This is a genomic window from Amycolatopsis sp. NPDC114504, assembly GCF_055633595.1.
Map to the genome: position 1 here is coordinate 1,412,073 of NZ_JBVKDU010000003.1, position 55,287 is coordinate 1,467,359.

Annotated in this window: 57 protein-coding genes; 27 read left to right on the forward strand and 30 right to left on the reverse strand. The window is 71.3% G+C overall.

The features are described 5' to 3' along the window. Positions 1-169 precede the first annotated feature (169 nt). The 4 genes from ACZ7PG_RS28160 to ACZ7PG_RS28175 are packed head-to-tail and all read left to right on the forward strand — an operon-like array spanning position 170 to position 3,079. A complete protein-coding gene (locus ACZ7PG_RS28160; RefSeq protein ID WP_284742952.1) occupies positions 170-439 on the forward strand; it encodes a helix-turn-helix transcriptional regulator in 270 nt (89 codons plus the stop codon). Further along, positions 436-981: a hypothetical protein gene (locus ACZ7PG_RS28165; RefSeq protein ID WP_470242052.1), complete on the forward strand. Its 546-nt coding sequence runs from the start codon at positions 436-438 to the stop codon at positions 979-981. Before ACZ7PG_RS28160 ends, ACZ7PG_RS28165 begins: the two co-directional genes overlap by 4 nt. Then, positions 978-1,892, forward strand: coding sequence for an ABC transporter ATP-binding protein (locus tag ACZ7PG_RS28170; protein WP_470242053.1), 915 nt, complete (start codon positions 978-980; stop codon positions 1,890-1,892). Before ACZ7PG_RS28165 ends, ACZ7PG_RS28170 begins: the two co-directional genes overlap by 4 nt. Further along, positions 1,889-3,079, forward strand: a complete 1,191-nt coding sequence (locus tag ACZ7PG_RS28175) for an ABC transporter permease (RefSeq protein WP_470242054.1) — start codon at positions 1,889-1,891, stop codon at positions 3,077-3,079. The genes ACZ7PG_RS28170 and ACZ7PG_RS28175 overlap by 4 nt, the downstream gene beginning before the upstream one ends. A 766-nt stretch (positions 3,080-3,845) precedes the next feature. On the opposite strand, the gene ACZ7PG_RS28180 is transcribed toward ACZ7PG_RS28175, so the two are convergent. The 4 genes from ACZ7PG_RS28180 to ACZ7PG_RS28195 all read right to left on the reverse strand — a co-directional run bounded on the left by ACZ7PG_RS28180 (position 3,846) and on the right by ACZ7PG_RS28195 (position 8,336). Next, positions 3,846-5,192, reverse strand: a complete 1,347-nt coding sequence (locus tag ACZ7PG_RS28180) for a cryptochrome/photolyase family protein (protein ID WP_470242055.1) — start codon at positions 5,190-5,192, stop codon at positions 3,846-3,848. A 64-nt stretch (positions 5,193-5,256) separates the two neighbouring features. Beyond that, positions 5,257-6,573, reverse strand: a complete 1,317-nt coding sequence (locus ACZ7PG_RS28185) for a citrate synthase (protein WP_470242056.1) — start codon at positions 6,571-6,573, stop codon at positions 5,257-5,259. A gap of 198 nt (positions 6,574-6,771) precedes the next feature. Then, positions 6,772-7,713: a carbohydrate kinase family protein gene (locus ACZ7PG_RS28190; protein ID WP_470242057.1), complete on the reverse strand. Its 942-nt coding sequence runs from the start codon at positions 7,711-7,713 to the stop codon at positions 6,772-6,774. Positions 7,714-7,754: 41 nt separating this feature from the next. Continuing rightward, on the reverse strand, positions 7,755-8,336 hold the full coding sequence (locus ACZ7PG_RS28195) for a TetR/AcrR family transcriptional regulator (protein ID WP_470242058.1): 582 nt from the start codon (positions 8,334-8,336) through the stop codon (positions 7,755-7,757). Positions 8,337-8,437: 101 nt separating this feature from the next. Here ACZ7PG_RS28195 and ACZ7PG_RS28200 point away from each other — a divergent pair, with 101 nt between their 5' ends. Both ACZ7PG_RS28200 and ACZ7PG_RS28205 read left to right on the forward strand, forming a co-directional pair. Continuing rightward, positions 8,438-9,574 carry an acyl-CoA dehydrogenase family protein gene (locus ACZ7PG_RS28200; RefSeq protein WP_470242059.1) on the forward strand — a complete coding sequence of 379 codons (1,137 nt, stop codon included), beginning with the start codon at positions 8,438-8,440 and terminating at the stop codon, positions 9,572-9,574. Positions 9,575-9,624: 50 nt separating this feature from the next. Then, positions 9,625-10,164 carry a Uma2 family endonuclease gene (locus ACZ7PG_RS28205; RefSeq protein ID WP_470242060.1) on the forward strand — a complete coding sequence of 180 codons (540 nt, stop codon included), beginning with the start codon at positions 9,625-9,627 and terminating at the stop codon, positions 10,162-10,164. 48 nt (positions 10,165-10,212) lie between these two features. Here ACZ7PG_RS28205 and ACZ7PG_RS28210 read toward each other — a convergent pair whose 3' ends face one another. Genes ACZ7PG_RS28210 through ACZ7PG_RS28220 form a run of 3 tightly spaced genes read right to left on the reverse strand, consistent with a single transcriptional unit; the run spans position 10,213 to position 12,814 of the window. Then, on the reverse strand, positions 10,213-11,430 hold the full coding sequence (locus ACZ7PG_RS28210; RefSeq protein WP_470242061.1) for an amidohydrolase: 1,218 nt from the start codon (positions 11,428-11,430) through the stop codon (positions 10,213-10,215). A gap of 11 nt (positions 11,431-11,441) precedes the next feature. Continuing rightward, positions 11,442-11,942, reverse strand: a complete 501-nt coding sequence (locus ACZ7PG_RS28215) for a GNAT family N-acetyltransferase (protein ID WP_470242062.1) — start codon at positions 11,940-11,942, stop codon at positions 11,442-11,444. After that, the gene (locus ACZ7PG_RS28220) at positions 11,909-12,814 is read right to left on the reverse strand and encodes an aldose 1-epimerase family protein (RefSeq protein ID WP_470242063.1); all 906 of its coding nucleotides are present in this window, start codon (positions 12,812-12,814) and stop codon (positions 11,909-11,911) included. Before ACZ7PG_RS28220 ends, ACZ7PG_RS28215 begins: the two co-directional genes overlap by 34 nt. Positions 12,815-12,880: 66 nt before the next feature. On the opposite strand from ACZ7PG_RS28220, the gene ACZ7PG_RS28225 reads away from it, so the two are divergent. The 4 genes from ACZ7PG_RS28225 to ACZ7PG_RS28240 are packed head-to-tail and all read left to right on the forward strand — an operon-like array spanning position 12,881 to position 16,180. Then, positions 12,881-13,459, forward strand: coding sequence for a TetR/AcrR family transcriptional regulator (locus ACZ7PG_RS28225; RefSeq protein ID WP_470242064.1), 579 nt, complete (start codon positions 12,881-12,883; stop codon positions 13,457-13,459). Continuing rightward, a complete protein-coding gene (locus tag ACZ7PG_RS28230) occupies positions 13,459-14,292 on the forward strand; it encodes an MBL fold metallo-hydrolase (protein WP_470242065.1) in 834 nt (277 codons plus the stop codon). The genes ACZ7PG_RS28225 and ACZ7PG_RS28230 overlap by 1 nt, the downstream gene beginning before the upstream one ends. Beyond that, positions 14,289-15,113: an MBL fold metallo-hydrolase gene (locus ACZ7PG_RS28235; RefSeq protein ID WP_470242066.1), complete on the forward strand. Its 825-nt coding sequence runs from the start codon at positions 14,289-14,291 to the stop codon at positions 15,111-15,113. The genes ACZ7PG_RS28230 and ACZ7PG_RS28235 overlap by 4 nt, the downstream gene beginning before the upstream one ends. A gap of 53 nt (positions 15,114-15,166) precedes the next feature. After that, positions 15,167-16,180 carry a hypothetical protein gene (locus ACZ7PG_RS28240; RefSeq protein ID WP_470242067.1) on the forward strand — a complete coding sequence of 338 codons (1,014 nt, stop codon included), beginning with the start codon at positions 15,167-15,169 and terminating at the stop codon, positions 16,178-16,180. Here ACZ7PG_RS28240 and ACZ7PG_RS28245 read toward each other — a convergent pair whose 3' ends face one another. From ACZ7PG_RS28245 to pdxH, 3 genes are all read right to left on the reverse strand, one after another. After that, positions 16,181-16,741 (reverse strand): DUF3558 family protein, encoded by a 561-nt coding sequence (locus ACZ7PG_RS28245; RefSeq protein WP_470242068.1) that lies wholly within the window; start codon positions 16,739-16,741, stop codon positions 16,181-16,183. Between the two features lie 24 nt (positions 16,742-16,765). Beyond that, entirely contained in the window at positions 16,766-18,034 is a 1,269-nt protein-coding gene (locus ACZ7PG_RS28250; protein ID WP_470242435.1) for an MFS transporter, read from the reverse strand. A 122-nt stretch (positions 18,035-18,156) separates the two neighbouring features. Continuing rightward, entirely contained in the window at positions 18,157-18,834 is a 678-nt protein-coding gene (pdxH, locus tag ACZ7PG_RS28255; RefSeq protein WP_470242069.1) for a pyridoxamine 5'-phosphate oxidase, read from the reverse strand. Between the two features lie 218 nt (positions 18,835-19,052). On the opposite strand from pdxH, the gene ACZ7PG_RS28260 reads away from it, so the two are divergent. Beyond that, complete coding sequence (locus ACZ7PG_RS28260; protein WP_470242070.1) at positions 19,053-20,726, forward strand: purine-cytosine permease family protein; 1,674 nt, start codon at positions 19,053-19,055, stop codon at positions 20,724-20,726. A gap of 46 nt (positions 20,727-20,772) precedes the next feature. Here ACZ7PG_RS28260 and ACZ7PG_RS28265 read toward each other — a convergent pair whose 3' ends face one another. The 7 genes from ACZ7PG_RS28265 to ACZ7PG_RS28295 all read right to left on the reverse strand — a co-directional run bounded on the left by ACZ7PG_RS28265 (position 20,773) and on the right by ACZ7PG_RS28295 (position 26,007). Further along, a complete protein-coding gene (locus tag ACZ7PG_RS28265) occupies positions 20,773-21,483 on the reverse strand; it encodes a TetR/AcrR family transcriptional regulator (protein ID WP_470242071.1) in 711 nt (236 codons plus the stop codon). Between the two features lie 137 nt (positions 21,484-21,620). After that, complete coding sequence (locus ACZ7PG_RS28270) at positions 21,621-22,325, reverse strand: urease accessory protein UreD (protein WP_470242072.1); 705 nt, start codon at positions 22,323-22,325, stop codon at positions 21,621-21,623. After that, positions 22,322-23,011, reverse strand: a complete 690-nt coding sequence (ureG, locus tag ACZ7PG_RS28275; RefSeq protein WP_470242073.1) for an urease accessory protein UreG — start codon at positions 23,009-23,011, stop codon at positions 22,322-22,324. Before ureG ends, ACZ7PG_RS28270 begins: the two co-directional genes overlap by 4 nt. Next, entirely contained in the window at positions 23,001-23,672 is a 672-nt protein-coding gene (locus ACZ7PG_RS28280; RefSeq protein ID WP_470242074.1) for an urease accessory protein UreF, read from the reverse strand. Before ACZ7PG_RS28280 ends, ureG begins: the two co-directional genes overlap by 11 nt. Continuing rightward, a complete protein-coding gene (locus ACZ7PG_RS28285) occupies positions 23,672-25,387 on the reverse strand; it encodes an urease subunit alpha (protein ID WP_470242075.1) in 1,716 nt (571 codons plus the stop codon). Before ACZ7PG_RS28285 ends, ACZ7PG_RS28280 begins: the two co-directional genes overlap by 1 nt. Position 25,388: 1 nt before the next feature. Then, positions 25,389-25,694, reverse strand: a complete 306-nt coding sequence (locus ACZ7PG_RS28290; protein ID WP_470242076.1) for an urease subunit beta — start codon at positions 25,692-25,694, stop codon at positions 25,389-25,391. Positions 25,695-25,704: 10 nt separating this feature from the next. Further along, positions 25,705-26,007, reverse strand: coding sequence for an urease subunit gamma (locus ACZ7PG_RS28295; protein WP_086680249.1), 303 nt, complete (start codon positions 26,005-26,007; stop codon positions 25,705-25,707). 287 nt (positions 26,008-26,294) lie between these two features. Here ACZ7PG_RS28295 and ACZ7PG_RS28300 point away from each other — a divergent pair, with 287 nt between their 5' ends. Continuing rightward, positions 26,295-27,443, forward strand: a complete 1,149-nt coding sequence (locus tag ACZ7PG_RS28300; protein WP_470242077.1) for a citrate synthase 2 — start codon at positions 26,295-26,297, stop codon at positions 27,441-27,443. Between the two features lie 5 nt (positions 27,444-27,448). Here ACZ7PG_RS28300 and ACZ7PG_RS28305 read toward each other — a convergent pair whose 3' ends face one another. Further along, entirely contained in the window at positions 27,449-28,051 is a 603-nt protein-coding gene (locus ACZ7PG_RS28305; RefSeq protein ID WP_470242436.1) for a TetR/AcrR family transcriptional regulator, read from the reverse strand. Between the two features lie 14 nt (positions 28,052-28,065). After that, positions 28,066-29,760 (reverse strand): SDR family oxidoreductase, encoded by a 1,695-nt coding sequence (locus ACZ7PG_RS28310; protein WP_470242437.1) that lies wholly within the window; start codon positions 29,758-29,760, stop codon positions 28,066-28,068. 239 nt (positions 29,761-29,999) lie between these two features. On the opposite strand from ACZ7PG_RS28310, the gene ACZ7PG_RS28315 reads away from it, so the two are divergent. The 5 genes from ACZ7PG_RS28315 to ACZ7PG_RS28335 all read left to right on the forward strand — a co-directional run bounded on the left by ACZ7PG_RS28315 (position 30,000) and on the right by ACZ7PG_RS28335 (position 34,991). After that, positions 30,000-30,839, forward strand: a complete 840-nt coding sequence (locus ACZ7PG_RS28315) for an ABC transporter ATP-binding protein (protein WP_470242078.1) — start codon at positions 30,000-30,002, stop codon at positions 30,837-30,839. Beyond that, complete coding sequence (locus ACZ7PG_RS28320; RefSeq protein WP_470242079.1) at positions 30,836-31,645, forward strand: ABC transporter permease; 810 nt, start codon at positions 30,836-30,838, stop codon at positions 31,643-31,645. Before ACZ7PG_RS28315 ends, ACZ7PG_RS28320 begins: the two co-directional genes overlap by 4 nt. Continuing rightward, positions 31,642-32,799: a sensor histidine kinase gene (locus ACZ7PG_RS28325; RefSeq protein ID WP_470242438.1), complete on the forward strand. Its 1,158-nt coding sequence runs from the start codon at positions 31,642-31,644 to the stop codon at positions 32,797-32,799. Before ACZ7PG_RS28320 ends, ACZ7PG_RS28325 begins: the two co-directional genes overlap by 4 nt. Further along, the gene (locus ACZ7PG_RS28330) at positions 32,796-33,416 is read left to right on the forward strand and encodes a response regulator transcription factor (protein ID WP_155540710.1); all 621 of its coding nucleotides are present in this window, start codon (positions 32,796-32,798) and stop codon (positions 33,414-33,416) included. The genes ACZ7PG_RS28325 and ACZ7PG_RS28330 overlap by 4 nt, the downstream gene beginning before the upstream one ends. Positions 33,417-33,650: 234 nt before the next feature. Further along, complete coding sequence (locus ACZ7PG_RS28335) at positions 33,651-34,991, forward strand: serine hydrolase domain-containing protein (RefSeq protein WP_470242080.1); 1,341 nt, start codon at positions 33,651-33,653, stop codon at positions 34,989-34,991. Between the two features lie 46 nt (positions 34,992-35,037). Here ACZ7PG_RS28335 and ACZ7PG_RS28340 read toward each other — a convergent pair whose 3' ends face one another. Together ACZ7PG_RS28340 and ACZ7PG_RS28345 are read right to left on the reverse strand one after the other, a co-directional pair. Continuing rightward, positions 35,038-35,355: a hypothetical protein gene (locus ACZ7PG_RS28340; RefSeq protein ID WP_470242081.1), complete on the reverse strand. Its 318-nt coding sequence runs from the start codon at positions 35,353-35,355 to the stop codon at positions 35,038-35,040. After that, positions 35,352-36,242: a hypothetical protein gene (locus ACZ7PG_RS28345; protein ID WP_470242082.1), complete on the reverse strand. Its 891-nt coding sequence runs from the start codon at positions 36,240-36,242 to the stop codon at positions 35,352-35,354. The genes ACZ7PG_RS28340 and ACZ7PG_RS28345 overlap by 4 nt, the downstream gene beginning before the upstream one ends. 194 nt (positions 36,243-36,436) lie before the next feature. Here ACZ7PG_RS28345 and serC point away from each other — a divergent pair, with 194 nt between their 5' ends. Further along, a complete protein-coding gene (serC, locus tag ACZ7PG_RS28350) occupies positions 36,437-37,561 on the forward strand; it encodes a phosphoserine transaminase (protein ID WP_470242083.1) in 1,125 nt (374 codons plus the stop codon). Here serC and ACZ7PG_RS28355 read toward each other — a convergent pair. The 6 genes from ACZ7PG_RS28355 to ACZ7PG_RS28380 all read right to left on the reverse strand — a co-directional run bounded on the left by ACZ7PG_RS28355 (position 37,554) and on the right by ACZ7PG_RS28380 (position 44,007). Continuing rightward, a complete protein-coding gene (locus ACZ7PG_RS28355) occupies positions 37,554-38,771 on the reverse strand; it encodes a glycosyltransferase 87 family protein (protein ID WP_470242084.1) in 1,218 nt (405 codons plus the stop codon). The genes serC and ACZ7PG_RS28355 overlap by 8 nt on opposite strands. Before the next feature lie 48 nt (positions 38,772-38,819). After that, positions 38,820-40,337, reverse strand: coding sequence for an amidohydrolase family protein (locus ACZ7PG_RS28360; protein WP_470242085.1), 1,518 nt, complete (start codon positions 40,335-40,337; stop codon positions 38,820-38,822). A 148-nt stretch (positions 40,338-40,485) separates the two neighbouring features. Then, entirely contained in the window at positions 40,486-41,691 is a 1,206-nt protein-coding gene (locus ACZ7PG_RS28365) for an ABC transporter permease (RefSeq protein WP_470242086.1), read from the reverse strand. Continuing rightward, on the reverse strand, positions 41,688-42,374 hold the full coding sequence (locus ACZ7PG_RS28370) for an ABC transporter ATP-binding protein (protein ID WP_470242087.1): 687 nt from the start codon (positions 42,372-42,374) through the stop codon (positions 41,688-41,690). The genes ACZ7PG_RS28365 and ACZ7PG_RS28370 overlap by 4 nt, the downstream gene beginning before the upstream one ends. Continuing rightward, positions 42,371-43,465 (reverse strand): peptidoglycan-binding protein, encoded by a 1,095-nt coding sequence (locus ACZ7PG_RS28375; protein ID WP_470242088.1) that lies wholly within the window; start codon positions 43,463-43,465, stop codon positions 42,371-42,373. Before ACZ7PG_RS28375 ends, ACZ7PG_RS28370 begins: the two co-directional genes overlap by 4 nt. Next, complete coding sequence (locus tag ACZ7PG_RS28380; RefSeq protein ID WP_470242089.1) at positions 43,462-44,007, reverse strand: hypothetical protein; 546 nt, start codon at positions 44,005-44,007, stop codon at positions 43,462-43,464. The genes ACZ7PG_RS28375 and ACZ7PG_RS28380 overlap by 4 nt, the downstream gene beginning before the upstream one ends. A 113-nt stretch (positions 44,008-44,120) precedes the next feature. On the opposite strand from ACZ7PG_RS28380, the gene ACZ7PG_RS28385 reads away from it, so the two are divergent. The 3 genes from ACZ7PG_RS28385 (at position 44,121) to sepH (ending at position 46,963) form a co-directional block, all read left to right on the forward strand. Continuing rightward, a complete protein-coding gene (locus tag ACZ7PG_RS28385; protein WP_400895625.1) occupies positions 44,121-44,783 on the forward strand; it encodes a response regulator transcription factor in 663 nt (220 codons plus the stop codon). Then, complete coding sequence (locus ACZ7PG_RS28390; RefSeq protein WP_470242090.1) at positions 44,780-45,925, forward strand: sensor histidine kinase; 1,146 nt, start codon at positions 44,780-44,782, stop codon at positions 45,923-45,925. The genes ACZ7PG_RS28385 and ACZ7PG_RS28390 overlap by 4 nt, the downstream gene beginning before the upstream one ends. A 189-nt stretch (positions 45,926-46,114) precedes the next feature. Next, positions 46,115-46,963 carry a septation protein SepH gene (sepH, locus tag ACZ7PG_RS28395; RefSeq protein ID WP_470242091.1) on the forward strand — a complete coding sequence of 283 codons (849 nt, stop codon included), beginning with the start codon at positions 46,115-46,117 and terminating at the stop codon, positions 46,961-46,963. Here sepH and ACZ7PG_RS28400 read toward each other — a convergent pair. Then, a complete protein-coding gene (locus ACZ7PG_RS28400) occupies positions 46,960-47,319 on the reverse strand; it encodes an MmcQ/YjbR family DNA-binding protein (RefSeq protein WP_470242092.1) in 360 nt (119 codons plus the stop codon). The two genes, sepH and ACZ7PG_RS28400, sit on opposite strands and share 4 nt — an antisense overlap. A 57-nt stretch (positions 47,320-47,376) precedes the next feature. Here ACZ7PG_RS28400 and ACZ7PG_RS28405 point away from each other — a divergent pair, with 57 nt between their 5' ends. Beyond that, a complete protein-coding gene (locus ACZ7PG_RS28405; protein ID WP_470242093.1) occupies positions 47,377-48,834 on the forward strand; it encodes a hypothetical protein in 1,458 nt (485 codons plus the stop codon). On the opposite strand, the gene ACZ7PG_RS28410 is transcribed toward ACZ7PG_RS28405, so the two are convergent. Both ACZ7PG_RS28410 and ACZ7PG_RS28415 read right to left on the reverse strand, forming a co-directional pair. Then, entirely contained in the window at positions 48,831-49,442 is a 612-nt protein-coding gene (locus ACZ7PG_RS28410) for a DUF2537 domain-containing protein (RefSeq protein WP_470242094.1), read from the reverse strand. The two genes, ACZ7PG_RS28405 and ACZ7PG_RS28410, sit on opposite strands and share 4 nt — an antisense overlap. Positions 49,443-49,480: 38 nt before the next feature. Further along, positions 49,481-50,287: a TrmH family RNA methyltransferase gene (locus ACZ7PG_RS28415; protein ID WP_470242095.1), complete on the reverse strand. Its 807-nt coding sequence runs from the start codon at positions 50,285-50,287 to the stop codon at positions 49,481-49,483. A 211-nt stretch (positions 50,288-50,498) separates the two neighbouring features. Here ACZ7PG_RS28415 and ACZ7PG_RS28420 point away from each other — a divergent pair, with 211 nt between their 5' ends. The 5 genes from ACZ7PG_RS28420 to ACZ7PG_RS28440 all read left to right on the forward strand — a co-directional run bounded on the left by ACZ7PG_RS28420 (position 50,499) and on the right by ACZ7PG_RS28440 (position 55,072). Further along, positions 50,499-51,998 (forward strand): glutamate-cysteine ligase family protein, encoded by a 1,500-nt coding sequence (locus tag ACZ7PG_RS28420; protein ID WP_470242096.1) that lies wholly within the window; start codon positions 50,499-50,501, stop codon positions 51,996-51,998. A 16-nt stretch (positions 51,999-52,014) separates the two neighbouring features. Beyond that, complete coding sequence (locus ACZ7PG_RS28425; RefSeq protein ID WP_470242097.1) at positions 52,015-52,611, forward strand: TetR/AcrR family transcriptional regulator; 597 nt, start codon at positions 52,015-52,017, stop codon at positions 52,609-52,611. Between the two features lie 73 nt (positions 52,612-52,684). Beyond that, on the forward strand, positions 52,685-53,344 hold the full coding sequence (locus ACZ7PG_RS28430; RefSeq protein ID WP_470242098.1) for a biliverdin-producing heme oxygenase: 660 nt from the start codon (positions 52,685-52,687) through the stop codon (positions 53,342-53,344). Positions 53,345-53,542: 198 nt separating this feature from the next. After that, complete coding sequence (locus ACZ7PG_RS28435) at positions 53,543-54,166, forward strand: superoxide dismutase (RefSeq protein WP_247017949.1); 624 nt, start codon at positions 53,543-53,545, stop codon at positions 54,164-54,166. A 102-nt stretch (positions 54,167-54,268) separates the two neighbouring features. Next, a complete protein-coding gene (locus tag ACZ7PG_RS28440; protein WP_470242099.1) occupies positions 54,269-55,072 on the forward strand; it encodes an arylamine N-acetyltransferase family protein in 804 nt (267 codons plus the stop codon). The last annotated feature ends 215 nt before the right edge of the window (positions 55,073-55,287 follow it).

The window sequence follows — 55,287 nt, forward strand, 5'->3', positions numbered from 1 at the left end:
ACCCTTCCCTGGGGGGCGTGCCCACGTCCAGTCTACCGCCACCCACCGACAGCAAGATCCTCTTCCGCGCCGCGACCCCAATCTGTCCACATCACGCCGACCCTGTGCACAACCGGACTTGATGTGCACTTAACTTGACGACCCGTTGGGTTTTTGCAACAGTACGTTCATGAGTCCGGTCAGACGCGGCAAAGAGCTGCCGATCTACAACCGGCTTCCCGTGCTCCGAGCCGAGCGCGGGTTGAGCAGGGCCGCGCTCGCGAATGCCGTCGAGGTCAATCCTCAAACCATCGGTGCTCTCGAGCGGGGCGATCACTATCCGAGCCTGGACCTGGCCTTCCGGATCTGCGCGGTCTTCGACCTGCCGGTCGAAGCGGTGTTCAGCCGCGCGCCGTTCACGCCACTGTCCACTCAGGTCTACCGCGAGGGGGGAGCATGACCGAGCAACCGGGCCGGCTCGCGGCCTACTGGGAACGTCAGCTGGACAAGATGGACGAGCGCGAACTGCGGCACTCCCGGCGGCTGCCGGGCTGGCGCACCCGGCGGCGCCGCCGGACCCTCACCGCCGTGCTGGCGCTCGGCGATCTCGGGCTGGTCGCCGGCGCCTCGATCTTCACCACCGGCAGCGACTGGCTCTTCGGTGCGCTCTGGCTGTCCAGCGCCCTGGTCGGCGGCACCGCGTTCCTGCTGCTGCGGATCCTCACCGGCCGGATGAGCGGCGGCTTCTCGCGGCTGCTGGACGAACGCGAGCGCGAGTGGCGCCACCGCGTCACCTACATCGGCTTCCAGGTCCTCAGCTACCTGATGATCGCCGCGATGGTCTACACGCTCGTCGTCGCCCGCACCGAAGACGGGGCCTTCCGCGGCGTCATGATGATCTCCGCGCTGCTGGTCACCGGGACGACCGTCCCGGCGCTGCTGCTCGGCTGGTCGCTGCCGGACGACGACCCCGAGGATTTCGAAGAAGGGATGGGGGCATGACCGAGGGGACGCTGGAGATCGACGGGATCTCCAAGCGCTACGGCACGAAGGTCGCGCTCGACGGCGTCACCTTCGACGTCCGCGGCGGCGAGCTCTTCGGGTTCGTCGGCAGCAACGGCGCCGGCAAGACCACGACCATGCGGATCGTGCTCGGGGTGCTGGCCGCCGACAGCGGTGAAGTGCGCTTCAAGAACGAAAAGATCACGCACGAAGCGCGCACCCACATCGGCTACATGCCCGAGGAACGCGGGCTCTACCCGAAGATGAAGGTCCTCGAGCAGCTGATCTACCTCGCCGAGCTGCACGGCCTCAGCGCGAACGAGGCCCACCGCAACGCGGAGAACTGGATCGGCAGGCTCGGCCTGACCGAGCGCCGCAAGGACGAGGTGCAGAAGCTGAGCCTCGGCAACCAGCAGCGCGTCCAGCTGGCCGCCGCGCTGGTGCACGACCCGGCCGTGCTGGTGCTCGACGAGCCGTTCTCCGGCCTCGACCCGCTGGCCGTCGACGTCATGAGCGGCGTGCTGCGCGAGAAGGCCGCGGCCGGCGTGCCGGTCGTGTTCTCCAGCCACCAGCTCGACCTCGTCGAGCGGCTGTGCGACCGCGTCGGGATCATCCGCGGCGGCCGGATGGTCGCCGTCGGCACCGTCGGCGAGCTGACCGCCGGCGCGAGCAGCAAGCTCGTCGTCACCGCCCCGGGCGCGCCCGGCGGCTGGGCCGCGGGCCTGCCCGGCGTGCGCGTACTGGAAAATCACGGCGCAACCACCGTGCTCGACCTCGAACCGAGCGCGGACGACCAGGCCGTGCTCGCCGCGGCGAGGGCCACCGGGCCGGTCACGGAGTTCAGCCGCCGTCGCCGGTCGCTGACCGACCTGTTCCGCGACGCCGTCTCGGACAAGGGGGAACCGCGATGAAGACGCTGAGCGGCCGGCGCGCCGTCTGGCTCGTCATGAAGCGCGAGCTGAACACGCGGCTGCGCACACGTTCGTTCGTCATCGGCACCGTCGTGATGCTGGTGCTGCTGCTGGGTTACGTCGGCTTCCAGACGTCGCTGGCGGGGTCGGCGGACAAGAGCACCGTCGGGCTCACCGGCCAGGCGACCGGGATCGCGCGGCAGCTGCAGGTCGAAGCCGCGCAGTCCGGCCGGCAGATCTCGACCGTCACCATCACCGACCCGGCCGACGGCCGCGAGAAGGTCGAAGACGGCGACCTCGACGCGCTCGTCTCGGGCAGCGCGGCGAAGCTGACCGCCACCTACAAGTCCTCTTTGGACGATCAGCTGCGGAAGGTGCTCGACCAGGTCGCGCAGCAGCAGGTCCTCGACGGCGTGCTGTCGTCCGCGCAGCTCGAGCCGGCCGACGTGATGGCCCAGGTCGACGGCACCCACGTGCAGGACGACCCGATCTCGCCGGAGCCCGCGGACCAGACGCAACGGCTCGTCGTCGGGCTGATCGTCGCGTTCCTGCTCTACATCAGCATCATCACCTACGGGATGATGGTCGCCCAGGGCGTCGTCGAGGAGAAGTCGAGCCGGGTCGTGGAGATCCTGCTCGCCAGCGTGCGGCCGTGGCAGCTGTTGCTGGGCAAGGTGATCGGGCTCGGCCTGGTCGGGTTGACGCAGCTGGTGATCCTGGCCGCGGCCGGGCTGGTCGCGGCGTCGGTGACCGGGGTGTTCACGCTGTCCGGCTTCGCCACTGGCGCGATGCTGTGGGGCCTGCTCTGGTACCTGCTCGGATTCCTGTTGTACGCCACGATCTACGGCGCGCTGGGCTCGCTGGTGTCGCGGCAGGAGGACACGCAGTCGGTGGTCGGGCCGCTCAACATCGTGCTGATCGTCGGGTTCGTCACCGGGTTCAACCTGCTGCTGCAGGACCCCGACGGCACGGGGACGAAGGTCATCTCGCTGATCCCGTTGTTCTCGCCGATCCTGATGCCGGCCCGGATCGCGACCGGCGCGGCGATGGGCTGGGAGATCGCGCTGTCGCTCGGGCTGACGGCCGCGCTCGTCGCACTGCTCACCTGGCTGGGCGGCAAGATCTACGGCAACAGCGTGCTGCGCATCGGCAGCCGCATCAAGCTGTCGGAAGCCCTCCGGGGCTGAACTGGGGAGCCGGCCGAGTGCGTGTCCTGTTGTCCGGGTACGACTCGCGTGGGAGCGTCGAGGTACGGGTGTGCGCGCCGCCCGACGAGGAGTTCGCGCGGCGGCTGGCGGGCGCCGGGGTGGAGATGGTGCCGGTCGGCCAGGCCGTGCGGCCGTTGGTGACCGCGGCGAAGCCGCCCACCGCGAAGGGCATTCCCGAGCGCGCGGCCGAGCTGATCGCCGGGGGTGCCGACGGGGTGCGACGCGGTGGTGGCGACCGGCCTGGTGCCCGCCGTGGCCGGCGCGCGGTCGGTGGCCGAGCTGCGGGGCTGTACGCGACGTTCCAGCAGCTCACCCTGCCGACGCCGCACCACCCGCCGCGGCTGACGCACGCGGGCATGTCGCTCCCGCCGGAGACCGGCAACCGGGCGTTGTGGGACCTGGAAGCGCGGAACATCGACGGCCTGTTCAAGTCCGCGCTCGACACCCAGCGGGCGGCGCACGGCCTGCCGCCGGTGGGCCGCGTCCTCGACTTCGTACTCGGCGACCGCCCGCTGCCCGCCGAGCTGGAAGCGTTCCTGAACGCGGGCGAACCACCCGTGTACGCGGGTTTCGGCAGCACGACGCCGAGTGGTGCGCAGGTCGCCGTCGAAGCGATCCGGGCACTGGGCCACCCCGACCGTCGAATCCCTGTCGGCCGCGCTCGAGACGGCGCTGGAAGCCACCGCGCGAGCGAAAGCCGTCGCCGCCTCGATCCGCACCGACGGCGCGAAGCTGATCCTAGACGCTACGAAGTGATCTTTCCGTACCGCTCCAAGGACACCTGGCGTTCGTGGGCGTGGTCGACCATGGGCTCCGGGTACTCCTTCGGACGCTCCTTCAGCTTGTGCACGGCCTTGCCCCCGACCGGCCGCAGCTCCGGTACGTACTTGCGGACGTAGTCGCCGTTCGGGTCGAACTTCTCGCCCTGCGTCGTCGGGTTGAAGATCCGGAAGTACGGCGCCGCGTCCGTGCCGGAGCCGGCGACCCACTGCCAGTTCAGCTGGTTCGAGGCGAGGTCGCCGTCCACGAGGTGCTTCATGAAGTGCCGCGCGCCGACCCACCACGGCAGGTGCAGGTCCTTCACCAGGAAGCTCGCGACGACCATCCGCACGCGGTTGTGGATCCAGCCCTCGGCCAGCAGCTGCCGCATCCCGGCGTCGACGATCGGGTAGCCGGTCTTGCCGGCGCACCACCGCTCGAAGGCCTCGCGGTCGTCGTCGTGCTTCATCCCGTCGAACCGCTTGTCGTAGTTCTTGCGCGCGGTTTCCGGGCGGTGCCACAGGACGTCGGCGTGGAACTCGCGCCAGCAGAACTCGCTCCGCAGCGACTTCGCGCCTACGCGGTCGTCACCCGCCAGGTCGGCCAGCAGCGTCCGCGGGTGGACGCAGCCCCAGCGCAGGTACGGCGAAAGCCGCGTGGTGCCTTCGCGGTCCGGGCGGTCACGATCGGAGTCGTAGGTCTCGATGCCGTCGTCGAGGAACGCGTGCCAGGCGTCCAGCGCGGCCTGCTCACCCGGCTCGGGCAGCGTCGCGGAAACCTTGGGCGGCTTGGGGATCTTCAGCGAGCGCGGCGGTTCGACCCAGTCCACAAGGGACGGTCCGGTGTCGGCGGGAGAGTGCCAGCCGTGTGCGGTCCAGGCGCGGAAGAACGGCGTGAAGACGCGGTACGGGTCGCCGTCCGGCTTGGTGACGCGGCCGGGTGTCACGGCGTACGACGAGCCCGTCTCGACCCAGTCGATGTTGTTGTCCGCCAACGCCTTCGCGACTTCGGCGTCCCGGCGCCGGCCGTAGGGCCCGGTGTCCGTGCTGACGTGCACCGCCGCGGCGCCGATCTTCTTCGCGGCCTTCACGACCTCGGCCGCCGGTTCGCCGCGCACCAGCATCAGCCGGCCGCCGAGCTGCTCGTCCAGCTTCTCCAGGCACCCGTAGAGGAACGCCTCCCGCGGCGCCCCGCCCGGCTTCAGCAGCGCCTCGTCGAGGACGTACAGCGCGAGGACGTGCTTGCTGTGCTTCGAGGCTTCCAGCAGGGCGGCGTGGTCGCCCAGCCGCAGGTCGCGGCGGAACCACAGGACGACGGGTGCTTCTTTGGTCACGACGGGCAACGATAAACGCCCCGTCGTGCGGGTGCACAACGGGGCGTTTACCAGGGTGAGCGGATCAGCGCTCCGACATCGGGGTGTAGTCCCGCGACGCGTGGCCGGTGTAGATCTGCCGCGGGCGGCCGATCTTGGTGGCCGGGTCGTTGATCATCTCGCGCCAGTGCGCGATCCAGCCCGGCAGGCGGCCGAGCGCGAACAGCACCGTGAAGAACTTCGTCGGGAAGCCCAGCGCCCGGTAGATCAGGCCGGTGTAGAAGTCCACGTTCGGGTACAGCTTGCGCGAAACGAAGTAGTCGTCCGAAAGCGCGGTCTCTTCGAGCTTCTTGGCGATGTCGAGCAGCTGGTCGCCGCCCTTCAGCTTGCCGAGGATCTCGTCCGCGGTGTTCTTGATGATCTTCGCGCGCGGGTCGTAGTTCTTGTACACCCGGTGCCCGAAGCCCATCAGCTTCACGCCCTTTTCCTTGTTCTTCACCCGCTCGACGAACTTGGCGACGTCGCCGCCGTCGTTCTTGATGCCCTCGAGCATGTCGAGCACCGCGGCGTTCGCACCGCCGTGCAGCGGGCCGAACAGCGCGTTGATGCCGGCCGAGATCGACGCGAACAGGTTCGCCTCGGACGAGCCGACCAGGCGCACGGTCGAGGTTGAGCAGTTCTGCTCGTGGTCGGCGTGCAGGATGAACAGCAGGTCGAGCGCCTTCGCGACGTCCGGGTCCACCTCGTACGGCTCGGCCGGGAAGCCGAACGTCATCCGCAGGAAGTTCTCGACCAGGCCGAGCGAGTTGTCCGGGTACAGCAGCGGCTGGCCGACGGACTTCTTGTACGCGTAGGCCGCCAGGGTCGGGACCTTGGCGAGCAGGCGGATGGTCGACAGCTCGACGTTCGGCTCGTCGAACGGGTCGAGCGAGTCCTGGTAGAAGGTCGACAGCGCCGACACCGCGCTGGACAGGACCGGCATCGGGTGCGCGTCCCGCGGGAAGCCGCTGAAGAACGCCTTCAGGTCTTCGTGCAGCAGCGTGTGCCGCTGGATCTTCTCGGTGAAGTCGGCCAGCTGGGCCTGGGTCGGCAGCTCGCCGTAGATCAGCAGGTAGGAGACCTCGACGAAGGTCGACTTCTCGGCCAGCTGCTCGATCGGGTAACCGCGGTAACGGAGGATCCCGGCGTCACCGTCGATGTAGGCGATGGCGGACGACGCGGCACCGGTGTTGACGAAACCCGGGTCGTAGGTGATGTACCCCGTCTGCGCCAGCAGCTTCCCCAGCTCGATCCCGGGCGCGCCCTCGACCGGGTGGACGATCTTGAACTCGTGCTCGCCACTCGGCAGGGTCAGCTTCGCGGTTTCGCCGCCGGACTGCCCCGCAGTCGTCGCGTCGGACATGCAAGTCCCTCTCACGTTTCGGCACGGGCCGGCGGCGCCTGCGGGTTCCACAGGTAGCCAAGTGTTCACGCGAGGAAACACTGGCGCCTCGCTGCACACCGCCCCGCTGGGGTATGAAGAATGCCCCTCTACGCTAGTCGAGAAACGTGTGTTCGCGCAGCGGTGGCGTTGCTCATGGGGCCCCCTTTGGGACCAGGTTCACACGCTGGACGCCATATCGGCGGATGTCGGCGGCTCCGCCCCGCTCCGCGAAACCGTGATGGAAGCCGCCTTCGCCGCGAATTCGAGCGCCTCGCGCCACGCCTCCGCGTCGAGAGAGGCCAGGTCGGTGACCTCGCGGGTCTGCAGCCAGGCCAGCAGCGCACCCTGGACGGTGTCGCCGGCGCCGATGGTGTCGACCACGGTGACCTTCCGCGACGGCACGTGGGCCAGCTCACCTGCGGCGGTGATCACCGCGACGCCGTCGGCGCCCCGGGTGAGCACCACGGCGTCCACACCGGACTCGATCCACGTCTTCGCGGCGGCGACCGGGTCGGCGCCTTCGGTGAGCCACGCGGCGTCGTCGTCGGAGATCTTGAGCAGCCGGACGTCCGGCAGCCAGGACCGGAACCGGGCGCGGTAGGCGGCCGGGTCGGTGATGAGCGCTTCGCGGATGTTGGGGTCGAGGACGGTCAGGACGCCGCGGGCGGCCTCGCGCCGCAGCATCGCCTCGTACGCCGACGCGCCGGGCTCGAGGACCATCCCGAGGGTGCCGAGGGAGAGCGCGGTCACGGCGTCCGGCAGCGGTCCCGGGTCGGCGACGAGCCGGTCGGCCGTGCCCTCGACGTAGAACGTGTAGTGCGCGGCGCCCTTCGCGTCGAGCGCGACGACGGCGAGCGTCGTCGGCTCCTCGCCGCGCTGCAGCAGCGACGTGTCGACGTCCGAAGCGTGCAGGCGCTCGACCATCGCGGCACCGAAGCGGTCCGTGGACACGCGCGAGAGGAAGGCCGTCGGCACGCCGAGGCGGCCGGCCGCCAGCGCGACGTTGTACGGCCCGCCGCCGAGCCGCGGCAGCAGCGCGCGCAGCCCACCGTCCACAGTGGAATCCAAGGGGTCGCCGGGAACCAGGTCGACCAGAGCTTCTCCGCCTACGACGATCACGCCGGGAGTTTAGTGGAGTTCAGGCTGACAATTCCTGTCCGCTATTTGTTCAGCCCACCGAGGAGCAGTTCACCCAGGGCGGTGAACGCTTCGGCGTCCGAGACGTCGATCCGCTGACCGAGCACGCCGGTCTGGATGCCCTCGATGATCAGCCCGGTCATCTCGGCCACGAGCCGGGCGTGGACGTCGCGGAAGACGCCGTCGGCGACGCCCCGGTCGATGAACTGCCGCAGCCGCTGGGCGGCGAACCGGCTGTTGACCTGGTAGGCCTCGCGGGCCGGGGCGAACTCGGCGAGGTCGCGCATGAACGACGGCGACGCCCGGTTCAGGTGCTCGGCGACGCCGGCCAGGTACTCCCCGATGAGCTTGCGGGCGTCGTCGATCCCGCCGATCCGCTCCTCGATCCGCTCGCCGGCACCCCGGAAGAAGTGCGTGACGACCTTGACGGCGAGCTGCTCCTTGCTCGGCGCGAGCGCGTAGAGCGTCGACTTCGAACAGCGCAGACGGCCGGCGAGGTCGTCGAGGGTGAAGTCGGCGAACCCCTCCGCGAGGAAGAGCGCCTCGAGGTCACCGAGCAGGGCGCGCTGCCGCGCGGTCGGCCTGCGGCGGGGTTCGGGGGGCATCGGCTCACTATCTCCTACGTCTTCCGGCCACCCCAGGCCCGTCGTACTGTACTCTAAGCGGGCCCACAGTACTGTTTTCAGTACCGCTTTGGAGGACACCGATGCCCGCCGAACGCCTGCTGCCGGATTCGGACGCCGAGGACCTGGTCGCGCTGGCCAGGGAGATCGCCCGTGACGAGCTGGCGCCCCGCGCGGCGGCGGCCGAGGAGGCCGAGCAGTTCCCGCGCGAGCAGTTCCGCCTGCTCGGCAAATCGGGCCTGCTGGGCCTGCCGTACGCCGAGCGCTGGGGCGGCGGCGAGGTGTCGTACGAGGTCTACCTGCAGGTCCTGGAGGAGATCGCGACGGCGTGGATGACCGTCGGCGTCGGGCTGTCGGTGCACACGATGTCCTGCTACGCGCTGTCGGAGTACGGCACGGACGAGCAGCGCGGCGAGTGGCTGCCGGAGATGCTCGAAGGCTCGCTCTTGGGCGCGTACGCACTGTCGGAGACCCAGGCGGGCTCGGACGCGGCCGCTTTGTCGACACGCGCGCGTCTCGACGGCACGGACTACGTCGTCAACGGCACCAAGGCGTGGATCACGCACGCGGGGGTGGCGGACTTCTACACGACGATGGTCCGGACGGGCCCGGACGAGATCTCCTGCCTGCTGGTTCCTTCCGCGACCGACGGCCTGTCGGCGGCCCCGCGCGAACGCAAGATGGGCCTGACGGGCTCCCCCACGGCCCAGCTGATCTTCGACGGCGCCCGGGTGCCCGCGTCCCGGCTGCTGGGCACGCCCGGTGACGGACTGCGGATCGCGCTGTCGTCGCTGAGCTCGGGCCGGCTCGGCATCGCGGCGTGCGCGGTGGGCCTGGCGCAGGCGGCGCTGGACGAGGCGGTGGCGTACGCGAAGGGCCGGTCGCAGTTCGGCCGCTCGATCATCGACTTCCAGGGGGTCGAGTTCCTCCTGGCCGACATGGCGGCGACCGTGGAGTCTTCGCGGGCGACCTACCTGGAGGCGGCCCGGCGGCGTGACCGCGGACTGCCGTTCCAGCGGCAGGCGTCGATCGCGAAGCTGGTGGCGACGGACGGCGCGATGAAGGTGACGACCGACGCGGTGCAGGTCCTCGGCGGGGCCGGGTACACGCGGGACTTCCCGGTGGAGCGGTACATGCGGGAGGCGAAGGTGCCGCAGATCTTCGAGGGCACGAACCAGATCCAGCGGGTGGTCATCGCCCGGGAGCTGAAGAAGGCTTAGCCCCGATCGAGCGGGGACTGTCCCCCGCTCGCGACGGATACGGTGGGGCGATGCCCGGCCATCTGCTGACCATCGAGGAGTACGCGGCACTCGGGGAAACCGGCTCCGGCTTCACCGAGCTGACCGAGGGCCGCGTCGTGACCTGCCCCGGTTCCGGCCGGGCGCACGACATGGCGGTGTGCCTGCTGGCCGGGCAGGTCGAACGGCAGCTGCCGCGCGGGCTCGCGTTCGCCGTGGCCACCGACCTCGACCTGTGCCTGGTCCCCACGGGCGAACCCGGGTTCTCCCGACGGCCGGATCTGCTGGTCTTCGGCCGGGCGGCGCTCGCCAGGACCGGCGGCCTGCTGCGCGCCGACGAAGTGCTCGTCGTGGCCGAGATCGTGGCGCCGGGCTCGAAGCGCACCGACTACCGGGTCAAGCGCGACGAGTACGCCGACGCCGGCATTCCGCACTACTGGATCGTCGACATCACCGAGCCGGTCTCGCTGACCGCGTACGCCGGCCACCAGGGCACCGCCGCCGTCACCGGGACCTTCATCGCCGACGTCCCGTTCCCGGTCGAGATCGACCTGGACGCGCTGCTCGGCTGATCGGACAGCACGCCGGAACCGCCCGGTTACCGGCGTGCCGTCCGAAACTCAGCGGGACTCGCGGTAGCGGCGGTCCTTCGACACGCCCTCGCCGAGAGTCTCGTCGAAGTGGAACACCTCGTCGCCCCGGACGAACACGCGCAGAGCACGGTTCATCACATCGAGCGGATCACCGCTCCACAGCACGACGTCCGCGTCCAGGCCGGGCTTCAGCGAGCCGATCTGACCGTCGAGCCCCAGCATCGACGCCGGGTTGATCGTGAGCGAGCGCAGCGCCGTCACCGGGTCGAGGCCGTCCTTGACCGACAGGGCCGCCTGGTAGACCAGGAAGTTGATCGGGATCACCGGGTGGTCCGTCGTGATCGCGATCTTCACCCCCGCCCGCGTCAGGATGCCGGCCGAACGCAGGGTCCGGTTGCGCACCTCCACCTTGGACTTCGTGGTGAACAGCGGCCCCAGGATGACCGGGATGTCGCGCTCGGCCAGCAGGTCCGCGATCAGGTGGCCCTCGGTGCCGTGGTTGACCACCAGCTTGTAGCCGAACTCGTCGGCCAGCCGGATCGCTGTCACGATGTCGTCCGCGCGGTGGACGTGCTGGTCCCAGTACAGCTCGCCGTCGAGGACCTTCGACAGCGTCTCCATCGTCAGGTCGACCTCGTGCGGCTTGCCCTCGGACTCCGCGTGCGCGCGCTTCGCCTGGTAGTTGCGGGTGTTCGTGAACGCCTCGCGCAGGATCGCGGCGACGCCCAGCCGGGTCGACGGCGTCTGCTTCTTCTCGCCGTACACGCGCTTCGGGTTCTCGCCGAGCGCGCTCTTCACGCTCACGTGCTCCGCGAAGACCATGTCGAGGATGCTGCGGCCCCAGGTCTTGACGCCGATCGTCTGGCCGCCGATGGGGTTGCCCGACCCCGGCTTGATGACGACGCTCGTGACGCCGCCGGACAGGGCGTCGTCAAAGCCGGAGTCGTACGGGTCGATGCCGTCGATGGCGCGGAAGCGGGCGCCGTTCGGGTCGGTCATCTCGTTGGTGTCGTTGCCGGCCCAGCCCTCGCCCTCCTCGTGCACGCCGAGGTGCGCGTGGGCGTCGATGAAGCCGGGCAGCACCCAGGTGCCCGCCGCGTCGACCAGTTCGGCGTCCTCCGGGATGTCGACATCCGCCTCGGCGCCGACCGCGACGATCTTGCCGTCGTCGATCAGGACCGTGCCGCCTTCGATGGGATCACCGTCGATGGGGACGACATGGCCCCCGACAATTGCCTTCGCCATAGTTCGCCACGCTAACGAACTGTGCCGGGCTCCTCCACACGGGCCTTCTCCAAGTGCACCAGCTCGTGGTTGTTCTCCGGCGTGCGGTGGGTCTCGCGGTAGCCGTGCTTCGCGTACAGACGCAGCGGCCCCACGCTCTTCGAGCCCGTGAACAAGCGGAACACGGTCACCGACGCCGGCGCGGCCGACTCCGCCGCGGTCAGCAACCCGCCGCCGAGGCCCGCTCCCTGGCGGTCGGGGGCCACGACCAGCCTGCCGATCATCCCCACGTTCCCCTCGACCGTGAGACGGACCGACGCCACCAACCGGTCGTTCTCCCGGATGCCCCAGGACAGACACGACGAAAGCGCCGCCCGCGTCTCGTCCAAAGTCTCCAGCAGCGGCGGCAAATCCCAGTCGTCGTGTGCGCGGGCTTCGGTGATGTACGCCGCTCGCTGCAGCGTCAGCACTTCGCCCGCGTCGGCGACTCCCAGCCGCTTCACCCGACTCGGATGCCCCAGCTGCCCGACCACGACGTCGCCGGCTCGAGCTCGATCAGGTCCGTGCCCGTGTTGAGCGCGTCCGCCGGGCAGGTCATCGGCTCGATCGCCACCGCGCGGCCGCGGCCGACCAGGTCGTCCGGGGTGAACACCTGCGCCCAGTGGAAGTCGGGGCCGGTCCAGACGACCAGCTGCTGCTCCCCGTGGGACAGCACGAAGTGGTGCTGACCATCCGAAGCCGCCGAGAGGCTCCCGAACGCCGTGTCCAGGTCGACGCCCGCCAGCACCCGGCCGGCACGGAAGTCGTACTCCGTGCCCTCGACGTCCTGCTCCGGCGCGTACGGCATCTGCTCGTCGCCCCGGTACGGCCGGACGCGGCTCGCGGGCAGCGTGAGGGTCAGCTCGTCGGTCGGGACGTCGCCGATCCGGAAGTACGGGTGCGTCCCGACGCCGACGCCGATCGGCTGCTCACCCTCGTTGCGGATCTCGTGGGTGATGGTCAGCTCCCGCGGCGCGACCTCGTAGGTGACGGTCGCGCGCAGCGGCACCGGCCAGCCCGGCCGCGCCTCGACGTCGACGGCCATCGTGATCGACGACTCGGCGTGCTCCAGCAGCTCCCACTCGAGGTGGCGGGTCAGGCCGTGGATCGCGTTGCCGCGCGCCTCCTCGGTGATCTCGAGCTGCTGCTCTTCACCCTGGAACGTCCACTTGCCGCCCTTGGTCCGGTTCGGCCAGGGCAGCAGCACCTGCCCGGCACCCTTCGGCGGCTTCGCGTCTTCGGGGAACTCCTCGACGTACGGCACTCCGCCGACCTCGAACGCGCGCAGCCCCGCGCCGATCTCGGTGACGACAGCGCGCGCGTTGCCGCGGGTGATCTCGAACTGCTGACCGGTCGGGTTGCCCATGCGACGACCTTACCGAGGCTCATACTCACTAGACCGGTCGTCATAGTTTGAGCTACAGTCGGCGCCATGGTCCGTCGCACCGACACGCGGCAGCGGATGCTCGACACCGCCGCCGACCTGTTCCACTCGCAGGGCTACCACGCCACCGGCCTCACCCAGCTGACCACGGCCGGGGGTGCGCCGAAGGGGTCGCTCTACTTCCACTTCCCCGGCGGCAAGGAGCAGCTCGCCGCCGAAGCCGTCCGGCTTTCGAGCGAGCGCACCGGCGCGATGCTCGAAGCGGTCCTGCGGGACGCGCCCGACGCGCCGACCGCGGTCGACTGGACCGTCGACGCGCTGGCGGCCTTCCTGACCGAGTCGGACTTCCAGCGCGGGTGTCCACTCGCGACAGTCGCGCTCGACGCCGCCGCGGAGAGCGAGCCGATCCGCGAAGCCTGCGCCGACGGCTATTCGTCGTGGCACGAGATCCTTCGTGACTACCTTGCGGGACAACAGCTTTCCGCGGAACGCGCGGACGAGCTGGCGACCATCGTGCTCGCCGCGATCGAAGGCGGGCTGCTGCTGGCCCGCACCCGCCGCGACCTCGCGCCGCTGCGCGCCGTCGCCACCCACCTGCACGCCACCCTCGAGAGGGAGTTCTCCTGATGCGCGTCCACCACCTGAACTGCGGCACCATGCGCCCCCTCGGCGGCGGCCTGATCGACGGCAAGCCAGGCCTGTTCCGGCGCGCCACCATGGTCTGCCACTGCCTGCTGCTCGAGACGGATACGGGTCTCGTGCTCGTCGAGACCGGCATGGGCACGCCGGCCGCCGTGGACCGGAACGCCTGGCTGGGCGCGGGTTTCGTCCGCCAGTCCAACCCGGTCGAAGATCCCGCGCAGACCGCGATCGCCCAGATCCGCGCGCTCGGCTTCGACCCGGCCGACGTCCGCGACATCGTGCTGACCCACCTCGACCTCGACCACGCCGGCGGGCTCATCGACTTCCCGTGGGCCCGCGTGCACGTCTACGCCGAAGAGCTGCGGGCGTTCCAGGAGCCGCGCGACGCCGCCGAACGCGGGCGCTACCGCACGATCCAGTTCGCGCACGGTCCACAGTGGACGTCCTATGCGGACGCCGGAGAACCGTGGTTCGGCTTCGACGCCGTCCGGCAGCTCGACGGCCTGCCGCCGGAGATCCTGCTCATCCCGCTCTCCGGCCACACGCGCGGCCACGCCGGGGTCGCCGTCGACACGGGCGACGGCTGGCTGCTCAACGCCGGCGACTCGTACTTCTTCCACGGGCAGGTCGAGGCCGCCCCGCACTGCCCGCCCGGCCTGAAGTGGTTCGAGGGCCACATGGAGACGGTGAAGGGCGCCCGGCTGGACAATCACGGCCGCCTGCGCCAGCTTGTTCAGGAGCACGGCGGTGAGGTGACCGTCTTCGCCGCGCACGACGAGACCGAGTTCCTCCGGCTGAGCTCCAGGAGCAGGGTATGAAGGTGCACCACCTGAACTGCGGATCGATGCGCCCGGCGGGCGGCAAGCTGCTCGACGGCGAGCCCGGCCTGCTCCGGCGGGCCGAGCTGGTCGCGCACTGCCTGCTGGTCGAGACCGGCGACAGCCTGGTGCTGGTCGACACCGGGTTCGGCAGCCAGGCCGTGGCCCGCCCCGGCGAGTGGCTGGGCCGGCCGTTCATGGCGATGGTCGGTGCCCGGCTCGAAACCGCCGAGACGGCCGTCGCGCAGATCAAGGCGCTGGGGCTCGACCCGGCCGACGTCCGGCACATCATCGCGACGCACCTCGACGTCGACCACGCGGGCGGGCTGGCCGACTTCCCGAACGCCGTCGTCCACGTCCGTTCCGAGGAGCACCGGGCCGCGACGTCGCCGTCGAACGCGGCCGAGAAGAACCGCTACCGCGCGGCGCAGTTCGCCCACCGCCCGCTGTGGAGCACCTACGACGAGCTGGGCGAGCCGTGGTTCGGCTTCGAGGCGGTCCGGTCGCTCAAGGGCCTGCCGGAAGAGATCCTGCTGGTCCCGCTCACGGGCCACACGCGCGGCCACACGGGCGTCGCGGTCGACACGGGCGACGGCTGGTTACTGCACGCGGGCGACGCGTACTTCTTCCACGGGCAGCTGGATCACGTCGCGCCGCACTGCCCGCCCGGCATGACGGCGTTCCAGAACCTCGTCCAGACCGAGCGCAAGGCCCGTCTGGAGAACCTGGCGCGGCTGCACGAGCTGGCCCGCGAGCACCCGGACGAGGTCACGGTGTTCTCGGCGCACAGCCCGGTCGAGCTGGCCGCCCTGCGCCGCTGAGGGAACCGGATGATCTCCCGTCGCATCTGAGCCGCGACGAAGGAGGCTCAGCGGTGACGAAGAAGTGGTGGAGTGCGGCCTTGACCGGGGCGGTCGCGGTGCTGGTCACGGCGTGCGGGAGCGGCACCCCGCCCGCACCGGCCGCCGCCGCGGCGCCGGAAGCGCCACCGCTCGACCTCTCCGGGGTCGTCCTGCTGCAGCATTCGACGCAGACCGGCCTCGACGACGTCGTCTTCGCCGATCCCGCCACCGGCGCGGCGAAGACGACCTTGTCGCTGCCCGGGTACGACAGCTCGCTGAACCGGTTCGACGGGCCGGCCACCAAGCTGGACCTCATCTCGCCCGACGGTCGGTACGCGACGCTCGAAACCGACGACGGCGTCGACGTGTTCAAGCTCAACGCCGACGACCGGCGGTACGAACGCACCGGCACCGCGCCGGAACCGGAGCGGTCGATGAGCGAGAAGCCCGCCAGGTTCCGGAACCCGCGGTTCGGGCCGGCCGGGTCGAAGCTGTACTTCGACGACGACAAGGCGGTGTACTCCGTCGACTACCGGCAGCTCGGGCCGCCGGTCGTGGAAGCCACGATCGTGCCGAACAGCAGCTCCGACCCGCACGTGGAGGACTGGGCGATCGGACCGCGGGGCGAGGTGCTGACCTGGAAGGACGCCCGGCACGCCGGCGAGGGCCTGACGTACCTGACCGACTCGGCGGGCGCGATCGCCTACGCCTTCTACGAAGAACCCGGCGCCGTCTACCAGTTCGTCACGGCGCTCGACGCGACGACCGTGCTGATGTCCGCCGTCACCGGCTCGGACGAGCACGGCGTCCTGATGCGCCTGTCGCTCGCCGGCGGAACGCCGCGGCCGACCAAGCTCGTCGACCGGTCCGAGCCGATGATCGCCAAGACCGCGGCGGCCCCGGACAAGACCACCGTGCTGTTCCAGACCGACCAGGACGAGTGGTTCCAGTCGCCGGTCACGCCGGGCGCGATCGCGCAGCCCGCGCTCGGTCAGCTGAAGCCCACCGGGACGCTGTCGGAGCGGCGGCTCGTCGGCTGGGCGTGATCAGCTGGCGTCGAGAGCCTGCTTGACCAGCGGCGCGATCTGCTCCGGCGTCATCTTCGCCGGGCCGGTGTAGTTGACCAGCACGGGCGTGCCCGCGACCAGCTCCGCCGAGGCGAGGGTGGCCGTCTTCTGCTCGTCGACGTAGTAGACGGCGCCGTCCGGGAAGCCGGCGACGTCCTTCGCGCCCGGCTTGCCCTTCTTGATCGAGGCGACCATCTCGGCGGGCTTGCCCTGGCGGCCTTCGTAGCGGGTCACCGCGAGCGCGCCCGCGGCCTTGCCGTTCAGCTGGTACTCGCAGCTGCGGGCCTTGCCGCCGTTGGCCGTGGTGTCCTGGACCGGGCCGGCCACCGCCTGGAGGTTGTCCAGGAACAGCGCCTTCGACACGGCGGCCGCGGGCAGCAGCTTGCACGGGTCCAGCGCCGCCGCGGCGGCCGGGTTCGCGCTGGCGCTCGAGCTCGGCTTGGGCGCGGCCGACGACGACGGCGCCTTCGACGGTTCGTCGCCCGACGAGCAGGCGGTCAAAGCGGCAAAAGCGACCAAAACGACGGCGAGGGTACGCATGCCCGGCACCCTAGCCCGAACGGCCTACGCGGTCGGCGCCCGGTACCGCCAGAACGCCGGGAGCAGGAACATCGACGCGCAGACCGACACGATCACCAGCAGGCCGCCGACGCTCGCCGCGGCCGCCGTGCCGAACGCGGCCGCGCCCCAGCCGTGGACCAGGTCGGCGATCCGCGGGCCGCCGGCGACCACGACCGTGAACACGCCTTGGAGCCGGCCGCGCATCTCGTCGGTGGTCGCGACCTGCAGGATCGCCATCCGGTAGACCGCGCTGACCATGTCGGCGGCGCCGGCCAGCGCCATGAAGACGACCGCGAGCCACAGGGAGTGCGCGAGCCCGAACGCCGCCACCGCCGCACCCCAGGCGCAGATCGCGACGACGACCGCGACGCCCTGGCGGTGGATGCGCGTCAGCCAGCCGGAGAACAGGCCGATCAGCATCGCTCCCGCGGGCAGGGCGGCGTAGAGCCAGCCCAGCGCCGGGCCGCCGCCGGGTGGATCGCCGAACGTGCGTTCGGCCATTTCCGGGATCAGCGCGCGGGGCATCCCGAAGACCATCGCGATGATGTCGGCGACGAACGAGGCCAGCAGCACCTTCTTCGTCGCGAGGTACCGGAACCCTTCGATGACGTCGCTGACGCCCGCGCGCCGCGACGGGCCGTTCAGCGGCGGGAGCGCCGGCAGCCGCCAGACCGCGAGCAGCGTGATCGTGAGGGCGACGACGTCGATCAGGTAGAGCGTCGAGAGGCCGAGGACCGGGATGAGCGCACCGGCGAGCAGCGGGCCGAAGACGGCGCCGAAGGTCGACATCGTCGAGCTCAGCGCGTTGGCCGACGGCAGCAACTCGCCCGGCACGAGCCGTGCGACGACGGCACCGCGCGTGGGCATGTTGATCGCGAAGAGGGCTTGGTTGACGGCCAGCAGGGCGAGGACGAGCCACACCGAGCCGAAGTTCAGGAAGGCCTGCAGCCACAGCAGCGCGGAGGTGATCGCGACGAGGACGTTGGTGACGACGAGCAGCTTCCGCCGGTCGACGGCATCGGCGACGGCCCCGCCCCAGAGCCCGAAGATCAGCAGCGGCACGAGGGCGACGAGCCCGGTGAGGCCGACGTAGGCGGAGGACCCGGTGAGGTCGAAGACCTGCTTCGGCACGGCGACGGCGGTCAGCTGCGTACCGACGGCGGTGACCACAGTGGACAGCCAGAGCCGCCGGAAGGCCGGGATCTTCAGCGGCCGGGTATCGACGATGATGCGGCCGAGGAGCTTGCGAACACCACCCGGACGGGGTGGCAAGGTCTCAGGCTCAGAGGTCACAACGGACGAGTTTAGCTCGGCTAACTATCTCGGGTCGCGTGATTTCCGTCGCCTGCGAACGTGGCCCCCTGCCGAGGCAAGGGGCCACCTTCGGAAAGCGGTTACGGCGCGACGCGCTCGATGTTCCAGCCGTCGTCGTTGCGGACGAACCGGAGCCGATCGTGCATGCGGTCCTCGCGCCCCTGCCAGAACTCGACCAGGTCGGGCCGGATGCGCCAGCCGCCCCAGTGGGGCGGGGCCGGGATCTGCTCGACGTCGGCGAACCGGCGCTCGATCCCGCTCAGCGCGTTGTCCAGCGCCCGGCGTCCGTCGACCACCCGGGACTGCGGGGACGCCCACGCGCCGAGCTGCGAACCGCGGGGCCGCTGGGCCCAGTACTCCGCCGTCTCCTTGACGCCGACCTTCTCGACCTCGCCGCGGACGTGGACCTGGCGGTGCAGCGCGTACCAGGGGAACGTCACCGACGCGTAGCGCGTCGCGGTCAGGTCGTGGCTCTTCTCCGACGTGTAGTTCGTGTAGAACACCACGCCACGGTCGTCGAGGCCCTTGCACAGGACCGTGCGGGAGGACGGGCGGCCTTCGGCGTCCGCCGTCGCCAGCACCATCGCGTTCGGCTCGGCGATCCCGGCCGCGACGGCCTGGTTCAGCCACCCCTGCAACTGGTCGGTCCACGTGGCCGCCAGCGCGGACTCGTCGAACGCCGCACCGTCGTACGCGACCCGCATCCCGGGCAGGCGTACTACGGCGTCTTCCACCTGGTGCTCGATCCTCGGCGTCATCGCCAAACCTCCACGCCCGGTCGGGGCATCAGTCGACTTCGGCCCTAGGCACGTTAGGGCCTTCCGAGCTGCGGCGGAACCCACTGAACGGTGACACCCGACACGACCGTGACGTAACTGCTGGACAACAAGCCGTAACCCGCGCGTCACCCACCGGACCAGGATCGATACAGCACGGCTCTACCTTCGGCCCGTTCCCCACCACTCCGGAGGCAGGCATGACCGAGATCCTGTCCAACGCCGAAGAAACCGCTCCCCCGAAACGCCGGTACGCCCCGCTCGCGGCCAACGAAAACCGCGAGGACTACTCACTGCGCTTCGCCGCCCATTCGTTCCGGAAATGGTCACCTTTCGTGGTCGCGACGACGGCGCTGGGCGGCATCGCCTACCTCGCCGACTTCGCGATCGGCGCCAGCATCGTCCTCTCCTACGGCTTCACGTCCGGGATCCTCGCGATCCTCGCCGCCGCCGTCGTCATCTTCACGACCGGCGTGCCCATCGCGGCTGCCTGCGCGAAGTCCGGCGTGGACATGGACCTGCTGACCCGCGGCGCCGGCTTCGGCTACTTCGGGTCGACGCTGACGTCGCTCGTGTACGCGAGCTTCACCGTCATCTTCTTCTCGCTCGAAGGCTCGATCATGGGGCAGGCGTTCGAGCTGGCCCTCGGCATCCCGTTGCCGATCGGCTACCTGCTGGCGACGCTGATCGTGCTGCCCTTCGCGCTCTACGGGATGGGCGCGGTCGCGAAGATGCAGACCTGGACGCAGCCGCTGTGGATCGCCGGGCTGGTGCTGCCGTTCGTGGTCGTGCTGGTCCGCGAGCCGGGCAAGTTCGCCGAGTTCGCCCGTTTCGGAGGTACCGAGGGCGCCGGGTCCGGGTTCTCCGCGATCGGGTTCGGCCTCGGCATGGGCGTCGCGCTCTCGCTGATCGGGCAGATCGGCGAACAGGCCGACTACCTGCGGTTCATGCCGGAGAAGACGGCGGAGAACAAGCGGTCGTGGTGGGCCGCGGTCCTCGCCGCCGGGCCCGGCTGGGTGATCCTCGGGGCAGCGAAGCAGATCGGGGGCGCGCTGCTGGCGTTCCTCGCGCTCGGCGTCGTCGGCAAGACGGCCGCGCTCGAGCCGATCGCGCCGTACCTCGAAGCGGTGAAGCCGGCGCTCGGCCCGGTGGCGCTGACGTTCGCCGCGCTGTTCGTCGTCGTCTCGCAGATCAAGATCAACACGACGAACGCCTACTCCGGCTCGCTGTCGTTCGCGAACTTCTTCTCCCGCGTGCTCCACAAGCACCCCGGCCGCGTCTGGTACGTGCTCGTGAACTGCGGGATCGCGCTCGCGCTGATGGAGTTCGGCGCGTTCGGCTTCCTGAACAAGATCCTCGGCTTCTACTCGAACGTCGCGATCGCGTGGATCGGCGCGGTCTGCGCCGACCTGGTGATCGCGAAGCCGCTCGGGCTTTCGCCGCGCTACATCGAGTTCAAGCGGGCCTACCTGCACAAGATCAACCCGGTGGGGTTCGGCTCGATGGTCGTCGCGTCGGCGGTGTCGATCGCGGCCTACTTCGGCGCGTTCGGCCCGTTCCTCGCCGCGTTCAGCCCGCTGCTCGCGCTGGTCATCGCGATCGTCCTGGTGCCGACGCTCGCCGTGGCGACCCGCGGGAAGTACTACCTGGTCCGGCCGAACACGGTCGCCGGGCCGGACGTCGACGCCGACCTGCGGGCGACGCACGTCTGCTCGGTCTGCGGCGACCCGTACGAGCTGCCGGACGTCGCCGACTGCGCGAAGCAGGACGGCCCGATCTGCTCGCTGTGCTGCACGCTCGACAGCACCTGCCACGACGTGTGCCGCACGACGGGCCCGGTTTCGCTGGGCTTGCCGACGCCCCGCCAGGCGTAATGTCCGTGACGGCCCGGTACCTGCGTCCGCCGCAGGTACCGGGCCGTCACGTTCGCCGGGTTCCCCCCTGTGCCCCCGCCCGGCTCGACTCTTCCACGTCGGAAGGGGCACTGCGGTTGCCTGGAATTTCCAAGATCTTTTCCGGCCGCATGATGGCCGCCAGCATCATCGCGCGGAACTCCGCGCCCACCTCTTCGACCGGCAGCGGCGGGTCGTGCGCCTGCCATTCGCGCAGCAGCCCGGTGCCCGCGCCGACCAGCGCGATCGCCGTCAGCCGGTAGTCCCGCACCGGCACGACACCGTGCTCGGCGGCGCGGCTCGCCTCGGCGGCGATGAAGTTCGCCCAGCGGTCGACCCACACCTGGTGCTGCGCCTCCAGCTCGGCGCTGACGCCGACGGCCTCGACGTAGGTCAGGCGCGGCATCCGGGGATCCGCGGTGACCGTGGCGATGAAGACGTCCAGCAACGTCGAGATGCGGGTGAGCGCGTCGGCGTCGGCGACCTTGTCGAGCTCGGCGGAGACGTGCGCGAGCGCCAGGCTGTTGATCTGGTCGTGGAGGGTGCGGAGCACGTCCTCCTTGCCGGTGAACTCCTCGTAGAAGTTCCGCGTCGACACGCCGGCGCGGGCGCACATGTCGGTGATCTTGGTGTGCCGGAAGCCCGTGGAGGTGAAGAGCTCGAGGCCGGCCGTGAGCAGACGCGCCCGACGGTCGGCGCGGCGCTGCTCGGGTGCGACGCCGCCGTACGTGCGAGCCACCGGTTCTCTCCTCCTTCTGAGGGATTGCCAGATCCTACCCGCATGACTACTTTGTGAAAATTGTGATTACCAAAGGCTCTGGGGTGCGGTGATCCGCTCGCCGGAGAAGCCGCAGGGGGTCTTCTCCGGTGAGCGGATCAGCTTTCCACAAGCCCCTTCAACGCCGTGACCGCGTCGGGCGCCAGTGATGTCGTGAGCGTCCCGCCCGCGGCGAGAGGGGTGCGGGACCACCATTCGCCCGAGGCCGCCGGGAGGTCCGGGCCACCCACCACCAGGTCCGTCGCCAGGACCCGGCGGCTCGCGAGCACCGCCAAACTCGTGTCCAGCCCCGGATCTCCGACGGTCAGCGTCTGCCGCAGCACCGGCACGGAACCCCGCGTGACCTGCGACGACGTCGTCAGCGAGCCCGGGCGTTCCCCGGCCCGGCCCAGCACCAGCACCTCCCGCGTGTGCAGGTGGGCGTCAGCGGCGAGGGAAGCCCGGAACACCGCCGCGTGCCTGGCCCGCGCCGTGATCACGGTCGGCTCCGGCAGGTACTCCAGCGAGCCACCCTCCTCGACGACCACGGAAACCGTGGACGTCGACCCCTCGCCGTGCAGACCGGGCAGGGCAAGGGTCGCCGCCACTCCGGAAAGGCGCAGGGACGCGCCGGGGCCGACGTGGATCGAAAGCAGCAACTCGTCCCCGCCCAGCGGCGAGGTCGCCGAGTTGACCAGGTGCACCACCGCCGTCGAGCCGCGGCCCCGGCGGGGGAACAACGTCAACGGCGCCATCGACCGCAGCTCGCGCAGCACCGTGCGCGTGCCGTCGAAGCACGCCGTCAGCCGGGCGTGGGCCTTCACAGCAGGGAACGGACCCAGGCGGCGACATCGGGGGCGTCCGGAGTGTCCACAAGGGACTGCGTGATGACCGGCAGCTCGCCGCGCATCCGGTGCGCGTCCGACGTCATCACGGCCATGTCCGCATTCACCAGGTGCGCGATGTCGATCTTGTTGATCACCAGCAGGTCCGCCGTCGTGACCCCGGGGCCGCCCTTGCGCGGCACCTTGTCGCCGCCCGCGACGTCGACCACGAAGATCTGGCTGTCGGCCAGCCCGCGGCTGAACACCGCCGTGAGGTTGTCGCCGCCGCTTTCGATGATCACCAGGTCCAGCCCCGGGAACTTCTCCTCCAGGCGCTCGACCGCATCGAGGTTCGCGGTGATGTCGTCGCGGATGGCGGTGTGCGGGCACGCGCCCGTCTGCACCGCTTCGATCCGGGCCGGGTCCAGGACTCCCGCGCGACGCAGGAAGTCCGCGTCCTCGGTCGTGTAGATGTCGTTCGTGACGACCGCGAGGTTCACCTCGTCGCCGAGCGCGCGGCACAGCGCCGCGGTGAGCGCCGTCTTGCCCGAGCCGACCGGGCCGCCGATGCCGATCCGGTACGCGCGCCCCGCGGTGGGCGCCGCGTCGTAGTGGTCGGGTTCGGCGGCCGTCGGGTCGAAGTTGACCTCGTGGACGTGCCCGTGGCCGTGGCCTTCAGCTGGCAAAGAGACGCACCTCTTCCTGGTGGTGCCGGGCGTGCGCCTCGGCGAATAAATCCAACGCGGGCGAGCCCGGCGACGGCAGCGACGCCGGATCGTCCCCCGCCACGGCCGCCGCCTCCTCCGCCACCGAGCGGAGGTCGAGCCGCGCGACAACGGCGTTGACAGCGAAGGGATCCAGCCCCAGCAGCCGCACCACGGCGCTCGCCGGCCCGCTCACCGACAGGTACGCGACGGCCATCGCGGCGTCGTACGGCGAGCCGCCCGCGATGCCGACCAAAGCGCCCAGCACGATCGGGTGGTGCGGACGCGGGGTTTCGCTCAGCAAGGCGTCCAGCACGGGTGACGGCCAAGCGATCCGCCCGGCCCGCGCGGTGCCGCGTCCCTGCGCCCGGGAAGCCTCGCGCTGCGCGAGCGACGGAGTTCGCGCGTCGAGCTCACCGTCCAAAAGCGACCAGCTCCCGCCGGCGACGGCCGCGTGCGCCGAAGCAGCGGCGAAAACGGCGGCGAGGCAGCCCGCCGTGCGCAACCGTCCGGAAAGGAATCCCGGCAGATCACGCACGGACGTCACCAACCGCCGGGAGACGACCTCTTCCAGCCCGCCACTGTGGACGTGCCCGCCGCCGGGGAAGCGGGAGTCCGCGAGGATCAGCGCCGAAAGGTCCATCAGAACAGGAAGTAGCGTTGGGCCATCGGCAACTCCGTCACCGGCTGCGGCTCGATCAGCTCGCCGTCGACGTGCACCGCGAAGCTGTCCGGCTCGACGCGCACATCCGGCGTGGCGTCGTTGAGCACCATGTCCGCCTTCGTCCGCGCGCGCGTGTTCGACACGGCGACGAGCGGCCGCGTGATGCCGAACGTCTCGCGCAGGCCACTGTCCAAAGCGGACGGCGCGACGAAGTGCAGGCTCAGCGCCGCACCGATGTTCGCGCCGAACATCGGCCGCGCCATGACCGGCTGCGGCGTCGGGATGGACGCGTTCGCGTCACCCATCGCCGCCCACGCCGGAAAGCCGCCCTTCAGGACTACGTGCGGCCGGACACCGAAGAACTTCGGCTCCCACAGCACCAGGTCGGCGAGCTTCCCGACCTCGACCGAGCCGATCTCGGTCTCCATCCCGTGCGCGATGGCCGGGTTGATCGTGTACTTGGCGACGTAGCGACGCGCGCGCAGGTTGTCCGCCGCGCCGTCGCCGGGCAGCGCGCCGCGACGGCGTTTCATCACGTGCGCGGTCTGCCAGGTCCGGATGATCACCTCGCCGATCCGGCCCATCGCCTGCGAGTCCGAGCTCATCATCGAGATGGCGCCCAGGTCGTGCAGCACGTCCTCGGCGGCGATCGTCGACGGCCGGATCCGGCTCTCGGCGAAGGCGAGGTCCTCGGGCACCGACGGGTTGAGGTGGTGGCAGACCACCAGCATGTCGAGGTGCTCGTCGAGGGTGTTGGCCGTGTGCGGCCGGGTCGGGTTGGTCGACGACGGCAGGATGTTCGGCAGCGAGACCACTTCGATGATGTCCGGCGCGTGCCCGCCGCCGGCGCCTTCGGTGTGGTACGCGTTGATCGAGCGGCCGCCGATGGCGTCCACAGTGGACTCCAGGAAGCCCGCCTCGTTCAGCGTGTCCGTGTGGATCGCGACCTGGACGCCGGACTCGTCGGCGACCGTCAGGCACGCGTCGATGGCGGCCGGGGTCGTGCCCCAGTCCTCGTGCAGCTTGAAGCCACCCGCACCGGCTGCCAACTGCTCGCGCAGGGCCTCGTGCCGGACCGTGTTTCCCTTGCCCAGCAACAGGACGTTGACCGGGTAACCGTCCATGGCGGACAGCATCCGGCCGAGGTTCCACGCGCCGGGCGTGACGGTCGTGGCCTTGGTGCCCTCGTTGGGCCCGGTGCCGCCACCGACCAAAGTGGTCAGTCCCGCGGCCAGCGCCGTGTCGACGAGCTGCGGGCAGATGAAGTGGACGTGGCAGTCGATGCCGCCGGCGGTGAGGATCTTGCCGTTGCCGGCCAGGACCTCCGTCGACGGCCCGATGACCAGGGCCGGGTCGACGCCGTCCATCGTGTCCGGGTTGCCGGCCTTGCCGATGCCGACGATCCGGCCGTCGCGCACGCCGACGTCGGCCTTGACGATGCCCCAGTGGTCGAGGATGACGGCGCCGGTGATGACCAGGTCGGGCGCACCCTCGGCCCGGGTCGCCATTCCCTGCCCCATCGACTCGCGGATGACCTTGCCGCCGCCGAAGAGCACTTCGTCGCCCGAGCCGCCGGGGCCCATCGAACGGTCTTCGGTGACCTCGATCAGCAGGTCGGTGTCGGCGAGCCGGATCCGGTCGCCGGTGGTCGGGCCGAACAGCTCGGCGTAGCGCTCGCGGTCGATCTGCGGCATTTCAGAACTCTCCCGAGAATTCGGACCGCAGGCCCGGAACGCGGCGCGCGCCGGCGAGCGGAACAAGATCGACCTCGCGTTCGACGCCCGGTTCGAACCGCACCGACGTGCCGGCCGGGACGTCGAGCCGGTGACCGCGGGCGGCGTCGCGGTCGAATTCCAGACCGGGGTTCACCGCGGCGAAGTGGTAGTGCGAGCCGACCTGCACCGGCCGGTCGCCGAGGTTGCGCACGAGCAGCCGGACGCGCGGGCGGCCGGGGTTCAGCTCGACCGGTTCGTCGCCGGGGATGATCTCACCTGGGTGCATCCGGCCCTCCTCAGACGATCGGGTCGTGCACGGTGACGAGCTTGGTGCCGTCCGGGAAGGTGGCTTCGACCTGCACGGAGTCGACCATTTCGGGGACACCGTCGAGCACCTGCGCCCGGCTCAGCACGGTCCGGCCGCTGGCCACGAGCTCACTGACCGTGCGCCCGTCGCGGGCCCCTTCGAGGACGTGGTCGGTGATCAGCGCGACCGCTTCCGGGTAGTTCAGCCGGACGCCGCGGTCCAGCCGCTTCCGCGCGACGTCGGCCGCCACGTGGACGAGCAGCTTGTCGCGCTCCTGCGGACTGAGGTGCATCGCTCAGGTTTATCACCCGGACCACGGCGCTGCCTGGTTCGGAAACATACCTTTAACCTGGCCTTCGTCACACTGCGTGGTGAAAATTCTCCGGTCGGACGGCCTCGGTGACTGAATCGTTCTCGTAATCGTGACCGAAACCACCGCTTCTTTCGATTGCCCCCCGGCGATCGAGGGAGCAAGGTCTATCCATCCGTGCGATGGTGCGCGCTTTCCCGCGCTATTCCGTCCGCGCGAGCACCACACCAAGACGGGGAAAAAAGCGCACCGAAAGGTCCCGCGAAACAGTGACTACCTCCACGATCACCAAGCCACAGCCGTCCGGCGAACCCGACGACGGCTTCCGACCGGGTCTGGAAGGCGTCATCGCCTTCCACACCGAGATCGCCGAACCCGACCGGGACGGCGGTGCGCTGCGCTACCGCGGCGTCGACATCGAGGACCTCGCCGGAAAGGTGACCTTCGGTGACGTATGGGGCCTCCTCGTGGACGGCCGGTTCGGCCACGGCCTCCCGCCCGCCGAGCCGTTCCCGCTGCCGGTGCACACCGGTGACGTCCGGGTGGACGTCCAGGCCGCGCTGGCCATGCTCGCGCCGATCTGGGGCTACCGCCCGCTGCTCGACATCACCGACGAAGAGGCCCGTGAGCAGCTGGCCCGCGCCTCGGTGATGGCCCTGTCCTACGTCGCCCAGTCGGCGCGTGGCGTCGGCCAGCCCGCCGTGCCGCAGACCCGCGTCGACGAGGCCCACTCGATCACCGAGCGGTTCCTCGTCCGCTGGCGCGGCGAGCCCGACCCGGCGCACGTCCGGGCGCTGGACGCGTACTGGGTGTCGGCCGCCGAGCACGGCCTCAACGCGTCGACCTTCACCGCCCGCGTCATCGCGTCCACCGGCGCCGACGTCGCGGCGGCCATGTCGGGCGCCATCGGCGCGATGTCGGGCCCGCTGCACGGCGGTGCCCCGGCGCGCGTGCTGCCGATGATCGAAGAGGTCGAGCGCACCGGCGACCCGGCGGGCCTGGTCAAGGGCATCCTCGACCGCAAGGAACGCCTGATGGGCTTCGGCCACCGCGTCTACCGGGCCGAGGACCCCCGGGCGCGCGTGCTGCGCCGCACCTGCCAGGAGCTCGGGGCGGCCCGCTTCGAGGCGGCCGCGGCGCTGGAGCAGGCCGCGCTGGCGGAGCTGCGCGAGCGGCGTCCGGACCACCCGATCGAGACGAACGTCGAGTTCTGGGCCGCGGTCATCCTGGACTTCGCGCAGGTCCCGCCGCACATGATGCCCGCGATGTTCAGCTCGGCGCGCACCGCCGGCTGGGCCGCGCACATCCTGGAGCAGAAGCGCACCGGACGCCTGGTGCGGCCCTCGGCCAAGTACGTCGGCCCCGCGCCGCGCACGCCCGAGGACGTCGAAGGCTGGGAACTGGTCACCAAGCACTGACCCCGCTACGAGCCGGCCGGTGCCTTCACGGGACCGGCCGGTTCGTGCTTCGCGGTGGCCTCGAGCATGGCGGTGAGCTGGTCGACCAGCCAGCTGTCGAGGTCGTCACGCGCGACGCTGCGCTCCTGCAGCCAGCTCAGCAGTGCCCCCTCCACCACCGCGGTCCAGCAGCGCAGCGTGAGGGAGAGCAACGGCGAGGGATCCCTGACGTCGAGCGCGTCCAGGATCAGGGCCACCGCGCGGTTGCGGACCTCGTCGATCGCCGCGTCCGTTTCGGACGTCGCGATCACCGAACCACTGCGCAGCAGGGCGATGTACCCCGCGCGGTAGTGGTCGGCGACGTCGACCAGGCCGCGGACAGCGGCCCGCAGCCGGGTCTCCGGCGGACCCTCCTCCAGCCCGGCCAGTCCGTCGATGAGCCCGTCGGTGACCGTCCGCAGTGCCTCGACCTGCAGCTCGCGCAGGCTGGAGAAGTACCGGTAGAACAACGGCCGCGACACCTCGGCCCGCGCGACGATGTCGTCCACCGTGACCAGCTCCGGCGCCCGCGAGCCGAACAGGTCGAGCGCGGCGCGGATCAGGTCGTCGCGGCGCGCCTGCGGCGACATCCGCCGCGGCCGGCTCACGGCGTCAGGTCCAGCTTCGCCGCCTGGCGCAGCAGTCCGGGCGTCAGTCGCGAAAGGACCAGCGCGGCCTTGGCCTCCGGTGTGGACGGTGCGATGGCGGTGTTCCTCTCCACGGCGCGCAGGATGTCCTTCGCGACGCCTTCCGGGCCGAACCCGCGCCGGGCGTAGAGCTTCGAGCTCTGCTGCTGACGCCGTCGCTGCTCCTCTTCGGACACCCCGACGAAACGCGTGGTGTTCGTGATGTTCGTCTTCACGATGCCCGGGCACACCGCCGTGACACCGATGTGGTGCTCGGCCAGCTCGGCCCGCAGGCAGACGCTCAACGTCAGCACCGCGGACTTCGTCGTCGCGTAGGCGGTCAGGATCTTCGACGGCAGGTAGGCGGCGGCCGAAGCGAGGTTGACGATCTGGCCGCCCTGGGCGCGTTCGGCGAGCATCGGCGCGAAGGCGCGGCAGCCGTGGATCACGCCCCAGAGGTTGACGTCGATGACGCGTTCCCAGTCCTCGACGGACGTGTCGAGGAACGGGCCGGACATGCCGATGCCGGCGTTGTTGACCACGATGTCCGGGACGCCGTGGTGCGCGCGGACGTCCTCGGCGAACCGGTGCACGGCGGGACCGTCGCTGGAGTCCACTGTGTACTCCGCAACCCCGTGGTCTTCCAGGAGCTTCAGGGTTTCGGTGGCCGCCGCCGGGTCGATGTCGGTGATGACGACATCGGCACCCTCGGCGGCGAAGGCGAGCGCGGTGGCGCGGCCGATCCCGCTGCCGGCGCCGGTGACGACGACCAGCTTGTGCTCGAACCGGCCGGTGCCCACGCGCGCCTGGCGCAGGGCGCGGCTCTCGACGCCGGTTTCGACGTACTCGATCAGCTCGGCGGCCGCCCCCGCGACCACCTTCGGCTTGGCACGGGTCACCCAGTGCGTCCCGACGACCGGGCGGATCCGCAGGTCCGGCACCCAGCGCGTGACCTCGGTCTGCAGCGGTGTCGTGACGTAGGCGTCGCCGGTCGGGGCCAGGACCTGCACCGGGACGTCGGCGGCGCGCGGCGCGGGCCGGGACAGCCGGGTGAACATGTTGGCGCGGTAGAGCTCGAGGCCGTGGATGCCGTCGCTCTTGTCCGGCTTCGCGGCGTCGGGCTCCATGCGCTGGATCTGCGCGCCCAGCAGGCCGGTGCGCCAGAGCAGCTGCGGGACGAGCGGGATCTGGAACGCGAGGATGTACCAGGAGTGCAGGAACTGGCTCAGCGCGTTCTTGAGCCGCTTCGGCGTCGGGCGCGTGACCTGGGCGCGGAACCACGCGCCGGCGTGGTCGAGGCTCGGGCCGGAGATCGACGTGTAGGACGCGACCCGCCCGCGCAGGGCGTCGCCGGTGACGGCGTGCCAGGTCTGGATCGAGCCCCAGTCGTGGGCGAGGAGGTGGACCTTGCCGTGCGGCCGCACCTCGTCGACGACGGCCCGGAGGTCGTCGGCCAGCTGGTCCAGCCGGTAGGACGCGCGTCCCGGCGGCTTGTCCGACTGCCCGGCCCCGCGGACGTCGTAGGTGACGACGCGGTGTTTCGCGCCCAGCTCGGCGGCCACGCCACCCCACATCGAGCTGTTGTCGGGATAGCCGTGCACGAGCACGACCGTGGGCCCGTCTTCGCGGCCTTCGATGTGGACCGAGAGGCGGACACCGTCGCTGGCGGTCACCCACTTGTGAGACATTCTGTCATGTTAGACAACTTGTCAACAGTGCGATTCACCCGCGCGGCGGCTGGTGGCCGGATGTCGTTCATGCATCCGTCGCGTTTTTGCTTGTATGACAGCGTTTTCGTGGTTCCACGGGAAACCAACGGGCCCGGCTGACGACTCTGTCCACCGATCGGTGGACAGCCGGATTCAGCTGAGTGTCGCTCCCGCGGGCCGCCGCGAGCGAGCAAGCTTCTTCCATGACCACAGCAGTGAGCGTGCGCGGCCTGCGCAAGCAGTACCCCGGTCACCTCGCGGTGGCCGGGATCGACCTGGACATCGCCCGGGGCGAGGTGTTCTCCCTGCTCGGCCCGAACGGCGCCGGGAAGACCACGACCGTCGAGATCCTCGAAGGCCACCGGCAGCGGACCGCCGGCGAGGTCAGCGTCCTCGGCGAGGACCCCGGCAAGGCCGGCCGCGCCTGGCGCTCGCGCCTCGGGATCGTCCTGCAGACCGCCAACGACGCCGCCGAGCTGAGCGTCGCCGAGACCGTGCGGCACTTCGCGAAGTACTACCCCGACCCGCGCGACCCCGACGAGGTCATCGAGAAGGTCGGGCTCGCCGAGAAGGCCACGTCGCGGGTCAAGTCGCTGTCGGGCGGGCAGCGTCGCCGCGTCGACGTCGCGCTCGGCATCATCGGGCGGCCCGAGCTGCTCTTCCTCGACGAGCCGACGACCGGCTTCGACCCGGAAGCGCGGCGGCAGTTCTGGAAGCTGATCAGCGACCTCGCCGCCGAGGGCACCACCATCCTGCTCACCACCCACTACCTCGACGAGGCCGAAGCGCTCGCCGACCGCGTCGCGGTGATCGCGCGCGGCGAGATCGTCGCGCAGGACACCCCGCAGAACCTGGGTGGCCGCGCCGCCGCCGAGGCCACCGTGCGGTGGACCGACGACCGCGGTGAGCACGTCGAGCGCACCGCATACCCGACCAAGCTCGTGAACGAGCTCTCTGCTGGGGGTAGAGAGCTCGCCGGACTGACCGTGACCCGGCCGAGCCTGGAGGACATCTACCTGGACCTGATCGGAGACAAGGCATGACCACGCTCGCCCTCCCCGGCCCGTTGTCGCTGGGCTTAGCGCGCGGCGGCACCGAGCTGCGGCAGTTCTTCCGGCACAAGGAACAGGTGGTTTTCACCTTCTCCTTGCCCGCCGTCCTGATGATCCTGCTCGGGTCCATCCTGGACGGTCCGACGGCACTCGCCGGCGTCACGTCCGGGCAGCTGCTGGCGGCCGGGATGATCGGCTCCGGCATCGTCTCGACGTCGTTCAACAGCATCGCGACCGGTGTCTCGGCCGACCGGGAAACCGGTGCGCTCAAACGCCTTCGCGGCACGCCGATGCCTTCGTCGTCCTACTTCATCGGCAAGATGGTGCTGGTCGCGGTGTCCAGCCTGGCGCAGACCGTGCTGATGGCCGCGGTCGCCGTGCTGCTCTTCGGGCTGAAGCTGCCGACCGAGCCGGAGAAGTGGCTGACGCTGCTGTGGGTGTTCGCGCTGGGGATCGTTTCGTGCACGCTGCTCGGGATCGCGCTCAGCTCGCTCGCGAAGTCCACCACCGGCGCGGTCGCCGTCGTGCAGATGCTGTACCTGGTGCTGCAGTTCATCTCCGGCGTGTTCGTCACGCCGATCACGAACCTGCCGAAGATCATGGTTGACATCGCGTCGTTCTTCCCGCTGAAGTGGATCTGCCAGGGCTTCCGGTCGGTGTTCCTCCCGGACGGCGCGGTCGGAATGGAGATGGCTGGGTCATGGGAACTCCCGCGGGTGGCGCTGGTGCTGGGGATCTGGTGCGTGGTGGGCGCGGTGCTGGCGCGGCTGAGCTTCCGGTGGACCGACACGAAGTGAAGGACGCCTGGGACCGGTTCAACTGGCTCTGGGAGATCCTCTTCGCGGTCGCCTACCTGGCCACGACGACGCTGGTGCTGCTGGACGAAACCGATCCGGTCCGCAGCGTCGTCGCGGTCGGGGCGCTCACCGCGCTCGCCCTGACCTACCTGCTGTGGGGACGGCGGGTGGTGCGCGACGACGGGCACCTGAAGCAGCGGTGGACGCTGGCCCTCGTGGTGGTGGCGCTGGTCGCGGTCGCGATGTTCGCCAACACGACGGCCAGCTTCATCCTGTTCATGGTGTGCCCGCTGCTGTTCTCGACGCTCGAGTTCCGGCCGGCCGCGGTGTTCACCACGCTGGTGATCCTGCTGAGCCCGCTCTCGGCGATCGCCGCGGACGGGCTGCGGGGCCCGGCGCTGCACATCCTGCTGCCGATGACCGCGATCCTCGTCGTGTTCGGGATCCTGTCCGGCAAGTTCATCCTCCACGTCATCGAGGAGAGCCGGGCGCGGGCGGACCTCATCGACCAGCTCGAAGCGAGCCAAGCCGAGGTCGCCCGGCTCTCCCGCGAGGCGGGCACGGCGGCCGAACGCGAACGTCTCGCCCGCGAGATCCACGACACGCTGGCCCAGGGCTTCACCAGCATCGTCACGCTCGCCGAGGCCATCGAGTCCGAACTGGACACCGACCCGGCGGCGGCGCGGCGGCACGTCGAGCTGGCCGCCCGCACGGCGCGGGAGAACCTGGCCGAGGCCCGCACGATGGTCGCCGCGCTGGCGCCGGCCGACCTCGCGTCCGGGTCCCTCGTGGACGCCGTCCGGCGGCAGGCCGACCGGCTCGCCGACGAGACGGGCGTGTCGGTCGAGTACGAAGTGGACGGTGCGCTCCCGGCGATCGGCATGGCGGGCGAAGTGGTCCTGCTGCGGGGCGCCCAGGAGGCGCTGAACAACGTCCGGCGGCACGCGGCGGCGTCGTCGGTGTCGGTCCGGCTGTCCGTTGTGGACGACGCGGTGCGGCTGTCCGTCCGTGACGACGGCACCGGCTTCGACCCCGACGGCGTCAACGGCTTCGGCCTGCGCGGCATGCGGTCCCGCGCCGAGCAGGTGGGTGGCAGACTGAGCGTCCGAAGTGGCCCGCGCGGCACCGAACTCACCCTGGAGGTGCCGGCTTGATCCGCATCATGCTCGTCGACGACCACCCCGTCGTCCGCGAAGGCCTCCGCGGGATGCTCGAAGCCGAACCCGACCTGACGGTGGTCGGCGAAGCGGGCTCGGGCGACGAAGCCGTCGCGCTCGACCGCGTCGCGCTACCGGACGTCGTGCTGATGGACCTGCGCATGCCGGGGCTCGACGGCGTCGGCGCGACGAAGCGGATCCTGCGCGAGCAGCCGGGCCGCCGGATCGTCGTGCTGACGACGTACGAAACGGACGCCGACATCCTGCGCGCGGTCGAGGCGGGGGCGTCGGGTTACCTGCTGAAGGACGCGTCCCGCACGGAGCTGGCGAACGCGATCCGCGCGGCGTCGCGCGGGGAGACGGTGCTGGCGCCGTCGGTGGCCGGGAAGCTGGTCAACCGAGTCCGCAACCCGGAGCCGCAGTCGCTGTCGGCCCGCGAGGTGGAGGTCCTCCGCCTGGTCGCGAAGGGCGGCACGAACGCCGACATCGGCCGCGCGCTGCACATCAGCGAGGCAACGGTCAAAACGCACCTCCTGCGAGTGTTCGGCAAGCTCGGCGTCTCAGACCGCACCGCCGCAGTAACAACAGCAATGTCCCGAAACCTCCTCACCTGACCGTGATCCAACGGGCATCACGCGTGTCCCGAGGGGCATCACGCGTGATTGAGCGGGCATCACGCGTGATCCCAGGGGCATCAGCCGCGATGCCCCTCCAATCACGCGTGATGCCTCTTCAGACACGCGTGATGCCTCTCCGGACACGCGTGATGCCTCTCGGCTCACGCGGGTGGGTGTGAGGTCTGGCCAAGAGGCCTGCCCCGCCGGCCGGAGCGCGGCAGAATGCCTCTCATGCTTGAGTCGACCGAACACGCCCTGCTCCGCCGGATCGCCCACGAGCAGGCGGCCTGCCGCGCTCCCTCGCTCGTCGCCGCTGTCGTGCGGGACGGCGAGATCGTCTGGTCCGGGAGCCGCGGGCGCGTCGGGGACCGGCCGCCCGGCACCGACACCCAGTACCGGCTGGGGTCGATCACCAAGACCCTCGTCGCCACCGCCGTCATGCGGCTGCGCGACGAAGGCCTGCTCGACCTCAACGACGCCCTCGAGCAGCACGTCCCGGGCACGCCCTTCGGCGCCGCCACCGTCGCCCAGCTGCTGTCGCACACCTCCGGCCTGACGTCGGAGTCGCCCGGGCTCTGGTGGGAGCGCACCCCCGGTGCCGACTGGGACGCGCTCGCCGGCAGCCTCGCCGACGGCGCGACCAAGCACCGGCCGGGCGCGCGGTTCCACTACTCGAACGTCGGCTACGGCGTGCTCGGCGAGCTCATCTCGCGCCACCGCGGCAAGAACTGGCTCTCTGTGCTCGACGAGGAGGTCCTCGGCCCGCTCGGGATGACCCGCACCACCCCGCACCCGGTCGGCGCGCACGCCGACGGCTTCGCCGTGCACCCCTTCGCCGACGTCCTCCTGCCGGAGCCGAGCCCCGACGCCGGCGCGATGGCGCCCGCCGGGCAGCTGTGGTCCACCGCCACCGACCTCGCCCGCTGGACGGCGTTCCTCGGCGGCCACGGCGGCGGTGTGCTCGCGCCGGAGACCATCGAGCAGATGCGGACCATGGTCACCGTCGACGACACCGACGTCTGGACGACCGGCTTCGGCCTCGGCCTGATGCTCGTGCGCTACCAGGGCCGCCGGCTGGCCGGGCACACCGGCTCGATGCCCGGCTTCCTCGCCGTCACGCTGGTCGACCCGGTCGCCCAGACCGGCGCGCTCGTGCTCACGAACTCGACGTCCGGTGTCGGCATCACGCAGCTCTGCCTGGACCTGATCACGATGACCGACGAGCGGGAGCCGCGGCTGCCCGCCGAGTGGCAGCCGTCGGCCGTCGACCCCGCGCTGCTCGCCCTCACCGGGCTCTGGCACTGGGGCCCGACGCCGTACCACCTGCGGATCCAGGGTGACGGGCTGCTCCTGCTCGCGCCGGCCGAGGGCGCCGGGCGCAGCTCCCGCTTCCGCGCGACCGGCCGCGACACCTACGTCGGCCTCGACGGCTACTACGCCGGCGAGACGCTCGAAGTGGGCCGAGACTCCGGCGGCGTCGCCACGCACCTCGACCTCGCGACGTTCATCTTCACCCGCACGCCGTACGACCCGGCCGCGCCGGTGCCGGGCGGCGTCGACGGCTGGCGGTGACGTGCCGGGCCCCGCTCACACCCCCAGGGTGGTGGTGAGCGGGGCCCTAGGCCTGCGCGGCGGTGCCGGCCGAGAAGGCGACGGCGGAGGCGAACCGGGTGGCGATGCGCTTGCCCTCGCCCCAGTCGAAGAGGCCGAACTTGAGGTTCGTCATGACCGTGAGCACCGAGCCGCCGGAGGCCGGCGCCACGGTCGCGGTGATCTCCTGGCCCCAGCTCAGCAGGCTCATCCCGGTCCGGAACGACACGAACCCGCGCTGCGAGTCGTAGAACGGGCCCTGCCCGCCGATCGCCGCGACCCCGGCGGGAAGCGCGTTCCACAGCGCCTCGGGCGGCGCCGGGAAGCTCTGCTGCACAGTTTTCATGACCGATGAGCCAACCAGGGGTCCGCCGGCCGGGTAACCGTGTTTTTACCCCCACGGCGACGGTGCCCGATGACCCCGACGGCGTAACTGCCACCGTCCGGAAGGCCCGCGACGAGGTACTCCGACGGCCAGCCGGCCAGCCAGAGCCGCCGCCGTTCCGCCAGCTCGGCGGCGACGTCGGGCGGCGCGACGGGCAGGTGGAACCGGATCCGCACGTCGCCCGGCAGCACCGCCCAGCCGTCCACCGGCTCGCCGGGGCGCACGTCGGCCGACGCGGCCGCGACCGGCGTCCAGGTGTCGCTCGCGAGGCACCGCGCCGGTCCGGCGAGGTCCGCTCGCCGGCCGGCGAGCGCGAGCACGGCCACGCCGCCGGCCACCGGGACGAACCACGGCAGCCAGCCGCCGACCAGGACGATGGCCGCGACCTCGAGCGCGAGCACGAACGCGCCCGCCGCCCACACCGCCGCCGTGACGAGCCACAACCGCACTCGCAGTGCCGCGCGCCGCGTCAACGGCCGCTTCGGCACGAGCCGGGACAGGCCGAACACCGACCCGCCCAGGAAGATCGCGGCGAACACCGCGGCGTTGACGACGTCGGCGCCGTGCGGCGGGTGCACCACCAGCGCGGCCACGACCACGGCGTCCAGCAGGAGCAGGCCCGCGACACCGGCCACGACGAGCACCCGGCGCCCCGCGGGCAGCTCACCCGTGAGCCACCACGGCAGCCGCCGGACGAACACGAGCACCAGGGTCACGGCCAGTGCGATCGGCAGGGCCACCGTGGTCGTCGACGTCCAGCCGCCGTTCGCGACCAGGTGCACGACCGCGAGCGCGCCCAGGTTCCAGCACAGCCACCACCGCGGCCGCCACCGCTCCTCCGCCTCCACCACTGCCTCCCTCTCGTCCGCGGTGAAGCTACCGAGCGGCCGGGCGGGCCGGACAGCGAGTTTTCGCCGCCGGTCGGCGCGGCCGCCTAGAGTCGGGCGGGGGCACCGCGACGCCCCGAACACCCCTTGTCCCACATAGCGGACACTGGCGAACCGCCATCACCAGCCGCATCCCGACCTGAGAGACTGGCCACATGACCGACGCTGAGTTGACCATCCCCGCAGACCTCAAGCCGGCCGACGGCCGCTTCGGCTGCGGACCGTCGAAGGTCCGCGCCGAGCAGCTGAGCGCCCTGGCGGAGTCCGGCTCCACCTACCTCGGCACGTCGCACCGGCAGAAGCCGGTCAAGTCCCTCGTCGGGCGCGTCCGGACCGGCCTGTCCGAGCTGTTCTCCCTGCCCGAGGGCTACGAGGTGATCCTCGGCAACGGCGGCACCACGGCGTTCTGGGACGCCGCCGCGTTCGGCCTGGTCCGCGAGCGCTCGCAGCACTTCACCTACGGCGAGTTCTCCTCGAAGTTCGCCAGTGTCACCAAGGGCGCGCCGTTCCTGGCCGACCCGATCGTCGTCAAGGCCGACGCGGGCTCCGCGCCGGACATCGCCTACGAAGCCGGCGCGGACCTGGTCGGCTGGGCGCACAACGAGACGTCCACCGGTGTGGCCGTCCCGGTGCGCCGTCCCGAAGGCAGTGGTGACGCCCTCGTCGCGATCGACGCGACGTCCGGCGCCGGCGGTCTCCCGGTCAAGGCCGAGGACTTCGACGTCTACTACTTCGCGCCGCAGAAGTCGTTCGCCGCGGACGGCGGCCTGTGGATCGCGCTGGCCTCGCCGGCCGCGGTCGAGCGCATCGGCGAGATCGGCGGCGGCGACCGCTGGATCCCCGAGTTCCTGTCGCTGACCACCGCGCTGGACAACTCCCGCAAGGACCAGACCTACAACACCCCGGCCGTCGCGACGCTGTTCCTGCTCGCCGAGCAGATCGAGTGGATGAACGGCCAGGGCGGCCTCGAGTGGACGACCGCGCGCACGAAGGACTCGTCCTCGCGGCTGTACGAGTGGGCCGAGAAGACGAGCTACACCACGCCGTTCGTGAAGGACCCGGAGCTGCGCTCGCAGGTCGTCGGCACGGTGGACTTCGCCGACGAGGTCGACGCCGCCGCGGTGGCGAAGGTGCTGCGCGCCAACGGGATCGTCGACACCGAGCCGTACCGCAAGCTGGGCCGCAACCAGCTGCGCGTCGGCCTGTTCCCGGCCATCGACCCGGACGACGTCACGAAGCTCACGCAGAGCATCGAGTACGTCGTCGAGCGGCTCAGCTGACCTGAGGTTCCTTCGAGGGGACCTTCGCCGCTTCGGTGGCGGAGGTCCCCTTTTCCGTGCTCAGGCGGCGGGCGGCGAACGCGGCCAGGACCAGCAGCGCGAGGCCGTACAGCGCGTAGGACTCCGTCGCCAGCCACCAGCCCACCGACGGCGCCGGGCGCGGCGCGAACCACATCGGGCCCCAGATGAACAACGCCAGCCCGGCCACGACGACCGCGGCCGCCGTCCACCGGATCGCCCGGCCGAAGCGCCACGCGTACCACCCGGCGAGGACGAGGATCGGCACGCACCACGTCCAGTGGTGGGTCCACGAGATCGGCGACACGAGCAGACCGCCGAGCGCACAGGCGGTCAGCCCGAGCACCGGCTCGGCGCGCGCGACGATCACCGCGACCAGGGCCATCACCACCAGCGCGGCCAGCACCCAGGCGAACTCCGGCCAGCCGGCGCGCACGGTCAGGCCGTGCAGCGACTGGTTGCCGACGTAGTCGACGCCGCCGATGCGGCCCGCGTCGAAGACCAGCTTCGTCCAGTAGGTGAAGGACGCCGACGGCCGGACCAGCCACAGCAGCGCCCCGGCCGCGACGAACCCGGCGACGACCCGCGCGGCCGACTTGAAGTCGCGGCGGAACAGGAAGTAGACGACGAACACCGCGGGCGTCAGCTTGATCGCCGCGGCGACGCCGATGAGCAGGCCCTTCGTCCGCCGGCGGTCGCCGGGGAGCAGGACGTCCAGGACGACCAGGACCATGAGCAGCGCGTTGATCTGGCCGAAGCCGAGCGTCGAGCGCACCGGCTCGAGCAGGGCCCCGGCGAGCTGCGCGCCGATGGCGACGAGGGCGGCCACCGCCCGGCCGTTGACCTTCGACGGGTCGGTGAGCGAGCCGTTGAGCGTCGCGACGTAGAGGTAGGCGACGACGCCGGTCGCGACGATCGAAGCGATGCTGAGCAGCTTCATCGTCGTGGCGAAGGGCAGCAGCGTGCCGGGCAGGAACACGGCCGCGGCGAACGGCGTGTAGGTGAACGGCAGCAGGATCTGGTGGGTGGTCGGCACCCAGGCGTCGTACGGCGAGCCCTGCTCGGCCAGCGCCTTCGCCCCGCCGAGGTAGACCTCCAGGTCCAGGCCGTCGAACCGCTTGAGGAGGAGCACGAGCACAACGGCGACGACTTCGAGCGCCGCGAGCGCCCACGCCAGCTTCCGCCCAGTCAACGCGCCCCCTCGAACCCAGGTCTTCGACCGGCCGAGATTACCGGGCGCTCAGCAGCAGCTGTGCACCGGCAACCGCGTTGACCTGGCGTTCGCGGTGGCACCGGCCGCCGCCTCGACGCCGGCGAGCATGCGGTCCAGCGTCGCGCGGTCGAACACCCGCCCCGCCGCGACCACCGTGTCGATCCGGCCGACCGCGCGGATGTCGGCCAGCGGGTTCGCGTCGAGGAGCACCAGGTCGGCCACCTTGCCCGGGGTGATCGTGCCCGCCGTGGCGCCGTGGCCGGTGAACGCCGCCGCGTCGCGGGTCACCACCTGCAGCGCCCGGTGGGGCGACAACCCCGCCTCGACCAGGTACGCGAGCTCGTCGTGCAGGCTGAAGCCCGGGAAGACGTACGGGTTGAGGCAGTCCGTGCCGCCGAGCAGGCCGACACCCGCCCGGTGCGCCGCGCCGACCAGCTCCACCTGCGCGTTGAAGTAGGCGTCCTGCTCCGCGATCTCCCCCGGCGTGACCGGCGTGCGCGTCCGCACCAGCTCGGCCCAGAGGTCCCGCACGGCGCCTGGCACGTACTTCAGCCGCGGGTCGTGCGCGAACGTGTCCGCGGGCGAGCACATCACCTTGTTCACGACCATCGTCGGGGTCAGCCGGGTCCCGTTGCGGACGAGCCCGCCGAAGAACTCCCGGGCCCGCCACGGGCTGTACGCCTCCGTCGCCCGCCGGTCCAGGTCACGGGCCATGGTGAAGAACGCGCGCGGGTTCGCCGGGTCGAACGGCGTCGCCGCGAGCGTCGCGAGGAGCTCGTCCCGGTGCGCCGACGTGTACACCGGGACGCCGAAGAGGTGCTCGAAGCTGTGCTGGCCCGCGTCGCTCGCCGCCGGTTGCGAGACCCGGTACGGCCAGTGCCCGGCGAACGGCAGCCCGGCGCGGCGGCACTCGGCGGCGAGCGCCGCGAACGCCTCCGCGCCCAGGTACGAGTACACCTTGACGAAGTCCGCGCCCTCGGCCTCCGCGGTCCGGACGGCCGCGCGGGCCTCCGCGGCCGTCGTCACCCGCGTCACGGGTGGCCCGAGCATCGACACCGGGCCGTCGACGATCGAGCTGCCCATGACCACCCGGGGTCCGGCCAGCTCGCCGCGGACGATCTTGTCGCGCGCCGCGCGGTTCTCCGTGTAGCCCCACATCTCGCGGATCCCGGTGACGCCGTTGGCCAGGTACAGCGGCGGGAAGATCGCCTCGTAGTCGAGGCCGTGCGTGTGCAGGTCCCAGAGCCCGGGCACGAGGTAGCGGCCCCGGCCGTCGACGACCCGGACGCCGGCCAGGGGCGGCAGGTCCGCGGCGGGACCGGACCAGGCGATCCGGTCGCCGACCAGCACGACCGCCGCGTCCGGGGCGGGCCGGGCGTCGGTGCCGTCGACGACGGTGGCCCCGAGCACCACGACGACGTCCGAGCCGGCCGCGGCGGCTTCCTGGGCGAACAGGGCGGGCGCGATGCCCGCGGCGGCGAGCCCCGCCCCGGCGACCGCCAGCCAGCGGAGGAAGTCACGCCGGTTCGCCTCGACCCGCACCACGGCCGCCCCCTAATCGCTGGTGCGGCTCATTCAACCCGCCGGACGGCGGCCGCGAATCTCCCAGCGTGCGCTCTTCCCACTGCGCATCCTCGGAGGTACCGCGAGGCCCCGCTTTCCCGGGGAAGTGCACGTTCCCCGGGAAAGCGCGTCAGGCCAGCGCCTGCGTCGGCGCCAGCCGGGCGGCCCGCATCGCCGGGTAGGCCCCCGCGATCGCCCCCACCAGTGCCGCCACCCCGACGCCGCCGAGCAGCGTCGCCCACGGCAGCACCGCCGGCCAGCCCTGGCTCAGCGCGTAGCCCGCCGTCACCAGCACCCCGACCAGCACCCCCGCGAGCCCGCCGAGCCCGGACAGCAGCACCGACTCGGCCAGGAACTGCCCGCGGATCTGGCGTTTCGTCGCCCCGAGCGCGCGGCGCAGGCCGATCTCGCGCCGCCGTTCCAGCACCGAGATGACCATCGTGTTGGCCACCCCGACCCCGCCGACCAGCAGCGCGACCCCGCCGAGCCCCAGGAACAGCGCGCTGTAGGTCGTGTCCGTCAGCTTCTGCGCGGCCAGCGCGTCCGACGGCCGGCGCACCTCGACCTCGTTGGGCGCCTGCGGGTTCAGCGTCGCGCCCAGCACCGATCGGACACCGTCCACTTGGGACTCCTGCGCCCGGACGTACACAGTGGACGGATGGCCGTCGAACCCGAGCAGCCGCTTCGCGACGTCCCAGCCGACCAGCACCGACCGTTCGACCTCCGGGGCCAGCGGCATCGGCGAGAGGATCCCGACCACGGTGAACCACTGCGTCCCGATCAGCACCTGCGGCGGGCGGGCCGGGTCGATGTGGTCGATCCCGAGCCGGGCCGCGGCCTGCGAACCGAGCACCGTCACCGGGTAGTCCTGGTTCCCCGCCGCGAGGAACGCACCGGCCCGGACCTTCCCGCCGAGCACGCCCAGCAGGTCCGGCTTCGCCGCGTACACGGCGAGCCCGGAGGTGTCGTCCGGCGCGATCTTGTCGCTGCGCCGCACGCTGGCCGACGTGTTCCCGGTGCCGCTGGCCGCCTGCACCGGCCCGATCCGCTTGGCCATCGGGACGGCGTCATCGGGCAGCACGGCGTCCTTCCCGAACAGCGTCTGCCCCGGCCCGGCCGTGAGCAGGTTCGTGCCGAGCGCGGCCAGCCGGTCGTGCAGGGCCTGCGCGCCGGACGCCGGGATCGCCAGCACCGCGACCATCGCCGCGACGCCGATCGCGATGCCCAGCGCGGAAAGCACCGCGCGCACGGGCCGGGTGCGCATGCCGTGCGCACCGAGCGCGACGACGTCCGGCGGCTTGAGCCGGGCCGGTTCCGGCAGCGTCACGAGGGTCATCGCGCCCCCACCAGACCGGTGTCGAGGCGCAGGTGCCCGTCGAGCAGCTCGATCCGGCGCGGCATGCCCCCGGCGATCTCGCGGTCGTGGGTGATCACGACGATCGTGGTGCCGCCGGTGGACAGCTCGCCGAGCAGCGCGAGCACCGACGCGCCGGTGCCGGTGTCGAGGTTGCCGGTCGGCTCGTCGGCCAGCAGGATCGACGGCTCGTTGACGACCGCCCTGGCGATCGCGACGCGCTGGCGTTCCCCGCCCGAGAGCTCACCGGGCCGGTGCCACGCCCGGTGCCCCAGCTTGACGCGGTCGAGCGCCGCCAGTGCCCGCTCGCGACGCCGTCGCCGCGGCACCCCGGCGTAGAGCAGCCCGGTGCACACGTTGTCCACCGCACTCATCCCTTCGTCGAGGAAGAACTGCTGGAACACGAACCCGATCCAGCGCGAGCGCAGCGCGGAGACCTTGCGGTCCGGGAGCACGGCGACGTCGTGGCCGTGCAGCTCGACGCGGCCCGACGACGGCCGGTCGAGCGTGCCCATCAGGTGCAGCAGCGTGGACTTGCCGGATCCCGACGGCCCGACGATCGCCACCATCTCGCCCGGTTCGAGGGCCAGCGAGACGCCGTCGAGCGCGGCGACCCCGCCGGGGTAGGTGCGCGTGACCTCGTGGACGCGCAGCACGGGCGTCACGACGTCGTCACCACCCGCATGCCCGCGCTCAGGCCGGCGCCGGTGACCTCGACCTTGCCACCGCTGAACAGTCCCGTTTGGACGGCGACGAGCCGGCGCTGGCCGTTCTCGTCGACCTCCACCGCGTAGCCGCCTTCGGCGAGCGCGAGCAGCGCGCCGACCGGGACCGCGAGGACGCCCTGGTGGACGTCCTTGGTGAACCGGACGGTCGCCGGGGACGAGTCGAGGGGGCCGCCCGCCGCCGGATCGTCCAGCTTCACGGCCACGGTGATCTTGGGCTTGCCGTCGTCCTGCCCCGCCGCGTCCTTGCCCTCGACGGCGGACCGCCCGACGTCGGTGATCGTGCCCTGCGTCGTCTTCCCGTTGATGGTCACCGACGCCTTCGCGCCTTGCTCCGCGAGACCCTGCTTCGCCGCGTCGAGCTTCACCTGCACCGAACGGACGGTCCCGGTCGTCTTGAGCACCTCGCCCTGGGCCGGCGAACCAGGCTTGGCCGACAGCGCCGAAACGCGGACCTCGCCCGCCGCGAGCACGACGTCGCCCTGGCCGAACGCGCCGGTCTGCTCCAGCCCCAGCGACTTCTGCCACTTCTTCAGCGCGGCCGCTGTCGCCGAGGTGAACTTCTTGTCCGGCGTGCCGAAGCCGCCGAAACCGCACGCCTTGAGGTTCTCTTCGAGCTGTTTGACGTCGGCACCGTCGTCCGCGCCGGTGGCGAGGTCGCGGTAGAACGGCAGCGTGCCGTAGAAGAGCGGCACCGGCTTCGCGTCCACTCCGTACACCGGCTTGCACCGGGTGATCGTGGCGCCGGCGGCGGGCAGCGACGTGATCGTGCCGGGCTTGCGGCCCTGGACGGTCTCCTCGTCGCCGTAGCCGAGGGTGCCGTCGGCTTCTTCCTCCTCGCTGAGGTCGGTCTTGACGACCTCGGCGGTCTCGACCGCGGGCGGCGTGGCCTCCTTGACGGTCGTCGCGTCCGAGACGCGCGTCAGGATCACGACGGAGCTGGTGCCGAGCACCACGACGAGGACCGCACCGGCGATGAACCAGCGCGTCCGGCCGCGGCGGCGCGGTTTCAGGTGGGTCACCTCATTCACTTCCCGGCCTCCGCACGGCCGCTGGAGGCGAAGCCGAGCCCGCACGCCTTGGCGGCCTCTTCGAACTTCTTCTGGTCGTCGCCGACGCTCCCGGCCCGGGTCATGCCCTTGCCGCTCGGGTCGGGGTCCGGCATGTCGATGCCGTGGTCACGCATGCATTTCGCGTCCTTGCGCATCTTGTCGAGCTCTTCGGCGCTCGGCGGCTTCATCTCGCCGCCGTTGGGCATGAGGCTCTTGCACGCCTTCTGCGCGGCTTCGATCTTCGACGCGTCGGCGCCGTCGCCGCCCAGGGTGATGGCCATGCCGCCGCCGTCGCCCGCCGGTTTGGGGTCGGGCATGTCGACGCCGTGCTCGCGCATGCACTTGGCGAAGTCGCGCATCTTGTCTTCGTCGCTCTTGCCGCTGTTGTCGGCGGCCGTGGGTCCGCCCGACTTCGGCGGGGTCGAGATCGAGGCGACCTTGTCGCCGTCGTCCCCCTTCGCGCCGCAGCCCCCGAGCAGCAGGGCCGCCCCGAGCGCCGCGACGACGATCCGTGTCCGCATGGCTCGCTCCTCTCTCCTTCGCTTGGGTGCCAGGTCTACGGATCGGGGGATTCGGGCGCGCTAAGCGACGTCGCTTATGCGGTCCTTATGGCCCTCCTGCGCAGACTGGGCGGGTGCGGGTGCTGGTGGTGGAGGACGAACGGCTGCTGGCCGACTCCGTGGCGGAGGGGTTGCGGCGGTTTTCGATGGCCGTCGACGTCTGTTACGACGGCGAGCAGGCCCTGGAGCGGGTCGGCGTGCACGGCTACGACGTCGTGGTCCTCGACCGCGACCTGCCGAAGGTGCACGGCGATGCCGTGTGCGCGGCGGTGGTCCGGGCGGGCGGCGAGGCCCGCGTGCTGATGCTGACCGCGGCCGCCGACGTCACCGACCGCGTCGCGGGCCTGGGCCTCGGCGCCGACGACTACCTGACGAAGCCGTTCGCGTTCGCCGAGCTGGTCGCCCGGGTGCAGGCGCTTTCGCGGCGCGCGCGGCCCGCGTTGCCGCCGGTGCTGGAACGCGACGGCGTCGTGCTCGACCTGCCGCGTCACCAGGCCGCCCGCGACGGCCGGTTCCTGCTGCTCTCGCCGAAGGAGTTCGCCGTGCTCGAGGTGCTCATGCGGGCCGAGGGCGCGGTGGTCAGCGCCGAGGACCTGCTGGAGAAGGCGTGGGACGAGCACGCGGACCCGTTCACGAACGCGGTGCGCGTCGCGGTGATGACGTTGCGCCGGAAGCTCGGCGACCCGCCGGTGATCGGAACCGTGCCGGGCGCCGGCTACCGGTTCGGCACGCCGTGAACGGCTTCTCGGTCCGCGCGAAGCTCACCGCCTGGTACGGCGCGCTGTTCCTGCTCGCCGGGCTGGTGCTCGTGGTGATCAACTACCTGCTGGTGCAGAGCACGCTGCCGGACCCGGCCCGGGTCGCCTTGTCGACGGTCGGCTCGGCCGACCTGACCTACGGCGTCCCGGCGCAGACGGTGCCCGCGGCCGGCGTCGCGATGCGGCTGGTCAGCGGCTCACTCGACGAATACCGCTCCTCGACGCTGTCCACGCTGGTCGTCGGCTCGGCGATCGCGCTGGTGGCGACGGCGGCGCTGGCCGTGCTGTTCGGCTGGCTGATGGCGGGCCGCGCGCTGCGGCCGCTGCACGACATCACGTCGACGGCGCGGCGGCTGGAGGCGGGCAAGCTCGACCGGCGGATCAACCTGAAGGGGCCGCCCGACGAGCTGAAGGAGCTGGCGGACACGTTCGACGGCATGCTCGACCGGCTCGCGGAGTCGTTCGACAGCCAGAAGCGGTTCGTCGCGAACGCGTCGCACGAGCTGCGGACGCCCCTGGCGGTGCAGCGGACGCTGGTCGAGGTGGCGATGGCCGACCCCGAAGTGACGCCTGAGCTGCGGAAGCTCGGCACGCACCTGCTGCACACGAACGAGCGCAGCGAGCGGATGATCGAGGGCCTGCTGGTCCTGGCCCGCAGCGACCGCGGCCTCACCGCGCGCGCCCCGGTCCGGCTCGACGACGTGGTGGCCTCGGTGGTCCGGGCGACGTCCGCCCAGGCGGCCGCGGCGGGGGTGAAGGTGGAGACGCGGCTGCGGCCCCGCGTGGTCGCGGGCGACCCGGTGCTGCTCGAGCGCCTGGTGACGAACCTGCTGGTCAACGCGATCACGTACAACGCGTCGGGCGGCTGGGTGTACGTCGAGGCCCGCGGCGACCCGGCGCTGGAGGTCCGGAACTCGGGACCGGTGGTGCCGCCCGAAGCCGTCCCGACGTTGTTCGAGCCGTTCCGCCGGGTCGGTTCGGAGCGGACCGGCGACACGCGCAACGCGGGGCTCGGGTTGTCGATCGTGCGGTCGGTGGCCCAGGCGCACGGCGGGTACGCGGAGGCTCAGCCGGGCCGTCGCGGCGGTCTGACGGTGCTGGTCCGCCTGCCGCCGTCGTGATCCACTCGATCGTGACTGACCGTGTCCGGCGTGTCACCCGGCGGCCGCTGACCTGGGTGATCCATGATGCGGACGTCGCGAATTGAACAGTGGGCAGTTCTGCATGGACTCGGCGCGCCTCGCACGTCAAGCCGACGCGCCGTTCTAACGTGGGCACCCACAACGGTGAAGCATCGGGGAAGGCGAACAATGCGCACGCTTCGGGTAGTCGGGTTGCACGAGGACGGTAAGTCCATCGTGTGCGAAGACTCGGCGAGCGGTACGCGCTTCCTCCTCCCGGCCGATGAGAGACTGCGCGCGGCGGCGCGGGGAGACATCACCCGCCTCGGCCAGATCGAAATCGAGTTGGAGAGCCAGATGCGGCCACGCGAGATCCAGGCGCGAATCCGCGCCGGCGAATCAGTCCAGCAAGTCGCGAGCGGCGCCGGGATTTCGGAGCAGCGCGTCGAGCGCTACGCCTACCCCGTGCTCCTCGAGCGGTCCCGGACCGCCGAGCTCGCGCAGAGCGCGCACCCGGTCCGTGAAGACGGCCCCGACGTGCAGACGCTCGGCGAGGTCGTCGCGTACGGCTTCGGCGTCCGCGGGCACGACTACTCGAAGGCCACCTGGGACGCCTGGAAGGGCGACGACGGCCGCTGGGTCGTCGTGCTGAGCTGGAAGGCCGGGCGGTCGGACAACCGCGCGCACTGGGCGTTCGCACCCGGGGCGCACGGCGGCACGGTCGTGGCGCTCGACGAGAACGCCGAGGTCCTGCTCGACCCGAACGCCTACCGCGCGCCCCGCACGGTCCGCGCCCTCGACCCGGCCCGCGACGCGGAGTTCCAGCCGACGCTGGACTCGGTGCCGCCGCAGGACCACGCCGAGCTGCCGGCCGCCGAGCCGGACCCGGACGACGACACCCGCGAGATCCCCCGCGTCCCGGCCGATCCCGAAGAGGACACCGCGACCGACCAGCCGCGGCCGAAGGCCAAGAAGAACCACCCGATCGTGCCGTCCTGGGAGGACGTGCTCCTCGGGGTCCGCTCGCAGCGCGGCTAGGCCTGCTCCACCTGCGCCGCGAGCGTCTTCGGGGCCACCTGCCGGTAGGCCTCGCGGACGATCCGGTCGATCTCGCCCCAGTCGACGTCGACGTCCAGCCGCACGCCCAGCCAGCCGCGGTGCCCGACGTACGCCGGCCGGAAGAAGCGCCCCGGCTCGGTGCGCACCAGCTCTTCCTGCGCGCCGGGCGGCGCCGGGCACCAGAAGGCGAGCCTGCCGTCGCCGTGGTGGTCGTCGGCGAACATGACGAACGTCTTCTTGCCGCGCACGAACCACGCCGGCGACCCGTGGCTGAGCCGCTCGGTCGCTTCGGGCAGGGCCAGGCACAACTTCCGCAAAGCGTCCAGCTGCCGCATGCCGCCAGGTTACGATGTCACGCTGAGGGAGGAATCGGTCATGCAGCGTGATGTCCGGTGGTGACGGCGACGACGTCGCCCGGCGAGCAGGCCTGGCTGCTCCGCCAGGGCGAGCTGAAGTTCGGGGCGTTCTCCGGCGCGCCGGTGGTCGAGGTCTCGCCGCTGCTGTGGGCGCTCGAGCCCGCCGTCGTCCGGCAGGTCGCGGCCGCCCGCCGGTACCGCGAGACCCCGCCCGACCAGTCCGGCACGCTGCGGTTCGAGTTCGCACCCGGCTGGTTCCCGCCGCACTTCGACCGCGGCCCGGGCACAGCCGCCGGCCGCCGCCGGCTCGGGAAGCTGCTGGCCGGGCAGGACCAGTTCTGGGCGAGCCTGCGCAGGCTGCGGCTGAGCCGGGCGGACGTCGGCGACGTCGCGGCGGCCGCCGGGATGGCCGTGGTGGCCGAGGCTTCCGACCCCACGGACCGGCTCTTGCTGCTGCGCCGCACCGGCCTGCCCGAGGAGGAGCTGCGGCCGCGCACCGCGTGGCGGATCACCCGGCAGCACGTCTGGTTCGCACTGGGCACCCTGTTCGCCGCCTCGATGCTCACCGCGGTCGTCTGGGGACAGCTGACGCGGTGGGCGCTCGGGCCGTTGCTGCTGATCTCCGGCGCTCTGCTGGCGATGGTCATCGGCTCGGTGGCGACGCGCGTCGTCGCCGGCCGCTCCCCGCGCCTTCCCTGGCTGGACGCGCAGTTCGACGGACGGCCGCGAGCCGCCGTCCCCTACCCGGTCTCGCTGTCCACGGAGCTGCTCGCCGAAGTCGCCTCGCGGTACGGCTACTTCTACGGCGGCCCGGTCATCACCGGGCGCAACGAGACGTCGCACCTCTTCGTGAAGTGCCGTCCCGGCCTGGTGTTCGGCACGCCGCACGCCCTCCTCACCCCGCCGCGCTTCGAGCCACCGGCCGGCGCTCCGGACCGGGAGCAGTGGCTGCGCAACCACCTCGACGGCCGGGCCGAGCTGTGGGTGAGCGTCCGGCACGCGAAGCTGCCGCCGGCCCGGATCGCCGCGGTCGCCGGCGAGGAGGGCTTCTCGCCCGTCGCGGAGTTCACCGACCCCACCGACCTGATCCTGCTGCTGCGCCGTCCCTCGGCGGCCCCGCCGGCCCCGCGGCGGTTCCGGATGTCGCTGGCCGGCTTCGTCGCCCCGGCGGTGTGGGTCGTGCTGTGCCTCGGCGGCAGCGTCGTGACGGCCGCGATCACCGGCGACACCCACCTCTCGGCCATCGGGTTCAGCCTCACGGTGCTCGGCGTGCCCCCGCTGCTGTGGGTGCTGCGGGTCTTCCCCCGGTCCACGCGCGTCGGGTGGCTGGCCGGGGAGTTCACCGGGCGGCCCAGCGTCAGCTTCTTCACCGGCCAGTTCGACGTCTCCCCCGAGCTCGTCGCCCGGATCGCCGGCTACCACGGCTACGCCTTCCGCTCCCAGACCGCGACGCGCGCCCAGGGCACGCTCGTCACCTACGTCCGGTACCGCTAGAAGGCGATCACCAGCACGCCGACCCACGCGATCACGACGCCGCCCGCCGCGCCGTACGCGGCCCAGCGCAGGATCGGGGTGCGGCGGATCAGCCACAGCGACGGCGTGATCCCGGCCGTCACGACGACCGACGCCACCAGCGCCAGCCAGCCGCTGGTCTCGCGGGCCAGCGTCGAGGCCAGTGCCAGCATGGCCACCACGACGACGGCCGCGATGAACGCCGAGACGGTCAGGCCGGTCAGCCACGGCGTCGGCTCCCCGGGCGGGCCCGACGGGCCGAGCACCGTCCGGACGAGCCGGTGGCCGCGCGCCTCGGGCCGCGGCGGCGGTTCGACGACCGTGTCGGCGCCGGTCACCGGGTCCACGAACCGCACGGTCGTGCCCATCACCGAGGCGAGCCGGCCGGCCAGCTGACGGCCGCGCTGCGAGACGACCGCGCCCGCTTCGGCCCCGGAGTCGGCGGAAACCGCGGACGCGACGCGCGCCCATTCGTGCAGGGCCTGCGCGAGGTCCGAGCCGATCGCGAGCTTGTGCGGGTCGACCTCGCGCGCCTGCTCCCCACCGGGTCCGGCGAGCACCGCGCGCTCACCGCGGATCCGCAGCTCCATGGTGTCCTTTCGCGCCGGTTTCGCCTCGAATCGAAACCTTAGTCGGCCCGGGCGAGTTCGTAGAAGGCCACGGCGGCGGCCGTCGCGATGTTGAGCGAGTCGACTCCGGCCGGCATGGGTATCCGGATCGCGTGATCAGCCGCCGCCAACGCCGTTTCGGTCAGTCCGGGACCTTCCGCGCCGAACAGCAGCGCCACCCGGCCGGGCGCGTGCGCCCGCAGTTCGCGCAGCGGGACCGAGCCCGGCCGCGGTGTGCACGCGGCGACGGCGAACCCGCGCGCCTTCAGGTCGTCGAGCCCGCCCGGCCAGTCCGTCAGGTACCCGAAGGGCACGCGCAGGACGTGTCCCATCGACACGCGCACGCTGCGCCGGTACAGCGGGTCGGAACAGCCGGGCCCGAGCAGCACCCCGCCGACGCCGAGCGCGGCCGCGTTGCGGAAGAGCGAGCCGAGGTTTTCGTGGTCCCCCACCCCTTCGAGGACGGCGATCGTGCCGGCGTCCGCGACGACTTCGGAAACCGTCAGCGGCGCCGGCCGGTCCGCGACGGCGAGGATCCCGCGGTTGAGGTGGAAGCCGACGACGTCGGCCATCGTCTCCGCGGAAGCGGCGTACCGGGGCACGTCGAGCCCGGCGAGGTCGTCGGCCAGCTCGGCGAACCGCCGTTCGACGCCCAGCAGCGCCCGCACCGGGTACCGGGACGCCAGCAGCCGGGACACCACGACGGTGCCTTCGGCGATGACGAGTCCCTTGCCGCCCGGGCGGTCCGGGCGCCGGTCCGCTGTGGACAGGTGCCGGAAATCGTCGACCCTGGGGTCGCCGCTTTCGGCGATGTGGATCAGGCCCATCCGTCCAGTCTGTCATCCGCTTGCCAGGCGCTTCACTGGTCCGAACGTCGAGCCGGGGGTGGTACGAACGGGGGTATTTTGCTTTCGGTTAACCCCCCGTGACAGAGAGCACCAGTTTGGCCGCTAGCCCGGTTGCATCGGCTGTGTAACGGTTGTCCGCCGGGACCTGAAACACGTCCTAGTTCCACGCCGACGAAAAGCAGGGATGGTCATGGGGATGGACCTCGCGGCTCAACCGTTCAACACGCTCGACCGGGGACGGTACCGCCGCAAGGTGCAGCGATGCCTGGACACGCTGGCCCGCATGCTCACCGACGGCAGTTTTTCCTTCCCCCGCAAGAACATCGGCCTCGAGGTCGAGCTGAACCTGGTCGACCGCGAGCTGCGCCCGTCGATGACGAACACCGCCGTGCTGGAGGCGCTCGACGACCCGTCGTTCACCACCGAGCTGGGCCAGCACAACATCGAGCTGAACGTGCCGCCGCGGCCGCTGGCCGGCGATTCGGCCCTCCAGCTCGAAGACGACCTTCGCGCGTACCTCGCGACCGCGGCGTCGAAGGCCCGTGACACCGGGTCGTCGCTCGCGATGATCGGCATCCTGCCGACGTTGAAGCACGAGCACTTCGACCAGAAGTGGCTCACCAACAAGACCCGGTACGCCACGCTGAACGACCAGATCTTCGCCGCGCGCGGCGAGCGCACGGTGCTCGCGATGGAAGGCGCGCCGCTGGCGGGCCACCCGCCCGAGCGGCTGCGCAGCTACGCGGAGTCGATCCTGCCGGAGGCCGCCTGCACCAGCGTGCAGCTGCACCTCCAGGTCGCGCCGGAAGAGTTCGCGGCGCACTGGAACGCGGCACAGTGCCTGGCCGGGCTGCAGATCGCGCTCGCGTCGAATTCGCCGTTCCTGCTGGGGAAGGCGCTCTGGCACGAGACGCGCATCCCACTGTTCCTGCAGGCGACCGACACCCGGCCGGAGGAGCTGAAGAACCAGGGCGTGCGGCCGCGGGTGTGGTTCGGCGAGCGCTGGATCACGTCGATCTTCGACCTGTTCGAGGAGAACGTCCGCTACTTCCCCGGCCTGCTCCCGGAAACCGACGTCGAAGACCCGATCGAGGCGCTCGACGCCGGCCAAGCGCCGAAGCTCACCGAGCTGCGCATGCACAACGGCACCATCTGGCGCTGGAACCGCCCGGTGTACGACGTCGTCGACGGCCTGCCGCACCTGCGGATCGAGAACCGGGTGCTGCCGGCCGGGCCCACGGTCGTCGACACCGTCGCGAACGCGGCGTTCTTCTACGGCGCCCAGCGCGCGCTCGCCGAGGCGGAACGCCCGGTGTGGAGCCAGATGTCCTTCCAGGCCGCGGAGGAAAACCTGTACGCCGGCGCGCGGCGCGGCTTCGAGGCGCAGCTGTACTGGCCGGGCATCGGCTGGATCCCGCCGGACGAGCTGGCGCTGCGCGTGCTGCTGCCGCTCGCCCACGAGGGGCTGCGCCGCTCCGACGTCTCCGACGAGGCCCGCGAGCGCTACCTCGGCATCATCGAGCGCCGGTGCCTCGCACGGCGGACCGGAGCGACCTGGCAGCGCGACTACGTCCTGCGCGCGCAGGAACGCGGGCTCGACCGCGAGACGGCGCTGACCCGGATGCTCGGGCGCTACCTGGAGCTGTCGGAGTCCGGCGAGCCGGTGCACACCTGGCAGCTGGGTGATTGAGCGCTAGCCTGAGCCGATGCCGAAGATTCTCGGTGAGTCGCTCGAAGCCCACCGGCGCGAGGTCCGCACGCGGGTCTTCGAAGTCCTGCGCGCCCAGCTGTACGAACGCGGCTTCGACGCGATCACGCTCGCCGGGGTCGCCTCGGCGGCCGGGGTGGGCCGGACCGCGCTGTACAACCACTTCCCCGACAAGGAAAGCCTGCTCGTCGCGTTCGTCGAGGACGAAGCCGCGCGGTACGTCACGCGGCTGACCGAAGCCGTCGAGGCCCACGCGGACCCGGTCGAGCAGCTCGCCACGTTCGTCCGGCTGCAGCTGCGCGTGCTGGCCGAGTACCACATGCCGCCGGGCACGGCGCTCGCGTCGGCGCTGGCACCCGCGGCGTACCGGCGGATCAGCGCGCACGCCGACCCGATCACCGACCGGCTGCGCGCGATCCTGGCCGGCGGCGTCGACCTCGGACGCTGGCCGGCCGAGGACCCGGACGTCCTGATCCCGATGATCACCGCGGCACTGGGCAACCGGACGCTGGTCGACGGGCCCCCCGAGCAGCTGGGAGACGTCGTCGAGGCCGCGGTGCGATTCGTGCTCCGAGCGGTCGGAGCTGCGATTTAGGGTAGCCTAAGCCGGAGAAATGCCCTACGATCTTTCTGACAGCGTGTCAGATCGATCGCCGGGAGGCTGCCCCATGTCGGTGACCACGGACGCTCGCCCGTTCTCGGCGACCCTGCGCGCGTCGACGCTCCAGGTGCACGAAAAGGCGAACTACTCGACGTACATGCGCGCCCTGCTCGGCGGTGAGCTGACGCAGGAGGGCTACACGCAGCTGGCGATCCAGTACTACTTCATCTACAGCGCGATCGAGGCGGCCAGCGACCGCATGGCCGGTCACCCGATCGGCAGCGAGTTCGTGTTCGACGAGCTGCGACGGCTGCCCCACCTCGAGCGTGACCTCGCCCACCTGGTCGGCCCGGACTGGCGCACGGCGATCGCACCGCTGGCCTCGACGCAGGCGTACGTCGCGCGCGTCGGCGAAGCGTCTTCGTGGGCGGGCGGGTACGTGGCGCACCACTACACGCGCTACCTGGGCGACATCGCGGGCGGCCAGGCGATCCGCCGGCTGCTGGAGAAGACGTACGACGTCGCCGAGGCGGGCACGCTCTTCTACCACTTCGACGGGATCGGCAGCGCGCCCCGCTTCCGCGACCGGTACCGCGCGAAGCTGGACAGCGCGCCGTGGGACGAGGCCGAGCGCGCGCGGGTGATCGACGAGACGCTGGTGGCGTTCGAATGCAACGTCGCGGTGTTCGAGGAGCTGGCCTCGCGGCTGGACGAGTACCGCGCCTGAATGATCGTCGTCACAGGTCGTTGACCTCCAGTTAGGTCCAGGTAGCAGGCTCGGTTTCGGGTGGCGGACCCTCGGGTACGCCACTATCGAGCCGGTCGTCCCACGCAGTGACGACCCACGCGCCCCCGCTCGCCGCGGAGGGCGGTGTGCTACTAGGTTCGATACCGGAAACTTGTGTCGAAGACAGAAGGAGGGCCAATGGCCCGCTACGAGCTCCCCGATCTCGACTACGACTACAGCGCCCTGGCGCCCCACATCTCCGGCGAGATCAACGAGCTGCACCACAGCAAGCACCACGCGACCTACGTCAAGGGCGCGAACGACACGCTCGACAAGATCGCGGAAGCCCGTGACGCCGGCAACTTCGGCGACATCGTCGGCCTGCAGACCACGCTGGCCTTCCACCTCGCCGGCCACGCGAACCACGTCGTCTGGTGGAAGATCCTGTCGCCCGAAGGCGGCGACAAGCCGACCGGCGAGCTCGCGGCCGCGATCGACGAGGCGTTCGGCTCCTTCGACAAGTTCAAGGCGCAGTTCACCGCCGTCGCGACGACGATCCAGGGCAACGGCTGGGCCGCGCTCTCCTGGGACCCGATCGGCAAGACGCTGATCACCCAGCAGCTGCGCGACCACCACAACAACCTGGTCCTGCCGACCGTGCCGATCCTGCTGGTCGACGTCTGGGAGCACGCGTTCTACCTGGACTACAAGAACGTCAAGCCGAAGTACGTCGAGGCCCTGTGGAACATCTACAACTGGGCCGAGATTTCCAAGCGCTTCGACAACGCCGTCGCCGGCGGCAACGGCCTGCTGCTCGGCTGAGTTCTTCCGGCAACGGGGCTCTCCTTCACGGGAGGGCCCCGTTTTTCGTCACCGGGTGAAATCGCTTGACCTCGAGTGCGGTCGAGGTGTGAGAGTGAACCCATGGACGTTGACGCGTATCTGGCCCGCCTCGGTGTCGCGTGGCCCGCGGCGGCCGACCTGGCCACCCTGCGCCGGCTGCAGGAACACCACCTGGCCACGGTCCCGTTCGAGAACCTGAGCATCCACCTCGGCGAGCCCGTCGTGCTGGACGAAGAAGCCTTGGCGGACAAGATCGTGGCACGCCGGCGGGGCGGCTTCTGCTACGAGCTCAACGGCCTCTTCGCGGCACTGCTGCGCGAACTCGGGTTCGCCGCTTCCCTGCACGCGGCCCAGGTCTTCCGCCCGGACGGCACCCTCGGCCCGCCCCTGGACCACGCGGCGATCATCGTCGAGCTCGACGAGCCGTGGCTGGTCGACGTCGGTTTCGGCCGGTTCTCCCGGCACCCGCTGCGACTGTCCGGCGTGGACGCCCAGTCCGATCCGGACGGCGAGTTCCTGCTCCTGGACGCACCCCACGGCGACATCGACGTCGTGCAGGACGGCAAGCCCCAGTACCGGCTGGAGCGCCGTCCGCGGCCGCTCTCGGACTTCGTCCCGATGGCGTGGTGGCAGGCGACGTCCCCGGAGTCCCACTTCACGAAGTCCCTGACGTGCTCCCGCCCGACGTCCCAGGGCCGGGTGACGCTGTCGGGCGACCGGCTGATCGAGACGGTCGAAGGCGTCCGGCACGAGGTCGCGCTGCCGACGGAAGCCGCGATCCGCATGGCGTACCGGGTCTACTTCGGCCTCCCGCTGACGCGACTGCCCACGCCACCGGGTGAGAGTCCCTTGACGAGCGGCGCGCTCAGCCCGACACTGCCGTGAAGTGAACGAAGCCCCGGCCTGGGGTTCCCAGGGCCGGGGCTCCGTCCGTTCCCGAACTGACTGCCGCTCCCACCACGAAGCGGACATGTATGAGGTTAGCCTAACCTCACCTCTCAGACAAGAGGTCCGCTCGCGAGACCCGGATCTCACTCGTCCGGGTGAGCTGAGCGCCCTTTTCTGTCGGTGCGTGCCGATACGGTTACGCCGTGAACATG

Bases quoted from the DNA above. Each gene is read 5' to 3' on its own strand.
- ACZ7PG_RS28160 (WP_284742952.1), top strand. From the start codon at position 170: ATGAGTCCGGTCAGACGCGGCAAAGAGCTGCCGATCTACAACCGGCTT.
- ACZ7PG_RS28165 (WP_470242052.1), top strand. From the start codon at position 436: ATGACCGAGCAACCGGGCCGGCTCGCGGCCTACTGGGAACGTCAGCTG.
- ACZ7PG_RS28170 (WP_470242053.1), top strand. From the start codon at position 978: ATGACCGAGGGGACGCTGGAGATCGACGGGATCTCCAAGCGCTACGGC.
- ACZ7PG_RS28175 (WP_470242054.1), top strand. From the start codon at position 1,889: ATGAAGACGCTGAGCGGCCGGCGCGCCGTCTGGCTCGTCATGAAGCGC.
- ACZ7PG_RS28185 (WP_470242056.1), bottom strand. From the start codon at position 6,573: ATGTCCGACGCGACGACTGCGGGGCAGTCCGGCGGCGAAACCGCGAAG.
- ACZ7PG_RS28195 (WP_470242058.1), bottom strand. From the start codon at position 8,336: ATGCCCCCCGAACCCCGCCGCAGGCCGACCGCGCGGCAGCGCGCCCTG.
- ACZ7PG_RS28200 (WP_470242059.1), top strand. From the start codon at position 8,438: ATGCCCGCCGAACGCCTGCTGCCGGATTCGGACGCCGAGGACCTGGTC.
- ACZ7PG_RS28205 (WP_470242060.1), top strand. From the start codon at position 9,625: ATGCCCGGCCATCTGCTGACCATCGAGGAGTACGCGGCACTCGGGGAA.
- ACZ7PG_RS28210 (WP_470242061.1), bottom strand. From the start codon at position 11,430: ATGGCGAAGGCAATTGTCGGGGGCCATGTCGTCCCCATCGACGGTGAT.
- ACZ7PG_RS28220 (WP_470242063.1), bottom strand. From the start codon at position 12,814: ATGGGCAACCCGACCGGTCAGCAGTTCGAGATCACCCGCGGCAACGCG.
- ACZ7PG_RS28225 (WP_470242064.1), top strand. From the start codon at position 12,881: ATGGTCCGTCGCACCGACACGCGGCAGCGGATGCTCGACACCGCCGCC.
- ACZ7PG_RS28230 (WP_470242065.1), top strand. From the start codon at position 13,459: ATGCGCGTCCACCACCTGAACTGCGGCACCATGCGCCCCCTCGGCGGC.
- ACZ7PG_RS28235 (WP_470242066.1), top strand. From the start codon at position 14,289: ATGAAGGTGCACCACCTGAACTGCGGATCGATGCGCCCGGCGGGCGGC.
- ACZ7PG_RS28245 (WP_470242068.1), bottom strand. From the start codon at position 16,741: ATGCGTACCCTCGCCGTCGTTTTGGTCGCTTTTGCCGCTTTGACCGCC.
- pdxH (WP_470242069.1), bottom strand. From the start codon at position 18,834: ATGACGCCGAGGATCGAGCACCAGGTGGAAGACGCCGTAGTACGCCTG.
- ACZ7PG_RS28260 (WP_470242070.1), top strand. From the start codon at position 19,053: ATGACCGAGATCCTGTCCAACGCCGAAGAAACCGCTCCCCCGAAACGC.
- ACZ7PG_RS28280 (WP_470242074.1), bottom strand. From the start codon at position 23,672: ATGGACCTTTCGGCGCTGATCCTCGCGGACTCCCGCTTCCCCGGCGGC.
- ACZ7PG_RS28285 (WP_470242075.1), bottom strand. From the start codon at position 25,387: ATGCCGCAGATCGACCGCGAGCGCTACGCCGAGCTGTTCGGCCCGACC.
- ACZ7PG_RS28290 (WP_470242076.1), bottom strand. From the start codon at position 25,694: ATGCACCCAGGTGAGATCATCCCCGGCGACGAACCGGTCGAGCTGAAC.
- ACZ7PG_RS28295 (WP_086680249.1), bottom strand. From the start codon at position 26,007: ATGCACCTCAGTCCGCAGGAGCGCGACAAGCTGCTCGTCCACGTGGCG.
- ACZ7PG_RS28305 (WP_470242436.1), bottom strand. From the start codon at position 28,051: ATGTCGCCGCAGGCGCGCCGCGACGACCTGATCCGCGCCGCGCTCGAC.
- ACZ7PG_RS28315 (WP_470242078.1), top strand. From the start codon at position 30,000: ATGACCACAGCAGTGAGCGTGCGCGGCCTGCGCAAGCAGTACCCCGGT.
- ACZ7PG_RS28320 (WP_470242079.1), top strand. From the start codon at position 30,836: ATGACCACGCTCGCCCTCCCCGGCCCGTTGTCGCTGGGCTTAGCGCGC.
- ACZ7PG_RS28335 (WP_470242080.1), top strand. From the start codon at position 33,651: ATGCTTGAGTCGACCGAACACGCCCTGCTCCGCCGGATCGCCCACGAG.
- ACZ7PG_RS28340 (WP_470242081.1), bottom strand. From the start codon at position 35,355: ATGAAAACTGTGCAGCAGAGCTTCCCGGCGCCGCCCGAGGCGCTGTGG.
- serC (WP_470242083.1), top strand. From the start codon at position 36,437: ATGACCGACGCTGAGTTGACCATCCCCGCAGACCTCAAGCCGGCCGAC.
- ACZ7PG_RS28365 (WP_470242086.1), bottom strand. From the start codon at position 41,691: ATGACCCTCGTGACGCTGCCGGAACCGGCCCGGCTCAAGCCGCCGGAC.
- ACZ7PG_RS28380 (WP_470242089.1), bottom strand. From the start codon at position 44,007: ATGCGGACACGGATCGTCGTCGCGGCGCTCGGGGCGGCCCTGCTGCTC.
- sepH (WP_470242091.1), top strand. From the start codon at position 46,115: ATGCGCACGCTTCGGGTAGTCGGGTTGCACGAGGACGGTAAGTCCATC.
- ACZ7PG_RS28400 (WP_470242092.1), bottom strand. From the start codon at position 47,319: ATGCGGCAGCTGGACGCTTTGCGGAAGTTGTGCCTGGCCCTGCCCGAA.
- ACZ7PG_RS28410 (WP_470242094.1), bottom strand. From the start codon at position 49,442: ATGGAGCTGCGGATCCGCGGTGAGCGCGCGGTGCTCGCCGGACCCGGT.
- ACZ7PG_RS28415 (WP_470242095.1), bottom strand. From the start codon at position 50,287: ATGGGCCTGATCCACATCGCCGAAAGCGGCGACCCCAGGGTCGACGAT.
- ACZ7PG_RS28420 (WP_470242096.1), top strand. From the start codon at position 50,499: ATGGGGATGGACCTCGCGGCTCAACCGTTCAACACGCTCGACCGGGGA.
- ACZ7PG_RS28425 (WP_470242097.1), top strand. From the start codon at position 52,015: ATGCCGAAGATTCTCGGTGAGTCGCTCGAAGCCCACCGGCGCGAGGTC.
- ACZ7PG_RS28430 (WP_470242098.1), top strand. From the start codon at position 52,685: ATGTCGGTGACCACGGACGCTCGCCCGTTCTCGGCGACCCTGCGCGCG.
- ACZ7PG_RS28435 (WP_247017949.1), top strand. From the start codon at position 53,543: ATGGCCCGCTACGAGCTCCCCGATCTCGACTACGACTACAGCGCCCTG.
- ACZ7PG_RS28440 (WP_470242099.1), top strand. From the start codon at position 54,269: ATGGACGTTGACGCGTATCTGGCCCGCCTCGGTGTCGCGTGGCCCGCG.